60 protein-coding genes and 3 pseudogenes (1 of these 63 running past the window's edge) are annotated in these 55,769 nt (G+C 67.5%); 31 read left to right on the top strand and 32 right to left on the bottom strand.

The window, feature by feature from the left end; translation table 11 throughout:
- Both AC5Y6Y_RS13030 and AC5Y6Y_RS13025 read left to right on the top strand, forming a co-directional pair.
- Positions 1-1,120, top strand: partial view of a 1,4-alpha-glucan branching protein domain-containing protein gene (locus AC5Y6Y_RS13030; RefSeq protein WP_473139254.1) — the 3' portion only. It extends 431 nt beyond the left edge of the window; the window shows 1,120 of its 1,551 coding nt (coding positions 432-1,551); the start codon falls outside the window, past its left edge; the stop codon is at positions 1,118-1,120.
- Between the two features lie 94 nt (positions 1,121-1,214).
- Positions 1,215-2,459: a glycosyltransferase family 4 protein gene (locus tag AC5Y6Y_RS13025; protein ID WP_473139255.1), complete on the top strand. Its 1,245-nt coding sequence runs from the start codon at positions 1,215-1,217 to the stop codon at positions 2,457-2,459.
- 15 nt (positions 2,460-2,474) lie between these two features.
- Here the strand turns inward: AC5Y6Y_RS13025 and AC5Y6Y_RS13020 are convergent, their stop codons facing one another.
- On the bottom strand, positions 2,475-3,434 hold the full coding sequence (locus tag AC5Y6Y_RS13020; RefSeq protein WP_473138969.1) for an SDR family NAD(P)-dependent oxidoreductase: 960 nt from the start codon (positions 3,432-3,434) through the stop codon (positions 2,475-2,477).
- A 62-nt stretch (positions 3,435-3,496) separates the two neighbouring features.
- Here AC5Y6Y_RS13020 and AC5Y6Y_RS13015 point away from each other — a divergent pair, with 62 nt between their 5' ends.
- Positions 3,497-4,852 carry a TIGR01777 family oxidoreductase gene (locus tag AC5Y6Y_RS13015; RefSeq protein ID WP_473138970.1) on the top strand — a complete coding sequence of 452 codons (1,356 nt, stop codon included), beginning with the start codon at positions 3,497-3,499 and terminating at the stop codon, positions 4,850-4,852.
- On the opposite strand, the gene AC5Y6Y_RS13010 is transcribed toward AC5Y6Y_RS13015, so the two are convergent.
- Complete coding sequence (locus AC5Y6Y_RS13010) at positions 4,849-5,070, bottom strand: hypothetical protein (RefSeq protein ID WP_463827114.1); 222 nt, start codon at positions 5,068-5,070, stop codon at positions 4,849-4,851. The two genes, AC5Y6Y_RS13015 and AC5Y6Y_RS13010, sit on opposite strands and share 4 nt — an antisense overlap.
- A 238-nt stretch (positions 5,071-5,308) precedes the next feature.
- Here AC5Y6Y_RS13010 and mbp1 point away from each other — a divergent pair, with 238 nt between their 5' ends.
- Positions 5,309-5,539: a microaggregate-binding protein 1 gene (gene mbp1 / locus AC5Y6Y_RS13005; protein ID WP_463827115.1), complete on the top strand. Its 231-nt coding sequence runs from the start codon at positions 5,309-5,311 to the stop codon at positions 5,537-5,539.
- Between the two features lie 57 nt (positions 5,540-5,596).
- On the opposite strand, the gene AC5Y6Y_RS13000 is transcribed toward mbp1, so the two are convergent.
- Entirely contained in the window at positions 5,597-6,274 is a 678-nt protein-coding gene (locus AC5Y6Y_RS13000; protein WP_463827116.1) for a catalase family protein, read from the bottom strand.
- A 94-nt stretch (positions 6,275-6,368) separates the two neighbouring features.
- Here AC5Y6Y_RS13000 and AC5Y6Y_RS12995 point away from each other — a divergent pair, with 94 nt between their 5' ends.
- From AC5Y6Y_RS12995 to AC5Y6Y_RS12935, 13 genes are all read left to right on the top strand, one after another.
- Complete coding sequence (locus AC5Y6Y_RS12995; protein WP_473138971.1) at positions 6,369-6,809, top strand: hypothetical protein; 441 nt, start codon at positions 6,369-6,371, stop codon at positions 6,807-6,809.
- A 304-nt stretch (positions 6,810-7,113) separates the two neighbouring features.
- A complete protein-coding gene (locus tag AC5Y6Y_RS12990) occupies positions 7,114-8,250 on the top strand; it encodes a polyprenyl synthetase family protein (RefSeq protein WP_499917985.1) in 1,137 nt (378 codons plus the stop codon).
- 16 nt (positions 8,251-8,266) lie between these two features.
- On the top strand, positions 8,267-9,787 hold the full coding sequence (crtI, locus tag AC5Y6Y_RS12985) for a phytoene desaturase family protein (RefSeq protein WP_473138973.1): 1,521 nt from the start codon (positions 8,267-8,269) through the stop codon (positions 9,785-9,787).
- Positions 9,784-10,749 (top strand): phytoene/squalene synthase family protein, encoded by a 966-nt coding sequence (locus AC5Y6Y_RS12980; protein ID WP_463827120.1) that lies wholly within the window; start codon positions 9,784-9,786, stop codon positions 10,747-10,749. Before crtI ends, AC5Y6Y_RS12980 begins: the two co-directional genes overlap by 4 nt.
- Complete coding sequence (locus tag AC5Y6Y_RS12975) at positions 10,746-11,069, top strand: lycopene cyclase domain-containing protein (protein ID WP_473138974.1); 324 nt, start codon at positions 10,746-10,748, stop codon at positions 11,067-11,069. Before AC5Y6Y_RS12980 ends, AC5Y6Y_RS12975 begins: the two co-directional genes overlap by 4 nt.
- Entirely contained in the window at positions 11,066-11,386 is a 321-nt protein-coding gene (locus AC5Y6Y_RS12970; RefSeq protein WP_473138975.1) for a lycopene cyclase domain-containing protein, read from the top strand. Before AC5Y6Y_RS12975 ends, AC5Y6Y_RS12970 begins: the two co-directional genes overlap by 4 nt.
- Positions 11,379-12,098, top strand: coding sequence for a class I SAM-dependent methyltransferase (locus AC5Y6Y_RS12965; protein WP_463827123.1), 720 nt, complete (start codon positions 11,379-11,381; stop codon positions 12,096-12,098). Before AC5Y6Y_RS12970 ends, AC5Y6Y_RS12965 begins: the two co-directional genes overlap by 8 nt.
- Complete coding sequence (locus AC5Y6Y_RS12960) at positions 12,095-13,618, top strand: FAD-dependent oxidoreductase (RefSeq protein WP_473138976.1); 1,524 nt, start codon at positions 12,095-12,097, stop codon at positions 13,616-13,618. Before AC5Y6Y_RS12965 ends, AC5Y6Y_RS12960 begins: the two co-directional genes overlap by 4 nt.
- Entirely contained in the window at positions 13,615-14,616 is a 1,002-nt protein-coding gene (locus tag AC5Y6Y_RS12955; RefSeq protein WP_473138977.1) for a Rieske (2Fe-2S) protein, read from the top strand. Before AC5Y6Y_RS12960 ends, AC5Y6Y_RS12955 begins: the two co-directional genes overlap by 4 nt.
- 30 nt (positions 14,617-14,646) lie before the next feature.
- Positions 14,647-15,075, top strand: a complete 429-nt coding sequence (locus AC5Y6Y_RS12950; RefSeq protein WP_473138978.1) for a DUF2784 domain-containing protein — start codon at positions 14,647-14,649, stop codon at positions 15,073-15,075.
- A gap of 1 nt (position 15,076) precedes the next feature.
- Positions 15,077-15,295, top strand: a complete 219-nt coding sequence (locus AC5Y6Y_RS12945; RefSeq protein ID WP_463827127.1) for a hypervirulence associated TUDOR domain-containing protein — start codon at positions 15,077-15,079, stop codon at positions 15,293-15,295.
- Complete coding sequence (locus AC5Y6Y_RS12940) at positions 15,295-15,630, top strand: DUF3140 domain-containing protein (protein ID WP_463827128.1); 336 nt, start codon at positions 15,295-15,297, stop codon at positions 15,628-15,630. The genes AC5Y6Y_RS12945 and AC5Y6Y_RS12940 overlap by 1 nt, the downstream gene beginning before the upstream one ends.
- 75 nt (positions 15,631-15,705) lie before the next feature.
- Positions 15,706-16,284 carry a MarR family winged helix-turn-helix transcriptional regulator gene (locus AC5Y6Y_RS12935; protein ID WP_463827129.1) on the top strand — a complete coding sequence of 193 codons (579 nt, stop codon included), beginning with the start codon at positions 15,706-15,708 and terminating at the stop codon, positions 16,282-16,284.
- On the opposite strand, the gene AC5Y6Y_RS12930 is transcribed toward AC5Y6Y_RS12935, so the two are convergent.
- The 3 genes from AC5Y6Y_RS12930 to AC5Y6Y_RS12920 are packed head-to-tail and all read right to left on the bottom strand — an operon-like array spanning position 16,207 to position 19,229.
- Positions 16,207-17,505 carry a glycosyltransferase gene (locus AC5Y6Y_RS12930; protein ID WP_473138979.1) on the bottom strand — a complete coding sequence of 433 codons (1,299 nt, stop codon included), beginning with the start codon at positions 17,503-17,505 and terminating at the stop codon, positions 16,207-16,209. The genes AC5Y6Y_RS12935 and AC5Y6Y_RS12930 overlap by 78 nt on opposite strands.
- Positions 17,506-17,519: 14 nt before the next feature.
- Positions 17,520-18,566, bottom strand: a complete 1,047-nt coding sequence (fni, locus tag AC5Y6Y_RS12925) for a type 2 isopentenyl-diphosphate Delta-isomerase (protein WP_473138980.1) — start codon at positions 18,564-18,566, stop codon at positions 17,520-17,522.
- A gap of 6 nt (positions 18,567-18,572) precedes the next feature.
- Positions 18,573-19,229, bottom strand: coding sequence for an SOUL family heme-binding protein (locus AC5Y6Y_RS12920; protein WP_463827132.1), 657 nt, complete (start codon positions 19,227-19,229; stop codon positions 18,573-18,575).
- A 483-nt stretch (positions 19,230-19,712) separates the two neighbouring features.
- On the opposite strand from AC5Y6Y_RS12920, the gene AC5Y6Y_RS12915 reads away from it, so the two are divergent.
- Together AC5Y6Y_RS12915 and AC5Y6Y_RS12910 are read left to right on the top strand one after the other, a co-directional pair.
- The gene (locus AC5Y6Y_RS12915; RefSeq protein ID WP_473138981.1) at positions 19,713-20,135 is read left to right on the top strand and encodes an STAS domain-containing protein; all 423 of its coding nucleotides are present in this window, start codon (positions 19,713-19,715) and stop codon (positions 20,133-20,135) included.
- Positions 20,136-20,165: 30 nt separating this feature from the next.
- Positions 20,166-20,570, top strand: a complete 405-nt coding sequence (locus AC5Y6Y_RS12910; protein WP_473138982.1) for a hypothetical protein — start codon at positions 20,166-20,168, stop codon at positions 20,568-20,570.
- A 30-nt stretch (positions 20,571-20,600) separates the two neighbouring features.
- Here AC5Y6Y_RS12910 and AC5Y6Y_RS12905 read toward each other — a convergent pair whose 3' ends face one another.
- Positions 20,601-21,110: a MarR family winged helix-turn-helix transcriptional regulator gene (locus AC5Y6Y_RS12905; protein ID WP_463827135.1), complete on the bottom strand. Its 510-nt coding sequence runs from the start codon at positions 21,108-21,110 to the stop codon at positions 20,601-20,603.
- Positions 21,111-21,166: 56 nt separating this feature from the next.
- Here AC5Y6Y_RS12905 and AC5Y6Y_RS12900 point away from each other — a divergent pair, with 56 nt between their 5' ends.
- From AC5Y6Y_RS12900 to AC5Y6Y_RS12885, 4 genes are all read left to right on the top strand, one after another.
- Positions 21,167-23,260, top strand: a complete 2,094-nt coding sequence (locus AC5Y6Y_RS12900) for an MMPL family transporter (RefSeq protein WP_473139256.1) — start codon at positions 21,167-21,169, stop codon at positions 23,258-23,260.
- Positions 23,257-23,736: a TspO/MBR family protein gene (locus tag AC5Y6Y_RS12895; protein WP_463827136.1), complete on the top strand. Its 480-nt coding sequence runs from the start codon at positions 23,257-23,259 to the stop codon at positions 23,734-23,736. Before AC5Y6Y_RS12900 ends, AC5Y6Y_RS12895 begins: the two co-directional genes overlap by 4 nt.
- Before the next feature lie 8 nt (positions 23,737-23,744).
- Positions 23,745-25,085 carry a cryptochrome/photolyase family protein gene (locus tag AC5Y6Y_RS12890; RefSeq protein WP_473138983.1) on the top strand — a complete coding sequence of 447 codons (1,341 nt, stop codon included), beginning with the start codon at positions 23,745-23,747 and terminating at the stop codon, positions 25,083-25,085.
- 79 nt (positions 25,086-25,164) lie between these two features.
- Positions 25,165-25,701: a DUF4333 domain-containing protein gene (locus AC5Y6Y_RS12885; protein ID WP_463827138.1), complete on the top strand. Its 537-nt coding sequence runs from the start codon at positions 25,165-25,167 to the stop codon at positions 25,699-25,701.
- Between the two features lie 13 nt (positions 25,702-25,714).
- Here AC5Y6Y_RS12885 and AC5Y6Y_RS12880 read toward each other — a convergent pair whose 3' ends face one another.
- A complete protein-coding gene (locus AC5Y6Y_RS12880; protein WP_463827139.1) occupies positions 25,715-26,347 on the bottom strand; it encodes a hypothetical protein in 633 nt (210 codons plus the stop codon).
- Positions 26,348-26,430: 83 nt separating this feature from the next.
- Positions 26,431-27,168, bottom strand: coding sequence for an acyltransferase (locus tag AC5Y6Y_RS12875; RefSeq protein ID WP_463827140.1), 738 nt, complete (start codon positions 27,166-27,168; stop codon positions 26,431-26,433).
- A 111-nt stretch (positions 27,169-27,279) separates the two neighbouring features.
- On the opposite strand from AC5Y6Y_RS12875, the gene AC5Y6Y_RS12870 reads away from it, so the two are divergent.
- Positions 27,280-28,539, top strand: a complete 1,260-nt coding sequence (locus AC5Y6Y_RS12870; protein WP_473139257.1) for an outer membrane protein assembly factor BamB family protein — start codon at positions 27,280-27,282, stop codon at positions 28,537-28,539.
- A gap of 48 nt (positions 28,540-28,587) precedes the next feature.
- Here AC5Y6Y_RS12870 and AC5Y6Y_RS12865 read toward each other — a convergent pair whose 3' ends face one another.
- From AC5Y6Y_RS12865 to ctaD, 15 genes and pseudogenes are all read right to left on the bottom strand, one after another.
- Positions 28,588-29,277 carry an esterase gene (locus tag AC5Y6Y_RS12865; protein WP_463827141.1) on the bottom strand — a complete coding sequence of 230 codons (690 nt, stop codon included), beginning with the start codon at positions 29,275-29,277 and terminating at the stop codon, positions 28,588-28,590.
- A 72-nt stretch (positions 29,278-29,349) separates the two neighbouring features.
- Positions 29,350-30,567: a class I SAM-dependent methyltransferase gene (locus AC5Y6Y_RS12860; protein WP_473138984.1), complete on the bottom strand. Its 1,218-nt coding sequence runs from the start codon at positions 30,565-30,567 to the stop codon at positions 29,350-29,352.
- Positions 30,525-31,499, bottom strand: coding sequence for a class I SAM-dependent methyltransferase (locus AC5Y6Y_RS12855; protein WP_463827143.1), 975 nt, complete (start codon positions 31,497-31,499; stop codon positions 30,525-30,527). Before AC5Y6Y_RS12855 ends, AC5Y6Y_RS12860 begins: the two co-directional genes overlap by 43 nt.
- A gap of 10 nt (positions 31,500-31,509) precedes the next feature.
- Complete coding sequence (locus AC5Y6Y_RS12850; RefSeq protein ID WP_473138985.1) at positions 31,510-32,277, bottom strand: enoyl-CoA hydratase; 768 nt, start codon at positions 32,275-32,277, stop codon at positions 31,510-31,512.
- A complete protein-coding gene (locus AC5Y6Y_RS12845; protein WP_473138986.1) occupies positions 32,274-33,092 on the bottom strand; it encodes an NUDIX hydrolase in 819 nt (272 codons plus the stop codon). Before AC5Y6Y_RS12845 ends, AC5Y6Y_RS12850 begins: the two co-directional genes overlap by 4 nt.
- On the bottom strand, positions 33,089-33,922 hold the full coding sequence (locus AC5Y6Y_RS12840; RefSeq protein ID WP_463827146.1) for an ABC transporter ATP-binding protein: 834 nt from the start codon (positions 33,920-33,922) through the stop codon (positions 33,089-33,091). The genes AC5Y6Y_RS12845 and AC5Y6Y_RS12840 overlap by 4 nt, the downstream gene beginning before the upstream one ends.
- 58 nt (positions 33,923-33,980) lie before the next feature.
- Positions 33,981-35,458: pseudogene (locus tag AC5Y6Y_RS12835) on the bottom strand (hydrogenase large subunit).
- Positions 35,455-36,921 (bottom strand): proton-conducting transporter transmembrane domain-containing protein, encoded by a 1,467-nt coding sequence (locus AC5Y6Y_RS12830; RefSeq protein ID WP_473138987.1) that lies wholly within the window; start codon positions 36,919-36,921, stop codon positions 35,455-35,457. The pseudogene AC5Y6Y_RS12835 and the gene AC5Y6Y_RS12830 overlap by 4 nt, the downstream one beginning before the upstream one ends.
- Positions 36,922-37,581, bottom strand: coding sequence for a hypothetical protein (locus AC5Y6Y_RS12825; protein WP_463827148.1), 660 nt, complete (start codon positions 37,579-37,581; stop codon positions 36,922-36,924). It abuts the gene before it with no gap.
- Positions 37,582-37,585: 4 nt separating this feature from the next.
- Positions 37,586-38,536, bottom strand: coding sequence for a respiratory chain complex I subunit 1 family protein (locus AC5Y6Y_RS12820; protein WP_473139258.1), 951 nt, complete (start codon positions 38,534-38,536; stop codon positions 37,586-37,588).
- A 14-nt stretch (positions 38,537-38,550) separates the two neighbouring features.
- Positions 38,551-40,443 carry a proton-conducting transporter transmembrane domain-containing protein gene (locus AC5Y6Y_RS12815; RefSeq protein ID WP_499930101.1) on the bottom strand — a complete coding sequence of 631 codons (1,893 nt, stop codon included), beginning with the start codon at positions 40,441-40,443 and terminating at the stop codon, positions 38,551-38,553.
- Between the two features lie 44 nt (positions 40,444-40,487).
- Entirely contained in the window at positions 40,488-40,967 is a 480-nt protein-coding gene (locus AC5Y6Y_RS12810; RefSeq protein ID WP_473138989.1) for an NADH-quinone oxidoreductase subunit B family protein, read from the bottom strand.
- Positions 40,964-41,287, bottom strand: coding sequence for an ArsR/SmtB family transcription factor (locus AC5Y6Y_RS12805; protein ID WP_463827151.1), 324 nt, complete (start codon positions 41,285-41,287; stop codon positions 40,964-40,966). Before AC5Y6Y_RS12805 ends, AC5Y6Y_RS12810 begins: the two co-directional genes overlap by 4 nt.
- A gap of 94 nt (positions 41,288-41,381) precedes the next feature.
- Positions 41,382-42,617, bottom strand: coding sequence for a phosphoserine phosphatase SerB (gene serB / locus AC5Y6Y_RS12800; protein WP_463827152.1), 1,236 nt, complete (start codon positions 42,615-42,617; stop codon positions 41,382-41,384).
- A 15-nt stretch (positions 42,618-42,632) separates the two neighbouring features.
- Complete coding sequence (gene ctaD / locus AC5Y6Y_RS12795) at positions 42,633-44,393, bottom strand: aa3-type cytochrome oxidase subunit I (protein ID WP_463827153.1); 1,761 nt, start codon at positions 44,391-44,393, stop codon at positions 42,633-42,635.
- Between the two features lie 197 nt (positions 44,394-44,590).
- On the opposite strand from ctaD, the gene AC5Y6Y_RS12790 reads away from it, so the two are divergent.
- The gene (locus AC5Y6Y_RS12790) at positions 44,591-45,685 is read left to right on the top strand and encodes an iron-siderophore ABC transporter substrate-binding protein (RefSeq protein WP_473138990.1); all 1,095 of its coding nucleotides are present in this window, start codon (positions 44,591-44,593) and stop codon (positions 45,683-45,685) included.
- Positions 45,686-45,859: 174 nt separating this feature from the next.
- Entirely contained in the window at positions 45,860-46,900 is a 1,041-nt protein-coding gene (locus AC5Y6Y_RS12785; protein WP_463827155.1) for an NAD(P)-dependent alcohol dehydrogenase, read from the top strand.
- Here the strand turns inward: AC5Y6Y_RS12785 and AC5Y6Y_RS12780 are convergent.
- On the bottom strand, positions 46,889-47,281 hold the full coding sequence (locus tag AC5Y6Y_RS12780; protein ID WP_463827195.1) for a DUF3349 domain-containing protein: 393 nt from the start codon (positions 47,279-47,281) through the stop codon (positions 46,889-46,891). The two genes, AC5Y6Y_RS12785 and AC5Y6Y_RS12780, sit on opposite strands and share 12 nt — an antisense overlap.
- 152 nt (positions 47,282-47,433) lie before the next feature.
- Here AC5Y6Y_RS12780 and AC5Y6Y_RS12775 point away from each other — a divergent pair, with 152 nt between their 5' ends.
- Both AC5Y6Y_RS12775 and AC5Y6Y_RS12770 read left to right on the top strand, forming a co-directional pair.
- Positions 47,434-47,661, top strand: coding sequence for a hypothetical protein (locus tag AC5Y6Y_RS12775; RefSeq protein WP_463827156.1), 228 nt, complete (start codon positions 47,434-47,436; stop codon positions 47,659-47,661).
- Between the two features lie 28 nt (positions 47,662-47,689).
- Complete coding sequence (locus AC5Y6Y_RS12770; protein WP_473138991.1) at positions 47,690-48,451, top strand: DUF1684 domain-containing protein; 762 nt, start codon at positions 47,690-47,692, stop codon at positions 48,449-48,451.
- Between the two features lie 6 nt (positions 48,452-48,457).
- Here the strand turns inward: AC5Y6Y_RS12770 and AC5Y6Y_RS12765 are convergent.
- Positions 48,458-48,550: pseudogene (locus AC5Y6Y_RS12765) on the bottom strand (hypothetical protein); the annotation flags it as partial.
- A 165-nt stretch (positions 48,551-48,715) separates the two neighbouring features.
- A complete protein-coding gene (locus AC5Y6Y_RS12760) occupies positions 48,716-49,204 on the bottom strand; it encodes a hypothetical protein (protein ID WP_473138992.1) in 489 nt (162 codons plus the stop codon).
- 115 nt (positions 49,205-49,319) lie between these two features.
- Here AC5Y6Y_RS12760 and AC5Y6Y_RS12755 point away from each other — a divergent pair, with 115 nt between their 5' ends.
- Genes AC5Y6Y_RS12755 through AC5Y6Y_RS12745 form a run of 3 tightly spaced genes read left to right on the top strand, consistent with a single transcriptional unit; the run spans position 49,320 to position 51,877 of the window.
- Entirely contained in the window at positions 49,320-49,649 is a 330-nt protein-coding gene (locus AC5Y6Y_RS12755) for a hypothetical protein (RefSeq protein ID WP_473138993.1), read from the top strand.
- Positions 49,650-49,665: 16 nt separating this feature from the next.
- The gene (locus tag AC5Y6Y_RS12750) at positions 49,666-51,483 is read left to right on the top strand and encodes a glycohydrolase toxin TNT-related protein (RefSeq protein WP_473138994.1); all 1,818 of its coding nucleotides are present in this window, start codon (positions 49,666-49,668) and stop codon (positions 51,481-51,483) included.
- A 58-nt stretch (positions 51,484-51,541) separates the two neighbouring features.
- Positions 51,542-51,877: an Imm63 family immunity protein gene (locus AC5Y6Y_RS12745; protein WP_463827807.1), complete on the top strand. Its 336-nt coding sequence runs from the start codon at positions 51,542-51,544 to the stop codon at positions 51,875-51,877.
- Positions 51,878-52,275: 398 nt separating this feature from the next.
- Here the strand turns inward: AC5Y6Y_RS12745 and AC5Y6Y_RS12740 are convergent, their stop codons facing one another.
- From AC5Y6Y_RS12740 to AC5Y6Y_RS12720, 5 genes and pseudogenes are all read right to left on the bottom strand, one after another.
- A complete protein-coding gene (locus AC5Y6Y_RS12740; RefSeq protein ID WP_463827775.1) occupies positions 52,276-52,518 on the bottom strand; it encodes a hypothetical protein in 243 nt (80 codons plus the stop codon).
- Entirely contained in the window at positions 52,515-52,721 is a 207-nt protein-coding gene (locus AC5Y6Y_RS12735; RefSeq protein ID WP_463827774.1) for a helix-turn-helix transcriptional regulator, read from the bottom strand. The genes AC5Y6Y_RS12740 and AC5Y6Y_RS12735 overlap by 4 nt, the downstream gene beginning before the upstream one ends.
- A 250-nt stretch (positions 52,722-52,971) precedes the next feature.
- Positions 52,972-54,082, bottom strand: a pseudogene (locus AC5Y6Y_RS12730) (site-specific integrase).
- Positions 54,083-54,209: 127 nt separating this feature from the next.
- Positions 54,210-55,184 carry a class 1b ribonucleoside-diphosphate reductase subunit beta gene (nrdF, locus tag AC5Y6Y_RS12725; RefSeq protein WP_463827773.1) on the bottom strand — a complete coding sequence of 325 codons (975 nt, stop codon included), beginning with the start codon at positions 55,182-55,184 and terminating at the stop codon, positions 54,210-54,212.
- 112 nt (positions 55,185-55,296) lie between these two features.
- Positions 55,297-55,769, bottom strand: a 473-nt coding sequence (locus AC5Y6Y_RS12720) for an alpha/beta fold hydrolase (RefSeq protein WP_499930100.1), incomplete at its 5' end; no start/stop codon positions are given.

Raw genomic sequence — 55,769 nt, 5'->3', positions numbered from 1 at the left:
CGACGCCGGCACGGTGGAGCTGCTCGGCGGCCCGCTGGCCCACCCGTTCCAGCCGCTGCTGGCACCGCGGCTGCGCGAGTTCGCGCTGCGCGAAGGCCTGGCCGACGCTCGGCTTCGGCTGGGACGTGCCCCGACGGGAATCTGGGCGCCGGAATGCGCCTACGCTCCCGGCCTGGAACACGACTACGCGGGCGCCGGGGTCAGCCACTTCATGGTCGACGGCCCCTCGCTGCACGGCGACACCGCGCTGGGCCGGCCCGTCGCCGACACCGATGTCATCGCCTTCGGGCGGGACCTGCAGGTCAGCTACCGGGTGTGGTCGCCGAAGTCCGGCTACCCCGGGCACGCCGCCTACCGCGACTTCCACACCTACGACCACCTCACCGGCCTCAAGCCCGCCCGGGTCACCGGCCGCAACGTGTCCTCGGAAGGCAAAGCGCCCTACGACCCGGAGCGCGCCGACCATGCGGTCGACGTGCATGTCGCCGACTTCGTCGAGGTGGTGCGCAACCGGCTGTCGTCCGAATCCGAGCGGATCGGCCGGCCGGCCCACGTGGTCGCGGCGTTCGACACCGAACTGTTCGGCCACTGGTGGCACGAAGGACCGACCTGGCTGGCGCGGGTGCTTCGGGCGTTGCCGGCCGCCGGCATCCGGGTGGGCACGCTGCACGACGCGATCGACGCGGGCTTCGTCGGCGGTCCGGTCGAATTACCGCCCAGCTCTTGGGGTTCCGGCAAGGACTGGCAGGTGTGGAACGGCGAGAAGGTGGCCGATCTGGTCCAGCTCAACGCTGAAGTCGTCGACACCGCGCTGGCCACCGTGGACAAGGCGCTGGCCCAGACGGCGTCGCTGGACGGACCTATCCCCCGGGACCACGTCGCCGACCAGATCCTGCGCGAGACGCTGTTGACGGTGTCGAGCGACTGGCCGTTCATGGTCAGCAAGGACTCTGCCGCCGACTACGCCCGCTACCGCGCGCACCTGCATGCGCATGCCACCCGCGAGATCGCCGGGGCACTGGCATCCGGCCGGCGCGATGCCGCAACGCGCCTGGCCGACGGGTGGAACCGGGCGGACGGACTGTTCGGTGCGCTGGATGCCCGTAGGCTCCCCCAATGAGGTGCCGTCCGTGCCGCGAGCGGCCTCATCTGTGCGGCGACACGCCGCTGCAGACGGCAATTCGGGGGCGCTCGAGGCCGGACGGCGGTTGCGCATGAAGATCCTGATGGTCTCGTGGGAGTACCCGCCGGTGGTGATCGGCGGGCTGGGCCGGCACGTGCACCACCTCGCGACGGCGCTGGCCGCCGCGGGTCACGACGTCGTGGTGCTGTCCCGGCGCCCCACCGGTACCGACCCCAGCACCCATCCGTCGTCCGACGAGATCAGCGAAGGCGTCCGGGTGATCGCGGCCGCGCACGACCCGCACGAATTCAGCTTCAGTACCGACATGATGGCCTGGACGCTGGCGATGGGCCACGCCATGATCCGCGCCGGCTTGTCCCTCACCAGACCGGGCAGCGACCGCCCCTGGCGCCCCGACGTGGTGCACGCACACGACTGGCTGGTGGCCCACCCGTCCATTGCGCTCGCCCAGTTCTACGACGTGCCAATAGTTTCCACGATGCACGCGACCGAGGCGGGTCGGCATTCCGGCTGGGTGAGCGGCGCCATCAGCCGTCAGGTGCACGCCGTGGAGTCCTGGCTGGTTCGCGAATCCGATTCGCTCATCACGTGTTCGGCCTCGATGCGCGACGAGATCACCGAGCTCTTCGGTCCCGGCCTGGCAGAGACGACGGTGATCCCCAACGGGATCGACGCGGCGCGTTGGCCGTTCGCCGCGCGGCGCCCCCGGACCGGACCCGCCGAACTGCTCTACGTCGGACGGCTGGAATACGAGAAGGGCGTGCACGACGCCATCGCCGCGCTGCCGCGGATCAGGCGTACCCATCCGGGCACCACGTTGACGGTCGCAGGCACCGGCACCCAGCAGGACTGGCTCATCGAGCAGGCACGGAAACACAAGGTGCGCAAGGCAACCCGATTCGTCGGGCACTGCGAGCACGACGAGTTACTGCAATTGCTGCACCGCGCCGACGCGGCGGTGTTGCCCAGCCACTACGAGCCGTTCGGGCTGGCCGCGCTCGAAGCCGCCGCGGCGGGCGCGCCGCTGGTGACGTCGAACATCGGCGGCCTGGGCGAAGCGGTGATCGACGGCGTCACCGGGGTCTCGTTCGCACCCCGCGACCTCCCCGGGCTGGCCGGGGCGGTGCGCACCGTGCTCGACGATCCCGCGGCCGCGCAGCGCCGCGCAAGCGCCGCCCGCGAGCGCCTGACCTCCGACTTCGACTGGCAGACAGTGGCCGAGCAGACCGCTCAGGTGTATCTGGCGGCCAAACGCGGTGAGCGGCAACCACAGCCGCGGCTGCCCATCGCCGAGCACGCCCTGCCGGATCGCTGACGGCGGGTCAGTGCCCTACTGCAGTCCGATCGCATCGGCACAGTAGCGCCACAACCGTTCCCGGGCGTCTTGGCTGTGGCGCGTGGACAGCAGATAGTGCTGCGGGCGCACCCGCCGGTCATGCCAGAAGCGGCCGGTCGGTGGAGCGGGCCGGGTCGCGGCCAGCCACACCGCGGTGTCGGCGCCCTCCTCGGGTGAGCGCAGCAGCGGACCGGTGACCCGCCGGAACCCGGGCAGCGCCGCCGCCACACCGGGCGTGTCCGCCCAGCCGGGATGCATTGCATAGCAACGAATTCCGGCCCACCGGCGGGCCAGCACCGGGGTCAGCGCCACCTGCATCCGCTTGGTGCGGGCATACGCGATGACGCCACGGTATCTGCCGCGGCGGTACTCGGGATCGTCGACAGCCAGCGGCTGGGTGTACATCCCGCCGGACGACATCACAATGACCCGCGGATCGGCGGACTCGGCCAGCAGTGGACTCAGACATTCGGTCAGCAACACCGGACCCAGGACGTGGGTGGCCAAAGTCAGCTCGTGCCCGTCCGCCGACTCGGTGCGCGTCTCGGGCAACACCCCGGCGTTGTGCACCAGCACATCCAGCCGGCGGCGGCCGGCCAGCCCGGCGGCAAAGGCCCGCACCGCCGTCAGGTCGGACACGTCGCACACCACGACAGTGATGTCGGCATCGGGATTGGCCTCGACGAGCTCGGCGCGGGCCTGCTCGCCCCTCTCCCGGTCCCGCACGGTCAACAGGACTTCAGCGCCCAACTGTGCCAGCCCGGACGCGATCGCCTTGCCGATGCCGCGATTCGCCCCGGTGACCAGCGCGGTCCGGCCCCGCAGCGCCAGCGCCGGCGGGTCGTCCGCCCAGTCGAGATTGCGGACCCGGTACCCCACCCGGGTGTAGCCCGCGACCACCGACCGGTCCATGGCGGTGTCGACCAGGTTCCGCACACCGCCGAGTACATCCATGCAGGGTCCTGTTCCCTCAAACCGCACCGACACACCTGTGGGATCGCAGGTAGCGTCGTGAGATGGGCCTCACTTTCTCGAGCGTCGTCAACGCGCCCCGCGACCAGGTGTTCGCCTGGCACTCCCGACCCGGCGCCTTCGCCCGCCTCTCGCCGCCCTGGTCGCCGATGCGGTTGATCTCCGAGGCCGAGTCACTCGCCGACGGGCGCGCCACGCTGGGTTTGCCCGGCGGTCTGCGCTGGCTGGCTCAGCATCAAGCCGACTTCTACGATCCGCCAAGGCGTTTCGTGGACGAGCTGACCAGCGATGGGCTGGCTTCGTTACCGCCGCGGTTGATCCGGCGGTGGCGACACACCCACGATTTCGAGGAGGTCGGGGACAACCAGACGCGGGTGATCGACCGGGTGGACACGCCGGTCCCGCCCTCGATGCTGCGCCCGATGTTCGTCTACCGGCACCGCCAGTTGGCCGACGACCTCGCCGCGCACACGCGGGCGGCCGAGCACGGCCTGTCCCCGGCGACCGTCGCCGTCACCGGCGCGTCCGGACTGGTGGGTACCGCGTTGACCGCGCTGCTGAGCACCGGTGGACATCGCGTCATCCGACTGGTTCGGGCTAGCGCACACGGTCCGGATGAGCGACGGTGGGACACCGATGAGCCGGACCCGGAACTGCTCGCCGGGGTCGACGCGGTGATCCACCTGGCGGGTGCCTCGATCGCCGGCAGGTTCACCCAGAAGCATCGAAAAGCCATCTACGACAGCAGAATCGGGCCGACACGCCGGCTGGCCGAGCTGGTGGCCCGCACCGCCGACGGCCCGCGGGTGCTGATCTCGGCCTCGGCGATCGGCTTCTACGGGTCTGACCGGGGCGACGAGCCCTTGACCGAGGACAGCACGCGCGGCGACGGGTTCCTCGCCGACGTCGTCGCCGACTGGGAGGACGCGACGTCCCCGGCCCGGCAGGCCGGTACCCGGGTGGTGCTGGTCCGCACCGGCATCGTGCAGTCCCCCCGCGGCGGCACCCTGCACCTGATGCGGCCGCTGTTCACCGCCGGACTCGGCGGCCGGCTCGGTGACGGTCGGCAGTGGCTGTCCTGGATCGGGATCGACGACCTGATCGACATCTATCACCGGGCGCTGTGGGATTCGGACCTGTCCGGTGCGGTGAATGCTGTTGCCCCACAACCGGTTCGGAACAAGGAGTACACGCGGTCGCTGGCCCGCGTCCTGCATCGGCCGGCGGTGTTGCCGGTGCCGCCGCTGGGTCCCCGGATACTGCTGGGCGCCCAGGGCGCGCGTGAACTCGCGCTGGCCAGTCAACGGGTGAGTCCGGCGCGACTGGTCGGGGCCGAGCACCCGTTCCGCCATCCCGGGCTGGAGCCGGCGCTGCGGCACCTGCTCGGTCGCACCGGTTAGCCCGCAACCGTACCCTGTTCGGGCCGGTCCGCCGGCGCAGCAGACGGCACCGCGCGGGGCTGGGTCTTGCGCTGCCACACCGACCAGGCGGCCGCCACGGCCAGCACGGCGCCGACGATCATCGTCGGCCAGAACAGCAGTTGGATCAGCCACAACCGCCGCTGCAGACGTACCACTTTCTGCTCGCCGCGCCGGAGGCGGTGCAAGGTCGTATTCACGCCTCGGATGTACCCGGTGCCGATATGTTGAAACCGGGGCCCGGCGGCCCTTTGCCGACGGTGAGATGTCGATCACGTTGCCGCCAGGTCAGTCCTGCTGATGACGTGCCATAAGCACCGCTAACCTATGCGGCATCGTTTGCCGTGGTTGCTGGGCGAGGGCAGCGGGAACCCTCTGTTTCAACGCGGCAGAGTCGCGCGAGCACCGGTAGTAGTCAACCGATATATGGAGGTAGTCATGGCTAAGAGCGGACCCCTGGAAGCTGTCAGTGGCGTTGTCGAGGGCATCAAGGGCCTGATCAAGCAGGTCATCGGTCTCGTCTTCGGTAACGAGAAGCTGGCCCAAGAGGCCAAGGCCCAGCAGGACAAGGCCGACGCGCAGCGCGAGGCCGCCAAGAAGGAAGCGGCCGCCGAGTCCGCTCGGGCCGGCGCCAAGGCCGCCGAAGGTCGCCAGAAGGCCAACCAGTAGCACGTAGCTGAGCAAAGGGGCCCGGTCCTATGGCCGGGCCCCTTTCGCGCATCAGGTTCAATCCGCGTCGCGGCCCTCGCGGCTGCGCGCATAAGCGCTCTTGCGCAGACCCGCAAGCCACCCTGGATACAACTCCACCCCGGGCGCGCTGTTGCGCACCGGGTCGAACGAGAAGTCAGCCTCGGACTCAGGCTCCAGTTCGTTCAAGCTGAGCCGACCCAGCGAATCGAAGTCTCCGGTTCCGCGCGCCTGATCGAGTTGCAGCTGAATTCCGCCGTTCCGGATGCTGTCTCGCACGTCCTCGAGTGACAGTCCGCGTCCGGCGATGTCACTGACGATGCGCGCCCTGAGCCACCAGTTCGCGCCTTGGTAGCGCAGCGGCATCAGGCTGGTCAGTGTCTGCGCTGACCATGAGGTCACCGGATGCAGCCCGATGACCCGGGTCAGCACACCGGATCCGGCGGAGACGAGTAGTACGTCCCACGGTCCGCCGGCGTCGACCTGCGGCGGGATGCGCAGCGCGAGTCCGATCGCGTCGGGAACCGCTCCCGGCATCCCGACAGCCTTGGAGAATCTGGCCACCACGGCGCAGGTCGGAACCGGTAGTCCCTGGCTCGCCGGAGCGACGCGCTGCAGGGTGCCGGCGGCCAGCACGCCGGTGGGGTGAAAAACTTTGCGACGCCGAAGCGCCGCTCCCCACTGGAAGGGCAGGGCGAGGCGATCAGAGATGTCCACCTGCGAGGTGTTCCCCGGTCGGCCGCCGCGAAACAGCGCATCGCGCTTCGACTATTACTGTCGATGGCATGCCGTCGTACCCGGGGAGCAGGTAATGGGTTTGTGTGATCGTCGTCCGCCGGGCACCCCCGACGCCGCGGTGCGAGCCGCCGGCAAGGTCTCCGAGGCACTCGAGACCATCGAGCGGGCCCGCGGCCACCTGTATTCGTTCCACCAGCTCATCGGCCACGCCGACCTGCAGCTGGATGCCGCGGTGGAACTGCTGCGAGAAAGCGGAGACCTCGGGCTGGCCGATGCGATCAGCCGCGAGTTGATCGGCCGCAACATATTGCCGGGCAGGTGGAGCTTCCAGGTCGTTGAGGACTTCGACGACGGCTATTACCGATGCTTCCACAAGACCGAAAAGGCGATCCGCGATCAACTCACCGGGGGCAATCGACACGTGTTCGAGGCCGAGATGAAGGAGCGTCGGCGCACCGACAGCCACCCGGACCACGTGGCGACGCCGGCAGACGCAGACCCTGCCGAAGGCTGAACGGCCCACTCCGGCAATCACATTCGGCGTCAGTTACCGGCGATCACATCGAATCCAGCACGCCGCACCGTCCGTCCGACCTGCCCCGCCGACTCGGATCGCCACCGGCAGGCCAGACCCGACTGGCGTGTCCGATGATCATTCACTAAATTAACGATTAATCCCATGAAGAGAGTGCAGAGGCGAGCGTGGACGGACCGCCGGCTGGGCACAGCCACTGGTTTGTTTTCCCGGCGAGGGGGTACGAAGCGTGAATCAGAGCCGTTCTGTTCAGCGACTCACGGACGTTGACAAGGAGGCTTCGGTGCAAGCTGTGCGTGAATTCCCGCGGGTGCGCCTGGCCCGGACCAGCCTGACCGGAGCGGCCACCCTGCCTCCGATCGATCAGTTCGACACCTGGCGGACCGGCCTGCGCGAGGAGGTGCTCGCCGACGTCGCCGAGTTCGTGTCCGCGCGCTGCGCCGACGAGTTGGGCGACTGCGGAGTCGATGTGGCCGGCAACATCCTGTTGGAGTTCGTCAAGGGTGGCAAATGCCTGCGGTCGACCTTCATGTACCTGGGCTGGCTGTGCGGCGCACCACCCAGTGCAGCCGCGTTGTCGGCCACCGCGAGCCTGGAGTTGTTGCACGCGTTCGCGCTGCTGCAGGACGACGTCATGGACGATTCCCCCGCCCGGCGCGGACGGCCCGCGGCGCACATCCAGTTCACCGACTGGCATCAGGCGCACGGCATGTCCGGCTCGTCGCGGCGTTTCGGCGAGTCCGCCGCAACCCTGCTCGGCGATATGTGCCTGATCTGGGCGGAGCAGATGCTGCGCGACTCCGGCCTCGGTCATCACTATCTGCAGCGGGCCTGGCCCCGTTACGACGCCATGCGCACCGAACTGGCCGTCGGCCAATTCGCCGATCTGGCAATGGATATGCGCAACTTTCCCAAAATCGACTCGGTGCTCGGGGTGGCCAGACGCAAGTCCGGCAACTACACGGTGCGCAGGCCCCTGGAGATCGGCGCCGCGATGGCCGGCTGTGACGAGCTGACGCTGACCAGGCTCGGTGAGTACGGTTTCGCCGTCGGTGAAGCATTCCAGCTGCGCGACGACATCCTCGGCATCTTCGGATCACCGGCGAGCACCGGCAAACCCAACGGCGGGGATCTGCTGGAACGAAAAGCTACCAGCGTGGTGGTCGCCGCCTACGAGATGGCCGACGTGCCGACCCGCCGCGAGTTCGGCGAACTGATGAACGTCGACCAGCTCGACGACGCGGCGGTGGACTACTGGCGCGGTCTGATCTTCTCCACCGGAGCGGTGCAGTGGATCGAGGAGCTGATCGCCACCCGTGTCGATGCGGCACTGAAATCCTTGGACCGCAGTGGAATCGACACTGTGCTCAAGACCGCGTTGACGGAGATGGCCGGCGTGTGCACGCGCCGGGCGGCATGAGTCCGCGGGACCGCTGATGCGCACGGTGCCAGGGAAGACGGACCGCGTCGTCGTCGTGGGCGCAGGGTTCTCCGGACTGTCTGCGGCGTTGCATCTCGCCGGCCGCGGCCGCGAGGTCACGGTGCTGGAGCGCGAGCCCTGGCCCGGGGGGCGGGCCGGCCGGCGCGACGTGGGCGGCTATCAGATCGACACCGGGCCCACGGTGCTCACCATGCCCGACATCATCGACGAGGCGTTCGCCGCCGTCGGCGAATCCAGCGACCGGCACCTGGAGCTGCTGCACATCGATCCGGCGTACCGGGCGAAGTTCGCCGACGGCAGCAGCATCGACGTCCACAGCGACGCCGACCGGATGGCCGCGGCGGTGCAGGAGTTCGGCGGCCCGGGCGAGGCGGCGGGCTACCGTGCCCTGCGGCAATGGCTGGACAACTTGTACCGCACCGAGTTCGCCGGATTCGTCGACGCCAACTTCGATTCGCCGCTGTCCATGCTGACTCCGCAGCTGGCCAAGCTGACGGCCATCGGCGGATTCCGCCGTTGGGAGACGATGGTCAAACGACATATCAGCAATCCGCAGTTGCGGCGCGTGTTCACCTTCCAGTCGCTCTACGCCGGGGTCGCACCGCAGCACGCGCTGGCGGTCTACGCCGTCATCGCCTACATGGACACCGTCTCGGGGGTGTACTTCCCGCGCGGCGGCGTGCGGGCACTGCCGGACGCACTGGCCGCGGTGGCCGCCGGTGCCGGTGTCGAATTCCGTTACCGGACAACGGTGACCGATCTGGAGCGCAGCGACGGGCGGGTGACCGCGGCACTCACCGAGGACGGCCAGCGCATACCGTGCGACGCGGTGGTGTTGACCACCGAACTGCCGCTCACCTACCGGCTACTGGGCCGGCGACCACGACGGATCCTGCCATTTCGCGCGGCGCCGTCGGCGGTGGTCCTGCACGTCGGCTGTCGCGCCGTGCCGTCCCAGACCGCGCACCACACGATCCTGTTCGGGGACGCCTGGGAGCAGACCTTCACCGACATCGTCCGCGACGGCCGGGTCATGCGGGATCCGTCCTTGCTGGTGACTCGTCCGACCGCCAGTGACGCGAGCCTGGCACCGGCCGATCGCGACCTGCTCTATGTGCTGGCACCGGCGCCGAACCTGTCCCGGCGGCGGGTCGATTGGTCCACCGCGGCGCACCCCTACGCGGACAGCATGCTCGAGGCGGTGGCGCAACGGCTGCTGCCGGACCTGCGCGACGGGGTCGAACTGCTGCACCTCGACACGCCCGCCGACTGGGCCCGGCAGGGCATGACGGCCGGCAGTCCGTTTGCGCTCGCGCACACCTTCGCCCAGACCGGTCCCTTCCGGCCGGCCAACCTGGTACGCGGAATCGACAACGCGGTGCTGGCCGGGTCGTCGACCGTGCCGGGTGTCGGTGTTCCGACGACGCTGATCTCCGGACGGTTGGCCGCCGACCGCATCACCGGGGTTCCGGCCCGGTCGCCGAGCACGATCGACCTGAAAGCCCGATTGCCGTGATCCGCACCGAATTGGACGCCGCAGGCATCGACGATCCCGGGTTGCGCGCCGCCTACCGGCGCTGCCGGCAGATCGCCGCCGAGCACGGCCGCACCTATTTCCTGGCCACCAGGTTGCTGGCGCCCGACCAGCGTCCCGCGGTGCACGCGCTGTACGCCTTCGCCCGCCACGCCGACGACATCCTCGACGAATTCAACGCCGATCTCGATGTGGACGCGCGGGCCGATCGGCTGCAACAACTTTCGGAGAAATTCTTCGCCGGCGCCGGGTGCCGCGACGAACCCGTCCTCATCGCGGTCGACGACACCGTGCGCCGCTACCAAATCGCCAACGATCTGTTCGAGGACTTCCTCGCTTCCATGCGGATGGACCTGACCGTCACCGACTATCCCGATCGGGCCGCGCTCAACCGCTACATGCGCGGCTCCGCGGAAGTCATTGGCCTGCAGATGCTTCCGGTGCTCGGCACCGTCGCCGACCGGGACGAGGCCGCGCCGTACGCGGCCGCGCTGGGCCAGGCGTTCCAGCTCACCAATTTCCTGCGCGATGTCGACGAGGACCTGCTGCGCAACCGGATCTACCTGCCGGCCGACGAACTCGCCGCGCACGGCGTGGACCGCGAACTGCTGTGGTGGTGCCACGACCACCGCCGCACCGATGCCCGGGTGCGCAACGCCCTGGCAGCGCAGCACGAGATCACCCGGGACATCTACGCATTCGCCGCCGGCGGCATTCCGCTGCTGGCACCCCGGTCACGTCCGTGCGTGGCTACCGCGCTGACGCTGTACTCGGAGATCCTGGATTGCATTGAGGACAGCGACTTCTCGGTGTTCAGCCAACGCGCGACCGTCGCAACGACGCGACGGCTTCAGGTCGCCGGGGGCGCACTGTTGCGGTCGTGGCGGGCGCGCCTCACCCACGCCGGGACCGGCCCGCAGCGCCGAAGGTCCGGTGCCGCATGAGCGATCGCTGGCAGTATCTGGTGGTGCTCGGCCTGTGCCTGCTGATCACCGCGCCGCTGGAGATCTTCGGCCGTGGCGTGTACCGCAGGGCCGGCCGGGTCGTCCGCTCGCTGCTGCCGGTGGCCGCGGTGTTTCTGGTGTGGGATGCGGTGGCGATAGCCTTAAGGATCTGGACGTATGACGACAGGTACATCGTCGGCATCCACGTCCCGCCCCGCATTCCCCTCGAGGAGGTGCTGTTCTTCGTGGTGATTCCCTTGTGCGGCTTGCTGACCTACAACGCGGTGTCCACGATCCTGGACTGGAGCAGGCGCCGATGACCGGTCTGGGTTACACGTTGCCCGCGGTGGTCGCGGTGGTGGGCGTGTGCGCACTGGAACTGGCGGTGTTGCGCACCGGACTGTTCCGACGACCCGCCTACTGGCTGTCGATGGTGATCGTGCTGGGTTTCCAGATCCCGGTCGACGGCTGGCTCACCAAGCTCAGCGCACCGATCGTCATCTACAACGAACGACAGACCAGCGGCCTGCGCTTCCCGTTCGACATCCCGATCGAGGACTTCTTGTTCGGCTTCGCACTGGTCACCGCAGTGCTGCTGTTGTGGGAGCGGCAACGGGAACGGGGTGACCATGAATAAGACGGGACTGTCCCGCGGCGACGTCCCCGCCGCCTTCGACGTCGGCGCTGACGCCTACGACCGATTGGTGGGCGCCAACCCCGGCTATCACAGCAACCTGCGACTTTCGGTGCGCCGCATGGGCATTCCGGACCGCGGACGTGGCCTGCGCATCCTGGACGCCGGCTGCGGCACCGGCGCGTCGACGGCTGCGCTGCTCACCGCCGCTCCGGAGGCGGACATCATCGCCGTCGACGCGGCCGGCGGCATGCTGGACGCAGCGCGGGCGAAATCGTGGCCGGCCAACGTCCGCTTCGTGCACTCGCGCATCGAAGACCTCGGCCAGCACGACATCACCGGGCCGTTCGACGGCATCTTCGCGGCTTACCTGCTGCGCAATCTGACCGATCCGGACGCCCAACTGCGCGCCTTCGCGACCCTGCTCAAGCCTGGCGCCACCCTGGCGGTGCACGAATACTCGGTGCGCGACTCGGCCGTCGCCACCCGCATCTGGCACGCCGTCTGCTGGGGCATCATCATCCCGGCCGGCTTGTGGCGAACCCGCAGCACCACGCTCTACCGTCACCTGTGGCGCAGTGTGCTGGCCTTCGATGGCGCGGCCGCGTTCCGGCGCCGCATGTCCGACGCCGGGTTCGGCGCGGTACGCAGTGAGACCATGCCGGGCTGGGAACGCAATATCGTGCACACTTTCCTGGGCAGGGCACCGCAATGACCGATCGCCGCCGGTGCACCCACCCCGCCTCGCCCGGATTGCCCGACGCCACAGCGCTTTCGGCGCAGCCACGCGTGGTCGTGATCGGCGGCGGCATCGCCGGGCTGGCCGCCGCGACCGGGCTCGCCGAGCGCGGTATCGCGGTCGAGGTGGTGGAAAAAGAGCACTACCTCGGCGGCCGGGTGGGTGGCTGGACCGAGCAGATCGACGGTGCCGAACTGGCCTGCAACCGTGGCTTTCACGCCTTCTTCCGCCAGTACTACAACCTCAGGGAGCTGCTGCGACGGGTCGATCCGCAACTGCGCATGCTGACACCGGTCGAGGATTACCCCTTGATCGACGGCGCGGGCCGGCGCGACACCTTCCGGGGGCTGCCCCGCACACCACCGTGGAACGCACTGCTGTTCGCGTTGCGCAGCCCGACGTTTCGGCTGGCCGACCTGGTGCGGCTGGACGCCGCGGCCGCGGCGCCGCTGGCGGCCGTCTCGGTGCCGGAGATTTATCACCAGCTGGATCACCTCGACGCCGACACCTTCTTGAAAAGCATCAATTTCCCGGAATCGGCACGGCATCTCGCGTTCGAGGTTTTCTCGCGCAGCTTTTTCGCCGAACCCGCGCAGCTCTCGGCCGGGGAGTTGGCGACCATGTTCCACATCTACTTCCTGGGGTCCAGCGAAGGATTGATCTTCGACGTCGCCGCCGCCAATTTCGAAACGAGCCTGTGGAATCCGCTGCGGGACTACCTGAGTGAACGTGGGGTACGGTTCCGGCTCGGTACCGAAGTTCAACACCTGGACACCGACGGCCCGAAAGCGTATCGCGTGCACACGGATTCGTCCGATCCGCTCGATGCCGACGGGGTGGTCGTGGCCGCCGACGTGCGCGGGCTGCAGCACATTGTGGCCGGGTCGAACGAGCTGGGCAGCGAACTGTGGCGCAGCCAGATCCGCCGGTTGCGTACCGCTCCCCCGTTCGTGGTGCACCGCCTCTGGCTGAACCGCCCGGTCCGCGCCGACCGACCGCCCTTCCTCGGGACGTCCGGTCATCCCCCGCTGGACAACATCAGCGTGCTGGAGCGCTACGAAAGCCAGGCCGCCGGCTGGGCCCGCGACAACAACGGATCCGTAGTCGAATTGCACTGCTATGCAATGGATCCGACGTTCACCACGGACGACGCAATCCGCCAGCTGCACAAGCTGTATCCCGAGACCGCCGCGGCCGGCATCGTGCATCAGCAGGTGTTGCGGCGCAGCGACTGCCCGCTGTTCACCCCGGGCACCTACACCCGACGGCCGACGGTCGTCACCCCGCAGCCCGGGCTGGCGCTGGCCGGTGACGGGATCCGGGTGGACCTGCCGGTGGCGTTGATGGAGCGCGCCGCCACCACCGGCTGGCTGGCGGCCAACCACCTGCTTGCGCACTGGGGCCTGCACGGCCACGAACTGTGCACCGTGCCGGTCCGCGGCCGATCGGCGCTGCTGCGGTCGCTCGCGGGCCGACAGGGACGCAGGTGGCCATGAGCGCCGGTGACCAGATCCGCCGTCGGTGGCCGAAAGATTGGCCGCTGCAAGTGATTCCACCTACGCCGTGGACGCGCCAACGACCGACCTACGGCCAGGCGCAGCCCCGCATCATCGAGGACGCGCTGGATCGATCCCAGCGCCGGGCGACCGGCAACTGGTATGTCTTCGCGGCAAGTCGCGACGTGCGCACCGGTCGCGCCCACGGCGCGCGCGTCGCCGGCGTCGAGATCGTCGCCTGGCGCGATCGGCGGGGTCTCTTGCGGGTCGGACCCGGCAGCTGCCCGCACCTCGGTGCCGAGCTGGCCACCGGGACCGTCTCCGACGGGGTGTTGTTCTGCCGCTGGCACGGGCTGGCCCTCGACGGCAGCACCTGCAAGTTCGGCTGGGCACCGTTGCCCAGCTTCGACGACGGTGTGCTGGCCTGGGTGCGGCTGGATTCGGTGGGCGGGGAAGCGCCGCGGGACATGCCGGTGGTGCCCGCCCGGCCCACCGGCGACACCCTGCCGGCCGTTACCCGGCTGGTCGGCACCTGCGAGCCGTGCGACATCATCGCCAACCGGCTCGACCCGTGGCACGGCAGCTGGTTTCACCCCTATTCGTTCACCCAGCTCGAGGTGCTCACCACACCGACCGAGGAAGACGACCGCTTCCTGGTCTCGGTCACCTTCCGCATCGGACGGCTGGGCGTGCCGACGATCGCCGAATTCAGCTGTCCGGACGCGCGCACCATCGTGATGCGCATCGTGGAGGGCGAGGGCGCCGGTAGCGTGGTCGAAACACATGCCACGCCAATCGGTTCGGGTACGGACGGGCTGCCCCGTGTCGCGGTGATCGAAGCTGTCGTCGCCCAGTCCCAGCGTCCCGGGTTCCAGGCGGCACTCAAGGTCGCGCCGCTGATCACTCCGTTGATGCGCCACGCAGCGAACCGGTTGTGGCGCGACGACCTCGCTTACGCCGAGCGCCGCTATCGGTTGCGCCATGACAGCGCCGGCTGACGTCTGCCCCCAGCCCGCCGGGAAGCTGCGATGAGAAAAGCATATTCGGCCCTCGTGGTCTGCACCGTCGCCACGCATCTGGCCTATCTCCTCTATCTGCCCAGCGGTGGCTTTCTGGCATTGCGGTGGCGACGCACCCTGTGGCTGCACGTGCCGACGGTGTGCTGGGGAGCGGCGGTGGTCACCCGCAACTATCCCTGTCCCCTGACCACCCTGGAAGAGTGGGCCAGGGCCCGGGCCGGCATGGATTCGTTGCCTACCACCGGCTTCACCGATCGCTATGTCGCGGGGGTCATGTACCCCGCACATCGCACCGGCACTGCCCAACTGCTGGCCTTCGTCGCCGCCGCGGTCTCCTGGATCGCACTGGGTGTTGCGCACACCCGGGCCCGCCGATCAGTTTCACCGAACCGGAGCTGGGTATCCGACCGGAAATCGCCAGTGGAGGATGTGAATTGAATTGAGCGACAAGCGATTGAGCAAAGGTGACAAAGTCGAGTGGAAGAGCCACGGGCAGAACGTCAAAGGCAAGGTCGAGAAGAAGATCACGTCGGAGACCGAGACGGCCGGCCGAAAAGTCAAGGCGTCCAAGGACGAGCCGCAGTACAAGGTTCGCAGTGACAAGACCGGAAAGGACGCCGTCCACAAGCCCGGTGCGCTGAAGCGACGAGGCAAGTGATGGCCGCCAAGGACAACGAAACCACCTGGAAGGAGTTCAAGCAGACCGTCAACATGACGGCACGCGAGCTCGAGAAGTGGCTTGACTCAGACGAATCACGCTCCGTGGGCCAGAAACGACAAAGCAGCGAGGCCACCGGTCACGCCAGCGGTCGGCGGATCGTCGACATCCTGCGCACCAAGCGGGCCGACCTCGACGACGACGACTACAAGCACATGCGCAAGGTGCTCGGCTACGCCAAACGGCACCTGGCGCAGCGCCCGCAGGGCCGCATCGAGGACTCGCGGTGGCGCTACTCGTTGATGAACTGGGGTCACGACCCGACCCGGACATAGCGTCCGGACCTGCGCCGCACCCACCTGCCCTGCTCAGACCGCGTACCCTAAGCATCTGATGGAGGATCCAGGTCGTTGACGAAAAACCGCGCCAATGAGGCTGCGCCCGCGCGGGCGGAGTTGGAGAAGCTGCTGTCGGCCGATATGCGGGCGATCACCGCGAAATCGGATCGGATAGGGCGGCACTTCGCGCGGACAAACGACGTCAGCAGCAGCGATTTTCACGCCCTGCTGCACATCATGGTGGCCGAAACCGCAGGAAAGCCCCTGACGTTGGCGCAACTACGGCAGCGGATGAACGTCTCGCCGCCGGCCATCACCTATCTCGTCGACCGGATGATCGAGGCGGGACACATCCGGCGCGAACCCGACCCCGACGACCGGCGCAAGTGGTTGCTGCGTTACGAGCACAGCGGAATGACGCTGGCCCACGCATTCTTCACCCCACTCGGCGCTCATCTGCGGGCGGCCATGGCCGACCTGAGCGATACCGACCTCACCGCCGCACACCGCGTCTTCCAAAGCATGCTCGCGGCGATGTCGACGTTCGAGGAGGAGTTGCGCAAGCCGGATGCCTCAGCCGAGCTCGGACGCGACGGCACACGTCCGCGACGACGGCAGGGGTCGGCCCGCAGCGCCGCGCCGCGCGGCTGAGAGCAGCCGCTGTTCGACCAGCTCCGCGCCGCGCGGCACGCCGCCGGTGGCGGCGAATCCCGCCGCGACCCGCTTGGCCCCCGGTGCCATCGCGACCGCTTCCAGCACGGCTTTGCGCAGCCGTGCCGGGGTCAGCCGTCTCGGTGGCAGCCGGGTGCCGGCGCCGGCGACCTGCACCCGGCGCGCGACTTCGGCCTGGTCGCGCGCAAACGGCACCACGCACACCGGCACCCCCCGGTCGAGGGCTTTCACCGTCGTTCCCATCCCGCCGTGCGTGACGACGCAGATCGCGCGATCCAGCAGCGGCCCGTGCGGCAGAAACCGGCGCACGGTGGCATTGGCCGGCCGGCACAGATCGGCGGGGACGCCGGCCGGGAAAGTCGCGACCACATGTACCGGCTGATCGGCGAACGCGCGTAACACCGTCTCACCCAACTTCGCATCGCCCTGGGCGATCGACGACGTGTTGACCAGTACGAGGGGACCCTCGCTATCGGTCAGCCGGCCGGGCGCCCGCGCGGCGGGCGGCTCGAAGACACACGCACCGATGAAATGCACCGCATCACCCCAGTCCGGGTGGGGATACTCGAACGGCTCACCGCCGACGCCGAGCAGCAGCGGCGCCCGACGCATCAGCTCGTCTACGGAGTGGATCGGCCGCACGCCCAGTCGGTCGCGCAGGGCATTGATCCGGGGCAGCACCGGGCGATCGAAAAGATGGCGGACCACGGGCCGTAACGTCGCGTCGCGCGCGGCGCCCAGGACTCCGGGCAGCGGTCGCAGACCCGGGCCGAACGGCGGCGTCCCCCGCGACCGCAGATACGGCGTGAACGGTGAGAAGATCGACCACGCAATGTCGCCGGCGTCAGCCGCCGAGATGGCACCCCAGCAGTTCGCGTCCACGATGAGCGCGTCGGGCCGCACCCGTGCGACCGCGTCGCGCACATCGTCGACCTCGAACAGCGCCCGGCGGCACAGCACGTCGATCGAATTCTTCAGCACGCCCAGAGCACCGCCGGCCAGCCAGTCGTGGGCTACTACGGACTCGATGCGGGGGTCGACCGCCTCGGCCCGCACGCCGACCCGGCGCATGGTGACAACTTCGCTTGCCATGGTGCGCACGTGCACCTGATGGCCGCGCGCGACGAGTTCGACGAGCAGCGCGGCCATCGGGTACAGGTGCCCCAGGGCCGGCGAGCCGTAAGCCAGGATTACCGCCATACCGTGGCCATACCTCAGATGACGAGCCGCGCGCCGAGGCCGCGCAGTGCACGCAGATCCCCCGCACCGCAACCGTGCAGACAGATCCGCAGCTCGTCGATGAACCGTTGCAGCCAATCCGTTGCGGCACCGGCAGATTCGATCGCCGGGCCCAGCAGCGGCCGCGCCACCGCCACCACGTCGGCGCCCAGCGCGAGCGCCCTGGCGGCGTCCATCCCGGTGCGAATTCCGCCGGAGGCAACCAACGGGATCTCCGGCAGCGCCGCACGGACCTCCAGCAGCGCCTGGGCAGTGGGGATGCCCCATTCGGCCAGATCGGGATGGCGCAACTCGCCGTAGCGGACCAACTGCTCGACGCGCGACCACGAGGTGCCGCCGGCGCCCGCGACGTCGATGCCCGCCACCGGCTGCTCACCCGTGCAACGCAGCAATTGGGCGACGGCCGCAGCCCCGATCCCGTGACCGACTTCCTTCAGCAGCACCGGATAGTCCAGCATCGGGGCCACGTCGTGCAGCCGGTCCAGTGACCCGGCGAAGTCGGTGTCGCCGTGCTGCTGCATCGCTTCCTGCAACGGATTGGTGTGTACCGCAAGCACATCGGCTCCCACCCGGTCGAGCGCGCCGACGATGTCGGGCACCGCGTCCTTGGTGAACTGCGACAGCCCGATGTTGCCGAACAGCAGCACGTCGGGCGCGACGTCGCGCACCGCGAAGCTGCCGGCTGCCCGCTCCCCCCGCGCACTGTCCAGCATCACCCGTTGTGAACCGAGCATCATTCCGATACCGAGCCGCTGCGCGGCGGTGGCCAGATTCCGATTGATGATCCCGGACAGTTCGGCACCGCCGGTCATGGCGCCCACCAACACCGGCGCGCACAGTCGGCTGCCCATGAAGTCCACGGACAGGTCGACGTCCTCGAGGTTGGTCTGGGTCAACGCGTTGTAGGGCAGGCGGTAGCGTTCCAGCCCCGTCGTCACCTGGTGGTAGGACACGTCCTCGGCGAGGCACACGTCGATGTGGCGACGTTTTCGCGTCCTCATCTCACCCCGGTCACCGGACATGGGACCTCAGGCGCTCGCGCTGACGGGCACGGCGATTTCGTTGCGGCGCAGCGCCGGAATGGTCCAGGGCGGATCGTAGAACCATGCCGCCGGCGCGTCGGTCGGTTCGAATCCGAACTCGCGCAACGTGTTCAACAACTTTGCGGTCTGCGCGGCAACCTCCCGGCGAGCCGGGCTGCCGCTGAAGCGGCGGACCGCGATGTGTTGCTCGGGCACCGTGACCAACGAGATCTGGTCGTCGTCGGGCTCCGGCAGCGTGTCCATCGTCTTCGCCGACGGCATGAAGAACCGGATCACCCACTGGCCCTCACCGGCGGACTCCTGCGCGACCGGCGCCGACATCGGGATCTTCGCACCGCTCCGTGTCCGCTGCGCGCCGGCGGATTGCTGCGCTACCGGGGCCGTCATCGCGATCTTCTCGCGGACGTGGTTCGCCCCGAAGATATACCCGGCGAGCCGACGGAAGCCCATGCTGCGCGCCGCCTCCTCGTCGGCAGTGACCGTCGTCTGCGCGGCGATGCGCGCTCCGTAGGTACGGATCTCCACGGCGTCGGACAGCTTCTGCGCGCTGTAAGCCGGCTCCTCAGTGCCGCGGCGGTAACCCACCACGGAACCCACACCCTCGATGATCTGACCGATCATCGATCCGAGTGATCCGAACACCGACATATCGTTTCCCCACCGTCCATCATCTGGTAGTACCCACTCTCGAACGGGACAGACCCAGCCCTGACGCGAGTACTGCGGGCGAGCGGGCCGACCTCGGCCCTGGGCGTTGGTGCGCCGAAATCAACCCTACCCGGCACTTCGGACAGCTGTTAATTTGTTGAACGGTTAAGAAAGTTTGATTATGCTCGCGATGACTGAACCCGACCCCGCAGCCGAGGGCCGTTCAGTTGCCCAGAGCCGTCCGCCGCGGCATCGTTCCCCGACAACTGCCGCGGCGGTCGGCTCTGCGTTCATATCTCCGTAATTGGCTGTGCGGCAGCGTTATTGCGCATATATCGCAGCGCCGGCCGCCGCACTTCCGCAACTGCGGCTACGCTGTACACAGTTGAGTACGCAGCTGACATCCACGGGACGAGCAGACTTCCCGCCCGGCCCCTTAATTCTCAAAACCACTCGATAGGCCCACCGATGCACGCTGTGAATTCACCCGCCGAAAACCGTCTCCGCTACGTCGTCGACTGCGGCGAGGCGCACCTGTTCGTGTATTCGCGCGGCCTGGCCACCGTCGTGTGCGTCGACGGCGAAGTCGACGCGGCCAACGCTGACCGCTGCGCCATGGAACTGCGCCGATTCACCAAGGTGGGCACGCCACTCATTCTGGACCTGAGCCGGCTGCGGTTTCTGGGCCTGGACGGTTTCCAGCGCCTGCTGGCTCTGCACCACGAGCACCACACCGCAGGCCTCTACTGCGGCATCGTCAGCGGTGTCGCCCTGCGTCCGCTGCTGCGGATCGTCGGCGACCACGGTCTCTCACTGGTCAGATCAGTGCCCGAAGCACTGCAATTCATCGACGACGCCCTGGTGGGGCGCCGGCAGATGCTTCAGCGACTGGCCCGGTAGCCGTCCGCGAATTGTGATCGGAGTGGTGCGATGAAATTCCAGGACGAGCCCGGCCGGCACTTCCCTTACCGCTACGACGGCCGGCTGGCACCGCTCTGGCTGCCCTTCCGGTGGCCGGGCGGCCAGGGCGTGACACTGACCGACGACGGCCGATTCCTGGCGCGCTACGGGCCGTTTCGCGTCGACGTGCCGCTCTCCTGGGTGCGGGAGGCGCACGTGGCCGGCCCGTACCGCTGGTGGACCGCGGTCGGGCCGCGCCTGTCGTTCGTCGACGACGGACTGACCTTCGGGACCAACGCCCGGGCCGGGGTGTGCATCCACTTCGAGCCGAGCATCCCGCGCGTCATCGGACTCAAGGACCATTCGGCGCTCACGGTGACCGTCGCCGACCCGGAAGGTCTCGCTGCGAGCCTCAACGCGGACGACCGCACCTGATCGAATCTGTCTGCGCGACAACGCCTTGACTCAGGATTTCGGGGGTCCCATCTCCTGCTGGAAGCGGCGCATCGCGGCGATCAGTGCCGTGAACACCCGGTGCGCGGCTGCCAGGTCGGCGTCGGGCAGGTCCGTCAGGGCCGACTGCGTGTGCCGGCGCAGGGGGGTGAAGAAGGAACGGGTGGTCACCAGACCCGGGTCGGCATAGCGCAGGATGACCTTCCGCCGATCGTCGGGATGGGAATCGCGGCGAACATGACCGGAGTCGATCAACCGGTCCACCAGGTAGGTGATCGCCGCACCCGAGAGGCCCATGCGCTGACTCAGGTCACCCGATGTCATCGGCTCGCCGGCGGTTTCGGCGACCATGATGTGCAGCAGGGCGCGAAAATCATTGGGGCGCACATCATGGGAGACCGCGAAATGCCGGCCGATCTGGTCGGACTCGTTCGTCAGCTCCCGCAGGTCAGCCGAAATCTGCGACTCCAACGCGTCGCGTCCGTCAGCCTGCACGTGCGGATCCATGGCGATCCGGAGCATAGCGCGATTCGGCCCTCAGTTCAGTTGATTAATGTTTCAGCGACTGAAATGCTTGGCTGGTGTGGGATAGACTCGCTGCGACAGTGACCGCCCGACGCTCGTGGATTCTCGCGCTAGGGGTCTTTCTGCTGGCGGCCGGTTTCATGGCACTCATCGGTGGGAACGCAGCGGCAAGCCAGGCGCCGTCATCGGTGCCGACAGATTCGGATTCAGCGAAGGTAGCCAAACTGTCCGCCCAGTTTCCCGGTGGCGACCAGGTACCGCTGATCGTGGTGGTCAGCAGTCCCGAGGCCGGTGCACCCGACCCCGCCGCGCTGCAGCGCGCGACCGAACAGGCCCGCGATCGGATGCGTGCCGTCGCCCGACCGGCAACGGCTCCGGTGCCCGCATTCGTCTCGGCTGACGCCAAGGCAGGCATCGGGGTGGTGCCGATCAGTGCCGGCCTTTCCGGACTGGACCTGCACGATGCTGTCGCCACGTTGCGCACCGCAGCCAACAATGGCTTGCCCGAAGGATTTTCGGCTCATGTCACCGGCGGGCCGGCCTTCGGTGCCGACATCGCCAACGCGTTCAGCAATGCCAACATCACCCTGCTGATTGTGACCGCCGCCGTGGTGGCGTTCCTGCTGATCGCCACTTACCGCTCGCCGGTGCTGTGGCTGGTACCGCTGACTGTGATCGGCTTGGCCGACCGGGTCGCGGCGGCGGTGGGAACCGCGGTGGCGTCCATGACCGGCCTCAGTTTCGACGGGGCGACGTCCGGAATCACCAGCGTGCTGGTCTTCGGCGCCGGCACCAACTACGCGCTGCTACTGATTTCGCGCTACCGGCAGGAACTTCGGCTGCACGCCGAGCACCGCGACGCGCTACGCCGAGCCGTCCGGACGGCCGGTCCGGCGATCGTGGCCAGCAATGCCACCGTGGTGCTGGCGCTGCTCACCTTGATTTTCGCCGTCACACCGAGCACCCGCAGTCTGGGCGCGCTCGCGGCGTGCGGTCTGGTCGTCGCCGCGGTCTCGGTGCTGGTGTTGCTGCCACCCCTGCTGGCGCTGTTCGGACGGCGGCTGTTCTGGCCGTTCATCCCGCAACCCGACCACACCACCGCCGTCGATACCGGACTCTGGCACCGGGTTGCCGCACACGTCGCCCGTCGACCGGCACTGGTCGCGTCCACCACGATCCTGCTGCTGGCCGTGCTGGCGACCGGGCTGGTCACCGTGCGCATCGGCCTTTCCCAGACCGAACAATTTCGCGTCACAGCGGATTCGGTGACCGGGTTCGACATCGTCGCGGCGCATTTCCCGGCCGGTTCGGCCAATCCGACTGAAGTCATCGCCCCCACCGCAGAGTCCGCCCGGGTGCAGCAGGCCATCTCCGCCACCCCCGGCGTCGTCTCGGCCGAACCTGCAGGCGCTCCGGCGGCGGGGTTGAGCAGATGGTCGGTGGTGATCGACGCCCCGCCGTCCTCCCCGCAAGCATTCAACACCATTGCCGCACTGCGGCATTCGACCAAATCCGTGACCTCGGCGGCTTTGGTCGGCGGACCCGACGCCCAGGCCCTCGACGTGCGCGATGCCGCGACCCGCGACCGGACGGTGCTGATTCCGGCGATCCTCACGGTCATCCTGTTGGTGCTCTACGTCCTGTTGCGGTCGGCCCTGGCGCCGCCGATGTTGCTGGCGGCGACCATCCTGGGCGCGCTGGCTGCACTCGGTCTCGGCGGTTGGTCGAGTATGCAGGTGTTCGGGTTTCCCGCCCTGGACAACACCACTCCGCTCTACGCGTTCCTGTTCCTGGCCGCACTGGGCGTCGACTACACCATCTTCCTCGTCACCCGCGCTCGCGAGGAGGCCGCCGGCCACGGGGCCCGGGACGGAATGGTCCGTGCCGTGTCGGCCACCGGCGGGGTGATCACCAGCGCGGGAATTGTGCTGGCTGCGGTCTTTTGCGTGCTCGGCGTGCTGCCGCTGATCGTGATGACCCAACTGGGCATCATCGTCGGTCTCGGCATTCTGCTGGACACCTTCATCGTGCGCACGCTGGTTATCCCCGCACTGTTCGCGCTGAGCGGGGACCGCATCTGGTGGCCGGCGGCCGTCTGGCGAACCCGACCCGACGTCGAGGGTCAAAACCGAAGGGAATCAACGTGAATAAGTCAACTCTGGCCGGGACCGGACTGGCCGTCGCCGCGGCGGCCGGCACCGGCGCCATCGCAAGTCCGGGCCGAACGCCGTTGTGGTACGCCCGAATTCGCAAGCCGCGTTATCAGCCACCCAGCGTGGTGTTCCCGGTGGCCTGGACCGCCCTCTACACCGACATCGCGACCACCTCCGCGGTGGCCATCGACCGGTTCCGTGCGGCCGGGCAGCCGGACAAGGCCCGCCGGTACGCCACCGCGCTGGGCATCAACCTGGTGCTCAACGCCGGTTGGAGCTGGTTGTTCTTCCACCACCACAAACTAGGTGCCGCCGCCCTGGGTGCCGCCGCACTCACGGCCAGCAGCACCGATCTCGCCAGACGCGCCGCCGAAGCTGATCCCCGCGCCGGACTGGCGCTGGCGCCGTATCCGCTGTGGTGCGGGTTCGCCACCGTGCTGTCCACCCACATCTGGCGACTCAACCGTTAGGAGGCGTCATGCCCACCCTGTTGTGGTTTCGACGGGACCTGAGGCTGCGCGATCACCCGGCACTGGCCGCCGCGGCCCAGAACGACGCGGCCGGCGAGGTGCTCACCTGCTTCGTGCTCGATCCCCGGCTGGAGGCATCCTCCGGGCCGCGCCGGCTGCAGTTCCTCGGCGACTCACTGCGACAGCTCAGCAGCGACCTCGACGGTCGCCTGCTGGTGGTGCGCGGCCGGCCGGAGCAGCGAATTCCCGAGATCGTCACGAAGATCGATGCCTCCGCAGTACACATCACCGAAGACTTCGCGCCGTTCGGCCGACGCCGCGATGACAAGGTGCGCGCTGCACTGGATTCGGTTCCGCTGGTGGCCACGGGATCTCCGTATCTCGTCTCGCCCGGACGGATCACCAAGGACGACGACACCCCGTACAAGGTATTCACCCCGTACTTCAGCCGGTGGCGCGACGCGGGATGGCGGGACCCAGCCAGAACCGGTGCCGAATCCGCACACTGGCTCGACCCGTCGGCAGTCAAGATCAGGACGTGCGAGATTCCGGACCGCGGCGTCGAACTCGACCTGAAAGCCGGTGAAGCGGCCGCACTCTCGCAGTGGTCGGCATTCATCGACGACGGCATTTCGCGTTACGAGACCGATCGCAACCGGCCGGATCTGCCCGGCACCAGCCGGATGTCGGCGCACCTGAAGTTCGGCACCATCCACCCCCGGACCATGGTCGCGGATCTGAACCTGCGCCGTAAAGGCGACTCAGCGTACCTGCGGGAGTTAGCGTTCCGGGATTTCTACGCCGCGGTACTGCATCACTGGCCGCACAGCGTCTGGTGGAACTGGAACAGCGACTTCGACGCCATCCAAACCGACACCGACGCTCAGGCCGAGCGCCGGTTCGAGGCCTGGAAAGCCGGCCGGACCGGATACCCGATGGTCGATGCCGCGATGCGGCAGTTGCGCCAGACCGGGTTCATGCACAACCGGGCGCGGATGATCGTCGCCTCCTTCCTGGTCAAAGATCTGCACCTGCCGTGGCAGTGGGGCGCGGCCTGGTTCCTGGAGCAACTCGTCGACGGCGACATGGCCAACAACCAGCACGGGTGGCAGTGGTGCGCGGGCTCCGGCACCGATGCCGCCCCCTACTTCCGGGTGTTCAATCCCACCACCCAGGGTGAAAAGTTCGATCCTGCAGGCGATTACATTCGCCGCTGGGTGCCTGAGCTGGATGCCGCGACCGATGCGCATCTGCGGAAGGGGGACCGCCCGGCCAGCTATCACGAACCGATCGTCGACCATGCCGCCGAACGGACCGAGGCGCTGCGGCGTTACAGCAACATCAGCTGAAGGCTTGGGCAAAGGCTGTGCGCCGTGCCATTATCAGCCGGTTCACGGTTTCAACGGTCGCCAGAGCCCGGAGGGTGGTATGAGCCAGTCGCTGTGTCGGATGTTGATCGTCTCTGGCGCCGCAGCCGGTCTGGTGCTCGGCGCAGGCGCCTGCCACTCGTCTGACGGTGACTCGCGCGCTCGCGAGGTGGACAGGCATGTGCTGGAGAACGAGATCGCATCGCACATGACCGACTCCAGCACCGACAAGCCGCAGGCGGTGGCCTGTCCGGCCGGTCTGCCGGCTAAGGTGGGGGCACAGGTCAAATGCAAGATGAAGATCGACGGCCCACCCGACGAGGTCAACGTCACCGCCACCGTCACCAACATCGACGGCAAGACGGTGATCTACCACTTCCTGAAATCAATCGATCAGGATCGGGTCGCCAAAATGATCCGCAACAAGCAACGCAACGAGTCGGTCACGTGTCCCGAGGAATTGAAGGGTCTGGTCGGCACCAAACTGCGGTGCCAACTCATCAACGGCAACAGAACATTCGGCGTCAACGTGGTGGTCACCGACGTGCCCGGGCCCCGGGTCAACTTCAACTTCGAAATCGACGACCAGCCCCAGTGAAATCCGGCCGTGGTCAGGCCGGCAGGTTCTTCTTGATGGTCGCGTCCTGCTTCTGCGCCACCGCGGTGGCGAAATCGACAGGTGCGGCGTCCCCGGGGGGACCTTCGAAATGCAGCGTGACGGACGCCTTGCCTTCGGTGAACACCAGCAGCGTCACGGCTTTGGATTTGTCCGGCGAGGTGCCCAGCACCACGGTCCCGCCGTTACCGACCGCCACGGGTTGGGGGGTGCCGTCGATCACCCAGTTGTTCAGCGTCCCCGTCGTGCCGTTCATCGCTTCGACCGCAGCCGCAGCATCCGGCAGGACGGCGATGCTGACACTGATGATGTTGTCGCCCTTGGCATTCCGGAACGTGCCGTCCACGCCGGGGTTACCACTGGACGGGGTGGGCGGCTGCCCGACCTCGAGCGGGTCACCCGAGAGCGCCTGTAGGTCGCTCAGCGGTACCAGCAAGTTCGTGTAGTCGGTGGGCGCGACCGTGCCCGACGTCGCAGCGGGCGACGAACTGGCGCTGCCCGAGCCGGCGGCCGATGTGGTCGTCGACGAAGCCGGCGCCTTTTCGTCCTTGCTGTCACACGCGGGGACCAACGCGCCAAGGGCTATCGCCGCGGCCGCACTCAGCACCGCAATGGTCGGCGTCTTCATTGGCGCTCCCGTCATCTGTTGTCGATTCGACCACCGTTGATCGAACAGCATGGCGGGCGGCACCGCAACCGCGGCAACCCGGACTAGCGCGACGCCTTCTTACGCTCGATGTCGGCGAGGGCGGCAGCGAGTTCGGCGCGCTGCGCCGCAGAGGTCTCCCACGACAATTTCCGGTTCTTGACCACCTTGGCCGGGGCGCCGACTGCGATCGAATAGTCCGGGACGACGCCGCGCACCACCGCATGCGAACCCAGCACACAACCCCGTCCGACAGAGGTACCGCGCAACACCGAAACCTTCACCCCCACCCAGGTGTCCGGTCCGATGCGCACCGGCGACTTGATGATGCCCTGATCCTTGATCGGCAGCGTGATGTCGTCCATCCGGTGGTCGAAATCGCAGACATAACACCAGTCGGCCATCAACGCGGACTCGCCGAGCTCGATGTCCAGGTAGCAATTGATGACGTTGTCGCGTCCCAGGACCACCTTGTCGCCGAACCGCAGCGATCCTTCGTGCGCGCGGATGGTGTTCTTGTCGCCGATGTGCACCCACCGGCCGAACTCCAGCTGGGCCAGCTCGGGCGTGCAGTGGATTTCCACACCTTTGCCCAGGAACACCATCCCCCGGGTGATGATGTGCGGGTTCTGCAGCTTGAACTTCAGCAGCCGCCAATACCGCACCAGGTACCACGGCGTGTAGGCCTTGTTGCGCAACACCCATTTCAGCGACGCCAGCGTCAGGAAATTGGCTTGGCGGGGGTCTCTAAGCTGGGCGCCACGCCACCGGCGGTGCAGCGGAGCTCCCCACATGCTCGTCATGGCCCGAAAGCCTACCCGTGGAGCTACGGGTTACCCTCACCTGTACTCGGTCTCTGCTTGCCACTGAAGGATTGCCGAAAGGAAAGAGTGCTCGTCCGACGTCTCCTGGCAATCGTTGCAGCAGCCGTGCTCACCATCGGCCTCGGCGGATGCGGCAATACCGATTCGTGGGTGAACGCAGCGCCCGCACCGGGCTGGCCCGCGCAGTACGGCGACGCCGCCAACAGCAGCTACACCGCGACGGCCGGTGCCACCAAGCTCAGCCTGCGCTGGACCCGTTCGGTCAAGGGCAGCTTGGCAGCCGGTCCGGCACTGGGTGCGCGAGGCTTTCTCGCCCTGAATGCGCAGACACCCGGCGGTTGCTCCGTCATGGAGTGGGAAATCGGCAACGGGCGCCAGCGCTGGTGCATCCGGCTGATCCAGGGTGGCGGATTCGGCGGGCCGCTCTTCGACAGCTTCGACAACCTGTACGTCGGTCAGCCGGGCGCGATCATCTCCTTTCCGCCGACGCAGTGGACTCGCTGGCGCGAACCTGTCATCGGAATGCCCAGCACCCCAAGGCTTTTGGGTGACGGCCACCTGCTGGTCAGCACCCACCTGGGCCAGTTGCTGGTCTTCGACACCCATCGGGGCGCCGTGGTCGGCAGCTCGCTGGATCTGGTGGAGGGTGTCGACCCCGCCGACGCCACGCGCGGGCTGGCCGACTGCGCCCCGGCCCGCCCGGCCTGCCCGGTCGCGGCGGCTCCCGCGTTCTCCGCGGCCACCGAGACGGTGGTGGTCGGCGTGTGGCAGCCGGGAGCTCCCACAGCGGGTCTGGTCGGCCTGAAGTACCACGGGGGGCAGCTCACCCGGGAGTGGACCAGCGACGCCGTCGGCGGTGGCGCGCTGGCCAGTCCGGTGTTGTCCGCGGACGGATCAACCATCTACGTCAACGGCCGCGACCAACGGTTGTGGGCGCTGCATGCTGCCGACGGCAAACCCAAATGGTCTGCGCCGCTGGGGTTTCTGGCGCAGACACCACCATCGGTCTCCCCGCAGGGACTGATCGTGGCCGGCGGTGGCCCCGACGCCCGGCTGGTCACCTTCCGCGATGCCGGCGAGCACGCCGAGGTGCTGTGGCGGCGCGAGGATGTCACTCCGCTGTCGACGTCGACGCTGGCCGGTGACAGCGTGGCGTACACGGTCACCGCCCCGCATGAGGGCGAGCCCGGCATGTCGGTCCTGATCTTCGACCCGACCAACGGACACACGACCGCCAGCTATCCGCTCCCGGCGGCCACCGGATCTCCGGTCGGGGTCGCGGTCGGTAAGGACCGCCGCGTGGTGGTTACCACCAGCGACGGTCAGGTCTACACCTTCGACCCGGCCTAGGCCCGGGATCGTCCCTGGTCAGCGCGGCCCATCCGGGCTCCCGCGGACCTAGACGGCCAGCGGCGGGATCGCGCTGCGCGGCACCTGGACCTGAGTGGCGCCGGCGAACGACGGCAACAGCTCGCCCTGGGCGAAGTAGAAGATCACGGCGTCGTCGGTGATCGCGAAGTTCTGATAGTTGGTCGGGTCGTGACCGGCCCCGGGCGACACTCCCCCGCCCATCCCGCTCTGGTGTTCCAGTTCGCGTTGCACGATCGGGAAGATGGCGTCCAGTGGATTGCTGTTCGGCGGAAACAATGTGTCGAAGGTGATCGGCTGCTTGGTGTTCAGGTTGTAGTTGAAAGCCTTGTACCAGTTGGACGGCCGGGCCCCGCCGACGTCCTGGAAGAACTTCAGCACCACGCTGCGGGTGCGCGGCGGCAGGCCGGAGCTGTGCTGCTCGTTGGTGGCATCCATCTGGTAGGGCTGGTCGCGCCGTCCTGATCCCTGCGCGACGTTGACGAAGCCGTCGCGATTCTGCGTGATGTAGTCGGTCAGCGCCTGCTGGTCGGGATAGTCGACGGGGAACGTGAGGTCCAGCGTGTAGGTGGCACCGGACTGGTGGATGTGGCAGATCTGGGCGCCCTCGACCGCGCCACCCAGACTCGCGCACGACGGCGGCGCGGCGGCGGTGTCGGAGGCCGGCCAGCCCGCCAGCGCCACGACAGCCAGCGTCGCGGCGGCAACTAGATAACGCATCGTCGTCACTGTCCTCGAGATCAAAATGGCGGTGATGCCATATCGAGATAATCGCCGTCAGCGTACCCGGCGTTACCGGGAGGGCCGGCAAACGTATGCCACCGCGGCGCCGCCGGCCCGCGCACCGATGCGAGTGATGACGACCGACAGCGGTTCGCCGCCCCGCAACCGCATCCGGCGGCGCAACGCGTCGGGATCCACCGCGACACCGCGGACCAGGATTTCCAGCGCGCCGCAGTCCCGCGCGGACAGCGCCCGGCGCAACTGCCGCTCGTCGAACGCCACCTGTTCGAGCACCTCGAACCCCCGTACGCCCGGCGGCAGTCGGTCTCCGGACAGGTAGGCGATGTCGGGGTCGAGCTGCCACAGCCGGTGCCGGGTGGCGTAGTGGCGGACCAGCCCGGCCCGCACGACCGCGCCGTCGGGGTCGACGATCCACCGCCCTACCGGCCGGACCCGACAGTCCTCGGCGTCGGCCGAGGTGATCTGCTCGGCACGGTCCAGGATGGTGGCGCGGCGCCGCACGCCCGCCTCGGCCAGCCCGCCCCACCACAGGCAGGCCTCCCGCACCGAACCGCGGTAGGAGGTCACCTCCACCTCGCCGTCGAACCCGAGCCGGCCCACCTGGTCGAAATCGATTCCCGGCGCGCACTTCACGGCCAGATCCCGGCCGCGGTAACGCTGCAACACCTGATCGAGCGCCGGTTGGTAGTCGCGGGGGTCGAATCGGCGCCGGCCACCACCGCGCCGCGCCGGGTCGACGACGACGGCCGCGTCGCGGCTGACCGGGTGCAGCGCATCGGCACGGCACAGGTAGGCGTGCTCACCCAGGTTGTGGCCGGCCATGGCCAGCCGGACCGGGTCGATGTCGCTGCCGATGACCCGCGTCGCCACACCGCGCAAAGCAGCCAGCTCGGTGCCGATGGAACAGGTCACGTCGTGCACGACGCGCCCGGCCAGGCGGGCGGCCCGGTGCAGCGCGACGGGTGCCGCGGTGGCCTGCTGCAACGCCTCGTCGGTGCATAGCCAGCCCGCGACATCGCCCAGCGCGCCCAGCTTCTGCTGCGCTTTGCGGCGCAGCAGCGTCGTCTCCACCAGCACCGCAGCGCGGTCACCGAAGCGGGCGCGCACCGCGGAGACATCGGTGATCCGGGTGGCGTCGCTCAACTCCAGTTCGGCGACCACCGCAAGCGCGGCGGCACCGGACTCCGACCGCAGATAACGGACGGCGTCCAGGTCGAAAAGGCTCAGGAGGGTTTGACCCCGGTGATCATCACGTTGTAGAACCACCCCTTCGGCGCCACGTGGCGCCACACGTTGGCGTCCACCCAGCTCAGCGCCTTCCAGCCGTTGAACGCGAACTTCGCCCAACCCCAACCCAGACGCCCGGGCGGCACCGAGGCCTCGAAGGTGCGCACCGGCCAGCCGAACATGGCCGCGGTGAACTCCTCGCTGGCAGTCTCGACCTGGACCGCGCCAGCGTTGGCGGCCATCTGCTCGAGGTCTTCCGGTGCGAAGGTGTGCAGGTCGACGACCGCTTCCAGGGCCGCGGCCCGCGACGATTCGTCGAGCTCCTCCTGGGGTCGCCGCCAGCCGGCCAGGCCGGGCAGCTTGGTGATGTTGGTGGCGACCCGCCACGTCAACGTGGAGAGCTCGCGCGCGTAGACATTGCCGATCGAGGTCGGCTCCCCGGCGAACACGAACCGTCCGCCCGGCTTGAGCACCCGGATCACCTCGCGCAGGGACAGTTCGACGTCGGGGATGTGGTGCAGGACGGCGTGCCCGACCACCAGGTCGAAGGTGTCGTCGTCGTACGGGATGCCTTCGGCGTCGGCGACGCGACCGTCGATGTCCAGACCCAGCGACTGGCCGTTGCGGGTGGCGACCTTGACCATGCCGGGCGAGAGATCGGTGACCGATCCGCGGCGGGCCACGCCGGCCTGGATCAGGTTGAGCAGGAAGAAGCCGGTGCCACAACCCAACTCCAGGGCGCGGTCGTACGGCAACTCGTTGATCACCTCGTCGGGCACGATCGCGTCGAATCGGCCGCGCGCGTAGTCGATGCAGCGCTGGTCATACGAGATCGACCACTTGTCGTCGTAGCTCTCGGCTTCCCAGTCGTGGTAGAGCACCTGGGCGAGTTTGCTGTCGTGACGTGCGGCGGCCACCTGCTCCGCGGTCGCGTGCGGATTGGGCGCGGGGACCTCAGTACTCCTCGTCATGCAGGGCAGCCTAACGGGCGCGGTGACTGCCCGTGGTCCGGGCGCCCTGACCAGCGGCGAACACCTCGACGTACCGGCGTTGTTCGGCGGCCAACCGCTCGGCCTCCGACGGCGCGCCGTACACGTCGTTGATCCCGGCCTTGGCCGCTGCCAGAGCCGGCGCCGGACCGTCCAGGAAGCGTCTGGCCCAATCCGCCGCCGCGTCGTAGACGTGGTCGGGGGCCACCATGTCGTCGATCAGGCCCAGCGCCAGCGCCTCCTCGGCGTCGAAGAAACGCCCGCTGAACACCAGTTCCTTGGCCCGGCTGGAGCCGACGACGTGAGTGAGCCGGGCCATCCCGCCGCCGCCGGGCACCAGGCCGGCCAGGATCTCGGTCGCGCCGAACTTCACGTTGTCGCCGCTCACCCGCCAGTCCGCGGCCAGGGCCAGCGTCAGGCCGGCGCCCAGCGCGTAGCCGGTGATGGCGGCGACGGTGGGTTTGGGGATGGCGGCAACCGCGTCGATCGCGTCGCACCGGACCTGTGCTGCGGTACCGGCTTCGGCGGCGTCCAGGGTCTGCAACTCGGGCATGTCGTCACCGGCGGTGAAGATGTCGTGACCACCGAACAGGATCACCGCGGCGACGTCGTCGCGGCGGCCCAGTTCGTCGGCGGCGGCGATGATCTCCCGGTACACCTGCCGGGTCAGCCCGTTGGTCGGTGCCCGCGACAGCAGCAGCATGGCCAGCCCGGCATCCTGCGAGCCGTCACTGACCACCACGCTCACGAATTCGCTCAAAGCGGCCAGTCCATGAAGCCGCCCGCTGTGCGTGCCTGGTGATAACGGTCGGAGTCGAAGAACTCGAACACCCAGTTGTCGCCGCGCTTTTCCAGCAGCGGCTGGACCGCGACGATCTGCCGCTGCACGGCCAGCACGTCGGCGACGGTCCGACCGGCCAGCGCGTCCAACTGCGTCCACGTAGGCGGCAGCAGCACGTTGCGGCCGGCTTCGAAATCGGCGATGGTGTCCTGCGGCAGCGCCCATTCGGCCCGGTCGGACTCGGTGTTCTCGCCGTCGGCGCGCTGTCCCTCCGGCAGCGCCGCGACGAAGAAGTAGGTGTCGTAGCGCCGGGTGCGCTCGGCTTCCGGGGTCACCCAATTCGCCCAGGGCCGCAACAGATCGGCGCGCAACACCAGGTTCTCCCGACGCAGGAAGTCGGCGAAGGACAGCGTGTGGTCGGCCAGGGCACGACGAGCGTCGCCGTACACCGAGGCGTCGCCGACGATGCCGTCCGGATCGTCGGCCGGCCCGGCGAACAACACACCGGACTCCTCGAAGGTTTCCCGCGCCGCGGCACAGACCAGCGCCTCAGCCAGGTCGGTGGCGATGCCGAACCGGTCGGCCCACCACTGCGGCGGCGGTCCCGCCCAGCCGATATCGGCGTTGCGGTCGCGGTCGTCGACCCCGCCGCCGGGAAAGACGATCACCCCGGGGGCGAACTCCATCTGCGAGTGCCGGCGCATCAGGAAGACGTTCAGGCCGGCGGGCGCATCGCGCACCAGCATCACCGTCGACGCCGGGCGCGGTGTCAGGGGCACCTGTGGTTCGTTCACTGTTGTCTCCGATGGGCTGCTCGCGCGCGGACCCGGCGCGCAAAGTACCGGCCGTCCACCACGTCCAGCGCGATCCGCTGTCCGAATGCCGCGGACAGGTTCTCGGCGGTCAGCACGTCCGGCAGCAGACCCGAGGCGACCACCTGCCCTTCCGACAGCAACAGGCAGTGACTGAAACCCGGCGGCACCTCTTCGACGTGATGAGTCACCAGCACCTGCGCCGGCGCGTCGGGGTCGGCGGCCAGGTCGGTCAGCCGCGCCACCAGCTCCTCACGGCCCCCGAGGTCCAGGCCGGCGGCGGGCTCGTCCAGCAGCAGCAGTTCGGGGTCAGTCATCAGAGCGCGGGCGATCAGCACCCGTTTGCGCTCCCCCTCGGACAACGTGCCGTAGCGGCGGTCGGACAGGTGCTCGGCGCCCAGGCTCTCCAGGGTGTCCAGCGCGCGCCGGTAGTCCAGCTCCTCGTAGGCCTCCCGCCACCGCCCCAGCACCGAATAGCCGGCCGAGACCACCAGGTCACGCACCACTTCGTTGTCGGGCACCCGCTGCGCCAGCGACGACGAGCTCAGGCCGATCCGCGATCGCAGTTCGGAGACGTCGACGCGGCCCAGCCGCTCCCCCAGCACGAACGCGACACCGGTCGACGGGTGCTCGGTGGCGGCGGCGATGCGCAGCAACGATGTCTTGCCGGCCCCGTTCGGGCCGATGATCACCCAGCGCTCGTCGAGTTCGACCGCCCAGTCCAGCGGGCCCACCAGCGTGCGTCCGCCCCGGCGCAGCGACACGTTCCTGAAGTCGATCAGCAGATCGGGATCGGCGTCCAGTTCGGCCACCCGATTATGGTGCCGTACCGGGGCACCGCCTCGGTTGCCGGGTCGCCCTCCCCGGGAGCTACAGATCGTTGCCGGCATAGGACAGGTTGAAACTCTTATTGGCCAGCGGAAAGTCCGCGACGATCGTGTCGGCCATCGCGACCGGCAGGGCCGGCCAGTTGAACCAGGACGGGTCCACCACCTTGCACCGCGTGATCGCCCCGGCGGAGGCGTCGATCTCGACCCGGTGCACCACCGTGCCGCGCCACCCCTCCACGATCCCGACGCCGCTGCCGCCGGTTTCGGGCAGCGACGCCTGATACCGCAGCGGGCCGTCCCGCTGCTCGAGCACGGCACAGAGCAGCGCGACCGACGCCGCGAACTCGTCGCGCCGAACCAGGTAGCGGGCCAGCACGTCACCGTCGGTGCGCATCACCGTGGTGACGGGCAATGCCATCGTCGGATGATCGACGCGCGCGTCGGTGCCGATGCCGCTGGCGCGCGCCACGTATCCCAGGCACCCCATGGCGCGGGCGTCCGCCCCGGCCAGCACCGCGGTCTCGGCGAACCGGTCGTAGATCCCGGAGTTGCGCAGCGTCAATTCGCTGATCTCGGCCACCTCGCGGGCCAGTGCGCGCAATTCCCCGGTATCGGGAGCGCTTGCAGGACAACACCTCCGGGGGTGACGGTGCCGCGCAACAGCCGGTGGCCGGCCACGCGTCCGTTGATGCGCAACAGGCGCTCGCGGATGCGCTGGGCATGGGCGTTGGCCAGCGCGAAACCCACATCGCTGGCCAGTGCGCCCAGATCGCCGGCGTGATTGTAGAGACGCTCGAGTTCGACCAGCACCGCGCGCAGCGCGTGCACGGGTTGCGGGACCTCGATTCCCAGCGCCTCCTCCACCGCAAGGCTGTACGCCAGGGCGTGCGCGACTGCGCTGTCGCCGCTGACACGTCCGGCCAGTTCGACGCCGGCGTCGACGGGCCGGCCCTCGAAGAGCTTTTCGATCCCCCGGTGTACGAACCACAGTCGCGCCTTGAGCCGCAGCACGGATTCACCGATCATGGAGAACCGGAAGTGGCCCGGCTCGATCAGGCCGGCATGTACGGGTCCGACCGGAATCTCGTACACCCCCGGCCCGTCGACGTCCACGAACGGAAACCCGCCTACCGTCGCGAACTCCGGTGGCCGTCCGGCGGCACGCCGCATCGGATGCCAGTCCTGCGGCCAGTGCGCGTGTTTGACCAGCCGTCGCGGCTGCGGATGTCCTTGGGGCACAACCCCGTACAGATCCATCATCTCCCGCTCGAAGCGGCCCGCCGGGATGGACAGGTGTCCCAGCGACGGCACCGACGGGTTGTTCTTACCGGTGGTCAGGGTGAGCTCGACCCGGCGGTCCGGCCGGGCGGCCAGCAACAGGTAGACCACGCGCAGGCAGTCGCCGTCGTCGTGGGCGGCCACCAGGGCCAGCCGAAACCCGTTGTCCAGCAACTCCCCTACGGCTTGCGCCAGTTCACCGGCAGGGACCTCGCGGCGCAGTCTCTGCGGCTGCATCAGCCCACACCGAACTGGCCGGCGGCCGTGGTGAACAGTCCGGTCAGCGGACCCGCGGTCACGCCCAGCGCCAGTGACACCAAGATCCCGGTGACCAGGGCGGCCGAAACCGTGGCGGGCACGGCGATCGGCGGCGCGCCCGGGTCCGGCGCGCCCAATAGGATGCGCTGCGCCTTACCGACCAGCGCCGCGAATGCCACCACCATCAGCAGCAGCGCGACCCCGAGCACCCAGGACAGCCGCGCGTCGGCCAGCGACCGGGCGATGGATACCTCGCTGGCGAACATCGCGAACGGCGGCAATCCCAGCAGGGCGACGAGTCCGACAGCGAACGCCAGACCGATCAGCCGGGACCGCGCCAGCACGGCACGGATGTCGTCGATGGCCGACGAGTCGTGCGCGGCCTGCAACTGCCCACCGGCCAGGAACAGCACCGTCTTGCCGACGCCGTGGGCCAGCACGTGCAACAGCAGGGCGGCGATCGCCAGCTTGGTTCCCGCGGCGGCGGCCACCGCGATCAGCCCCATGTTCTCCATCGACGAATAGGCGAGCATGCGTTTGAGATCGGTTGCGACGGTGAGTAACAATGCGGCGATCAATACCGTGGCCAGCCCGACGGTCAACAGTCCGGCGCGCAGGAATCCCGGGCCCACCGCGGCGTCGACGATCGGCCGCAGCCGGATCAGCACCGAGAACGCCACCGAGAGCAGCACCCCGCTCATCAACGCCGATACCGGCGCCGGCGCCTGGCTGTGCGCGTCGGCCAGCCAGCCGTGGAACGGCACCAGCCCCACCTTGGCTCCGTACCCGATCAGCAGCAGACCGCCGGCCAGGCGGGTCACCGCCGGGTTGAGGTGTGCGCCGAGGGCAGCCAGCACGTCGAGGTTCAGCGCGCTCGACGCGTCGGCGCCACTGTGCAGGGCGGCGAAGTACAGCAGCACCGTGCCGAGGAAAGCCACCGCGATTCCGACCGAGCAGATCACCACGTACTTCCAGGTGGCCTCCAGCGCCGTGGCGGTACGGCGATGCCCCACCAGAAACGCAGTGATCACCGTGGTTGCCTCGATCGCAACCCAGATCACGCCGATGTTGTTGGCCGACACCGCAACTGCCATGGCGGCCAGGAACGCCGGGACCAGGGTTCCGTAGCGTCGCGCGTCGCGGTGGTCGGTATGACCGTGGGCGAGTTCGGCGTCGATGTAGCCGATGCTCGCCCAAGTGGCCAGGGTGCCGACGACACCGATGACGATCAGCATGGTCAGCGACAACGCGTCGGTGCGCAGCACACCGCCGAGCGCGAGGTGCTGTCGGGCACCGGTCAGCACCGCCAGCGTCACAGCGCTGACCAGGATGACCACGGCGGACAGCATGGTCAGCACGGCGGTGACCCGCCGCCATCCGCCCACCAGCGCGATCAGCGCGGCGAGCACGGGCGCCAGTATCGGCGCCAGAATCACGCCCGTCATCTAGTCTCGCAATCTCTGCAGCCGGTCCAGTTCGGCACCGCCGAAGGTGCGCCGCAGCCGGCCGGTCAACACCCCCAGCACGATCAGCGCGAACAGCACATCCAGTGAGGCGCCCAGTTCCACGATCAGTGGCACCCCGGCGGTCAGCAGGAACGCCGTCGCCGTGATTCCGTTGTCCAGCATCAAAAATCCCGCGGCCTGCGAGATGGCGTGCTGGCGGGTGACCATCACGAACAGAGCGATCAACACGACCGCGAATCCGGCCGGTGCGGTTGACACCGCCGCGTCGGGATACAGGTCGACCAGTGGCCGGGTGACGGCCAGCGCGATCACCGTCAGCACCGCCGCCATCAGCAGCGAGGCGGTGGTGTTCACCAACGGTGTCGCCTCACGCTGGTGATATTGCTCGGCGCCCAGTGCACGCGCCAGCAGCACCGGCAGCACCACCCCGCGCAGCGCGATCAGCGCCACCCCGACCGCGAGGAGCTCCCAATGATGCTGCCGCACAGCAAGAATCACCGGGATGGCGCCGAGCGCGACGCCCTGCAGCGCCAGCAGCCGCACGATGGAACGCAGGTCGCGTCGCCAGACGATCAACACCGCGGCCAGCACCAGCCCACCCGGTGCCAGGTCGAGCACCTCGACAAAAGTATCGGTCACGTCATCACCCCTGCGCCGCAAAGAAATTCGCCGAACAGACGGCCAACAGCGCCAACAGGAAGGAACCGGCCAGCAATTCAGGAACCCGGAACAGTCGCAGCTTTGCGATGAACACCTCCGCGCCGGCCAGCACCACCGCGGCGACGGCGACCTTCACGCTGATCGCCACGATGCCGATCCCGACTCCGAGCAGCGTCGGGTCTTCTCCGGCGATCCCCCACGGGATGAACAGATTCGCCAGCAGCGCTAGCAGCACGGTGAGCCGCATGCCGCCGGCCCACTCCACGAGAGCGAGCCTGGGCCCGGCGTATTCGAGCACCATAGCCTCGTGCACCATGGTGAGCTCCAGGTGGGTGGCCGGATTATCCACGGGCAGGCGTCCGGTCTCGGCGATGACGACGATCACCAGCGCGACGAACGCCAGGACGCCCGTCAACGACACCACCGTCCCGGGATTGCCCAGGGTGAAGCCGACGATCGCACCCAGATTGGCTGAATGAGCGGGGACGGATAACGCGAAAATGGCCAACAGGATCGTCGGCTCCACCAGCGCCGCGATAGTGAGTTCGCGGCTGGCGCCCATCCCACCGAAGGCGGTGCCGGTGTCGATTCCGGCCAGCGCCAGGGCGACGGTGCCCAGGAACAGCAACCCGACGACCGCGAACAGATCGGCGACCGGGTCCAGCGGCGAACCCATCGCCACCAGCGGAACGATCGCAGCGATCAGCACGGTGGTGGCCGCCAACACCACTGGCGCGCAGGCGAAGACCCAGGTAGTGCCCTCGGGCGTGATCTGCTGTTTGCGCAACAACTTGCGCAGGTCGCGCCAGGGCTGCAGAACGCCTGCGCCGCAACGACCTTCCGATCGCGCCCGGACCTGGCGCATCAATCCGAGCACCAGCGGCGCTCCGGCCAGCACGGCACCGATCTGTGCTGCACCGGCCGCCACGGACAGCGCGGTCACGGCGGTCAACGCGCCACCACCAGGATGACCAGCACGCCCAGCGCGCCGTAGCCCAGGTAGCGGTGGACACTGCCGTTGTGGGCGCGCCGCACCGCCTCGGCGCACGCCGTGACGGCGGCCAACACCGGCGCGTACAGCCGGTCCTCGATGGCGTCGGAGATTCTGGCGCGGTAGGCGATGCGTTCGACGTGATAGCGGGTCTCTTCCAGGTGGGTCACTTCGATGCCCGTGTCGGGCCGCAGCACATCCTCGAAGACCCGCTGCAGGGGTTGGGCGAAAGCTGTTGCGGTGTATTGCATCCGGGGGCTCAACTGATCGGATCCGCAGGCCCACAACGGTGACTGCCGGGACTCGGGGCGGTGCCGCGATCCCCAGCGGGCCAGGCCCAGCACGATCAGTACCGCCGCGGCCAACGCGGCGGCGAGCAGGGTGGGCGCGATCGAACTGCCGAAGCCGGGCAGTCGCAGCACCACGCCCAGGCCGGTGAGGTCGGCGCGCCGGAAGGGCGGGATGGTGTCCAGCACCGACTGCAGAGTGCCGGTGAGTATGAACGGCACGACGGCGACGGCGGCACAACCGATCGCTGCGACGGCCATGCCGGCCAGCAAGCTGACGGGCGACTCGCATGCCTGCTCGGCGCCCGCCGACCGCGCCCGCGCCAGGAAGCCGGTGCCGAACGCCTTCACCATCGCGGCCACCCCCAGGCCGGCGGTCAGCGCAACCACGCCGATGCCGAGCGGTGTCACCAGGCCCAGGAAGGTGTGTTCGGGACGGGCGTGGATCAGCGATTGCACCAGCAGCCACTCGCTGGCGAATCCCGCACCCAGCGGCAGACCGGACGCACCCAGCGCAGCCAGTGCGAAAAGCATTGTGGTGTAGGGCATCTTGCGGGCCAGGCCACCCAGTCGGTCCAGATCGCGCTGACCGGTCGCCACCAGGACCGACCCGGCGGCCATGAACCCGAGGCTCTTGAACGCGGCGTGCGCCACCAGGTGCAGCAACGCTGCCGTCATCGCGACAACGGCGGCAGCAGCTGCCCCGGACGCCGACAACAAGGTGGCCGCGCCCAATGCCAACACCACCAGACCCATGTTCTCGATCGTCGAATATCCAAGTAGGCGTTTGAGATCGGCGGCCACCGATGCCTGCAGCACCCCGTACAGCGCGGAGACGGCACCGACGGCGAGCAGCGTCGCACCCCACCACCGCGGCCCAGGACCAAGTAGCTGCACGTCGATCCGGATGATCCCGTAGATACCGAGGTTGACCATGGCGGCGCTCATCAATGCCGACACCGGACTCGGCGCCTCCGGGTGCGCGCGGGGCAACCAGGCATGCACCGGCAGCAGGCCGGCCTTGGAACCGAAACCCGCCAGCGTCAACAGAAACACCGCAGTTCGTGCCGCATCCGGCACCCCGGACATGTCGGCGAACCGCTCCGTACCGGCTGCCGCGCCCAACACCATCAGTCCGAGCAGCACCGCGGCGAAACCGAGTTGTGTCAGCACCACGTAATACACTGCGGCGGAGCGGACTTCGGCGCGCTGGTGATCGGTGGCGAGCAGGATCAGCGACGTGAGTGCCATCAGCTCCCAGGTCAGCAAGAAGGTGCTCACCGATCCCGCGGCAGGCACCAGCAGCATCGTCGCGACGAACAGCGGCAGCGTCACCTGTGCGACGCGACCGAGCCGCTCACGTCGCAGGTATCCGATGCTGTAGATGCCGACGCCGACAGCGACCGCGCCCGTCAGGGCCATGAAGTAGCCGCCCAACCGGCCGACGTCGAACTCCACGCCGCACAGCGGCAGCAGCCAGGGCACGCGCACCCGGGTCTGCCCGCCGGACAGCGCGGCCAGCCCCAGCACCACCCCGGTGGCACCGATTCCAGCCGTCGCCACACCACTGAGGGCCGCACCCGTCCCCGAGTGGGACAACGGTCGCGTCACCGCCCCGTCACCGACCGCAGAGCCGCGACCACCTGGTCCGGCGAAGGTGGGCAGCCGGGGATTTCGACGTCGACCGCGACCACCTCACCGACCGCACCGATCACCCCGTAGGCGTCGGCGAACACCCCCCGGTTGATGGCACAGTCGCCGCAGGCGATCACCACCCGCGGTTGCGGCGTGGCTGCCAAGGTATTGCGCAGCGGCTGGACCATGTTGCGCGTCACCACTCCGGTGACCAGGAGCGCGTCGGCGTGCCGCGGCGACGCCACCAACCGGGCGCCGAATCGCTCGGCGTCGTAGACCGGTCCGAACGCCCCGGCGATCTCCACCTCGCAGCCGTTGCAGGAACCGGCGTCGACGTGCCGGATCTGCAGCGATCCAGCCACTCCGGCGGGTGGCGCCGCCGGTGTATCCGGCCGGGGGCCGGCGCTTTCGGCGACCCGGCCCAGCCGAAATATCCTGCCCAGCCAGCTCATTCGCGCAAGTCCTCGAGCATGGCGACCTGGCCGCTGAGCAGCCCGGTCAGCACCCGTCTCGCCACGGCCATCAGCTCGGCGATCAGCGGCGAGGTGATCGAGTAGGTCACGCTGTTGCCCTCTTTGGCAGCGGTGACGACGCCCGCGCGGCGCAACACGGCAAGTTGCTGGGACAGGTTGGAGGCTTCCAGGCCGACCTCGGACAGCAGCTCGGCCACGGTGTGGTCGCGCTCGGAGAGCAGCTCCAGGATCCGGACCCGGGCGGGGTGACCCAGCGTCTTGAAGAACTCTGCCTTCAGCGTGTACAGCGGCTGCGACACCAGACCTCGCTCGGAGTTTAACGATTTAACAATTGAAGAATTTATCATCTGTTAAGCAGGCCGGCACCGCGGGCGGTTATGACTCCGCACACACCTAGTCGGCGGGAATCTCCACGCGACGCAGCACGCCGTCGACGGCGTCGGCCGCTTCGATCTCCCCGCGGGTGACACCCAGCAGAAACAGCACGGTGTCCAGGTAGGGATGGCTCAACGACGCGTCGGCGACTTCGCGGAGCGCCGGCTTGGCGTTGAACGCGATCCCCATTCCCGCCGCCGCCAACATGTCGATGTCGTTCGCGCCGTCGCCTACGGCGACGGTCTGCTCCATCGGCACGCCGTATTGCTGGGCGAATTCACGCAGTGCTTCGGCTTTGCCCGGCCGGTCCACGATCGTCCCCACCACTCGGCCGGTGAGCCTGCCGTCGACGATCTCCAGCTCGTTGGCTGCGACGTAGTCCAGTTTCAGTTCGGCGGCCAGCGGTTCGATGATGCGCCGGAAGCCACCCGAGACCACACCGCAGCGAAAACCCAGCCGCTGCAACGTGCGGATGGTCGTGCGTGCACCGGGCATCAGCTCCAACTGGCCGGCGACTTCCTCGATCACCGAGGCCGGCAGGCCCGCCAGGGTGGCTACCCGCTGCTCCAACGACTCGGCGAAGTCCAGTTCGCCGCGCATCGCCGCCTCGGTGATCGCCGCGACCTTGCCCAGCGCACCCGCTCGGGCCGCCAGCATCTCGATCACCTCGCCCTGGACCAGGGTGGAGTCGACGTCGAAGACGATGAGCCGCTTGGTGCGCCACGCCAGGCCGTAGTCCTCCACGGCCACGTCCACCCGCTCGTCGGCAGCCACCTCGGTCAGGGCCGTCTGCAGCGGGGCGAAGGCGCCGGGCGGCACCGATACCCGCAATTCCAGGCCGGTCACCGGATAGTCGGAGACGCCCCGAATGAAGTCGATGTTGACGCCCAGGGTGGCCGCCTCCCGGGCCACCGCACCGAAAGCTCCGGCGGTGATGGGGCGGCCCAGCACGAAGATGGTGTGGGTGGAGGGTTTGCTGATGATCGGTACGTCGTTGCTGCGTTCGACCGTGACGTCCAGTCCGACCCCGTGGATGGCGGCCTCGACGTCCTCGCGCAGTGCGGCGCCGTCGGCGACATCCTGCGCGCACGAGACCAGCACACCCAGCGTCAGCCGCCGCCGGATCACCACCTGTTCGACGTTGAGCAGTTCGACGCCGTGCTTGGACAGCACCTCGAAAAGAGCGGACGTCACACCGGGCTGGTCGACGCCGGTGACGGTGATCAGCACCGACACCTTGGGTGTGGAGATCACCCGGGACTGCCGCCGTTACTGCTCAGGGGTCGCACGGTCCGGTTCAGTCCGCGGACCGAATCCCTTGGGCGACTCACCGGCAGTCGCGTGACGCCCGATGTGGGCCTCCTTGCGCATCCGCTCCACCATGTGTGGGTAGTGCAACTCGAACGCCGGACGCTCCGAACGGATGCGGGGCAGTTCGGTGAAGTTGTGCCGCGGCGGTGGGCAACTGGTCGCCCACTCCAGCGAGTTGCCGTAGCCCCACGGATCGTCGACGGTGACCACCTCGCCGTAACGCCAGCTCTTGAAGACGTTCCAGACGAACGGGAACATCGACGCCCCGAGGATGAATGCCCCGATGGTCGAGACGACGTTGTACGGCTGGAACCCGTCCGTGGCCAGGTAGTCGGCATAGCGACGCGGCATGCCCATGTCGCCGACCCAGTGCTGTACCAGGAACGTGGTGTGGAAGCCGATGAACGTCAGCCAGAAGTGCACCTTGCCCAGCCGCTCGTCCAGCAGCCGCCCAGTCATCTTCGGGAACCAGAAGTAGATGCCCGCGTAGGTGGCGAACACGATGGTGCCGAACAGCACGTAGTGGAAGTGGGCGACGACGAAGTAGCTGTCGGTCACGTGGAAGTCCAGCGGCGGGCTGGCCAGCAGTACCCCGCTGAGCCCGCCCAGCAGGAACGTCACCATGAAGCCGACCGAGAACAGCATCGGCGTCTCGAAGGTCAACTGACCCTTCCACATCGTGCCGATCCAGTTGAAGAACTTGATCCCGGTGGGGACGGCGATCAGGAACGTCATGAAGGAGAAGAACGGCAGCAGCACCGCGCCGGTGGCGAACATGTGGTGCGCCCACACCGCAACCGACAGCGCCGCGATGGACAGGGTCGCGTAGACCAGCGTGGTGTAACCGAAGATCGGCTTACGGGAGAACACCGGGAAGACTTCGGACACGATGCCGAAGAACGGCAGCGCGATGATGTACACCTCGGGGTGGCCGAAGAACCAGAACAGGTGCTGCCACAACAGCACGCCGCCGTTGGCCGGGTCGTAGATGTGGGCACCGAGGTGCCGGTCGGCGGCCAAGCCGAACAACGCGGCGGTCAGCAGCGGGAAGGCGATCAGCACCAGGATCGACGTAACCAGGATGTTCCACGTGAAGATCGGCATCCGGAACATCGTCATACCCGGTGCGCGCATGCAGACCACGGTGGTGATCATGTTGACCGCGCCGAGGATGGTGCCCAGACCGGCGACGGCCAAGCCCATGATCCACAGGTCGCCGCCCACGCCGGGCGAGTGGATGGCGTCGGTCAGCGGGGTGTAGGCGGTCCAGCCGAAGTCGGCGGCGCCGCCGGGAGTGATGAAGCCCGCCGTCGCGATCAGCGCGCCGAACAGGAACAACCAGAACGAGAAGGCGTTCAGCCGGGGGAACGCCACGTCGGGGGCACCGATCTGCAGCGGCAGCACCAGGTTGGCGAAGCCGAACACGATCGGGGTGGCATAGAACAGCAGCATGATCGTGCCGTGCATGGTGAACAGCTGGTTGAACTGCTCATTCGACAGGAACTGCAGGCCCGGCGCGGCCAACTCCGTGCGCATCAGCAGCGCCAGCAGCCCGCCGATCAGGAAGAACGCGAAGCACGTGACGCAGTACATGATGCCGATCAGCTTGTGATCGGTGGTGGTGATCAATTTGTAGACGAGGTTCCCCTTGGGACCCATCCGGGCCGGGTAGGGACGGACGGCCTCGAGTTCTGCCCGCGGGGGCGCTTCGGCTGTCAACAGCTCCTCCAAACATCCATCCGGACAGGGGCCCACAATCCGTACCGGGCCGCGATCCCCGGTACTTACGTGAATCTTAGCCCGCGATCAGGTTGGCGGAAGGTCTGGTCCTACAAACTGTCGTAATTGGTCCGCCGGCGCTCGGTCCACCACCCGGCTCGGCTGCTCTGAGCAGGCCGGATGTTAACGTCGAACATATGCAACCCGGCGGCTCGCGACCCTGCCTGGCCGTCGTGATCCTGGCCGCTGTCGTGCTGACCTGCGGCGGCTGCGGCGCTGATGATCCCTCTGCCGCGACCTCGCGATCCCTGGTCAACCCCACCACCCAGATCGCCGGCGCCGGTGTGCTCGGCAACGACCGCAAGCCCGACGAGTCGTGCGCGCGGGACGCGGCCGCACCCGATCCCGGACCCCCGATCCGCGCGGCGCGCAACGCCGCGGGCAGCACCCCGGATGAGGCCAAAGTGCCGGCGGACCCGCAGCGCATCGTGGTGCTCTCCGGTGATCAGCTCGACGCGTTGTGCGCGCTGGGCCTGCAATCACGGGTGGTCGGCGCCGCGTTGCCCGACGGGGTTCCGAACCAACCCGCCTACCTGGGCAAAGTGCTGCACGACGTGCCGGGGGTCGGACCCCGCAGTGCGCCCGACTTGAAGGCGATCGCCGCAGCGCACCCGGACCTGATCCTGGGCTCCGTCGCGCTGACGCCGGCGTTGTATCCGCAGTTGGCGGCGATCGCCCCGACGGTGTTCACCCGCGCACCCGGGGCGGCCTGGCTGGACAACCTGCGCGGGGTCGGCGCCGCGACTGCCCGCAGCGGCGCGGTGAACGCCTTGGTCGACGGTTTCACCCAGCGCGCCACCGACGTCGGCGTCAAGCACGACTCGGCCCACTATCAGGTGTCGGTGGTCCAACTGACCGCCACTACGCTGCGGGTCTACGGCGCCAGCAACTTCCCGGCCAGCGTGCTCGCCGCGGTCAAGGTGGACCGGCCCGGACCGCAGCGATTCACCGACAAGCCCTACCTGGAGTTCGGCGCCACCGACGCCGACCTGGCCAAAGATCCGGACCTGTCGGCCGCCGACGGTGACATCATCTATGTGTCGTTCGCGTCGCAGGAGGCCACCGACCGCGCCGCCAGCGTGCTGGACAGCGGTCCGTGGCGCAAGCTGGGCGCCAACCGCGACAACCGGGTCTTCGTCGTCAACGACGAGGTCTGGCAGACGGGCCAGGGCCTGATCGCCGCTCGGGGCATCGTGAGTGATCTGCGCTGGGTCAACGCCCCGATCAACTAATCGTCTCTGCGTTGACGCTGCGCCCACGGCGCAGAAATGCGAGAAGCGTGTGACCTCACCGCAGAGCCGATGCGGGCCGATCGCGGTCTTCGCCCACCCAGCCCAGTTGGCCAAAAACCCTTACCTTAGCTAAGCTTTTCGGGAGAGACTCAGATCTGAAGAGGGATACCGCACATGAGCACTGTTTCCGCCTACGCCGCCACGTCGGCCACAGAACCACTGACCAAGACCACCATCGAGCGCCGTGACCCGGGCCCGCATGACGTCGCGATCGACATCAAGTTCGCCGGCATCTGCCACTCCGACATCCACACCGTCAAGGCCGAATGGGGCGAACCCAACTACCCGGTGGTTCCCGGACACGAGATCGCCGGCGTGGTGACCGCCGTCGGCGACGAGGTGACCAAGCACAAGGTGGGCGACCATGTCGGCGTCGGCTGCATGGTCAACTCCTGCGGGCAGTGCAGCAGCTGTCAGGCCGGGCTCGAGCAGTACTGCAAGAAGGGCGCGACCTTCACCTACAACTCCATCGATAAGGACGGCACACCCACGCAGGGCGGTTACAGCCAGGCGGTGGTGGTCGACGAGAACTTCGTGGTCCGCATTCCCGACTCGCTCCCCCTGGACGCCGCGGCGCCGCTGCTGTGCGCGGGTGTCACGTTGTTCTCGCCGCTGCGGCACTGGAAGGCCGGCAAGGACACGCGTCTTGCCATCATCGGCCTGGGCGGCCTGGGCCACATGGGCGTCAAGCTGGGTGCGGCGATGGGCGCCGAGGTGACCGTGCTGTCGCAGTCACTGAAGAAGATGGAAGACGGATTGCGGCTGGGTGCGAGCAACTACCACGCCACCTCCGATCCGGCGACCTTCAAGAAGTTGCGCAGCAGCTTCGACCTGATCCTGAACACTGTCTCGGCGAACCTCAACCTGGGCCAGTACCTGAACCTGCTCGACGTGGACGGCACCATGGTGGAACTCGGCATCCCCGAGCACCCCATGGAGGTGCCGGCGTTCGGGCTGGCGTTGGCGCGGCGCAGCCTGTCCGGGTCCAACATCGGCGGTATCGCCGAGACCCAGGAGATGCTCGATTTCTGCGCCGAACACAACGTCACGCCCGAAATCGAGGTCATCGCACCGGATTACGTCAACGAAGCCTACGAGCGAGTGCTGGCCAGCGACGTGCGCTACCGCTTCGTGATCGACATCTCACGCATGTGAGGCAGCCGCCTCGGCGGCTTCCCCGTATTCGTCACTGGCATCGACCTCGCTGACGTCGACGCCGGCCAGCGGCCAACCGGCCGCAGCCAACCGGGCGGCCACTCGGGCGATGTTCTCAGGGCCGGCGTCGCGGTGGGTGGTCTCGGTGATGGATTCGGCGATCTCGGTGCGGTCGATCACGCCGTCGGCCAGGTACGGCGATCCGTCTGCGGTGATGTGGGCAACCACCTCGTTGAGTTGCTCCTCGGTCAGCGGGGTGCTGCGCAGCAGTGCGAACAGCGCGACGCGATCCGTCGCGGGAACCCCTTCGGGATAGCTGAGCTGCAACCACCGCAGCACAGCATTGAGGAAGCTGACCGGAGAGAACGTGGGTTTCGCCAGATTGTTCACGCCCACAGTCTCACGACGGCCCGCCGCCGGCGCCACCGGCGAGGGCACGCCCCGGCGACATTTCACGCGGCGTTCACGACCTGCACACCTGCGTTTCGCAGTCGCGGGCGCCCAGGAGTGCGGGCCGGAGCAAGATAGCGGACGTGAGTTGGACACGACGCGAAGGAAGGGCGCCGGCCGGCGCATCGCTGGCCGGTGAAGCGCTGCACGCGGCACTGGAAGACGCTGTGCGCGCACAGCATCCCCAGCTGACCGACGTCCGGTTGGAGCGAGCAACCGCGGCCGACGAGGATCCCACCTCGGGCAGCCGGTGGTACGTGGTCACCTACCTGGCCGACGACGGCCTGGGCAGCAGCACCCGCGGGGAATGAACCGGGCAGACACCGGGTTCGAGGAAATATGACGGCGACACCTGACACCGAGACCTTCGCGGCGGCCTGGCAGCGCTGGCACGACGAGCGGGAACGCTACTTCGCCGACCCGCTGGGCTGGGTGAGCCTCACCGGGTTGTATTGGCTCACCGGGGAATTCCAGGATGTCGCGGATCTCCCGGGTCGCTGGCGGGCCGACGCGGACGCGGTGTACGTGCAGGGCATCGACGGCGCCGATCGGCTCGAGCCTGTCGAGGGCGCACCGGGATTGCTCGTCGACGCCGGGGATCGGCGCATCGAAGTCATTCGCCGGACCGGTTCGGCCGCGTTGCGGGTGCACGACCCGAAGTCGCCGCACCTGCAGGCCTACACCGGCATCCCCACCTATGCGCCGGACGAAAGATGGTCAGTGTCAGGCACATTCACCCCGTACGAGCAACCTCGCACCGTGACGACCGGCGCCGTCGTCGAAGGACTCGAACACCGTCTCAATGCGGTGGGCGTCATCGACTTCGAACTCGGCGGCGTCGCTCAGCAACTCGTCGCGTTCGGCGCGGCCTCAGGAGCGCTGCAGGTGCTGTTCACCGATGCCACCAGCGGCGTGACCACATACCCGGGCGCCCGGTCGCTGTCGATCGCCGAACCGGCACCCGACGGCAAGGTGACACTCGACTTCAACCGGGCGGCGAACCTGCCCTGCTCCTTCACCGACTATGCGACGTGCCCGGTGGCACCGCCGCAGAACAGGCTCTCGGTGGCAGTCGAGGCGGGCGAGCAGAACCCGCGCTGAGCTACCTCAGAAGTCCCAGTCCTCGTCTTCGGTGACCACGGCCTTGCCGATCACGTAGCTCGACCCCGAGCCGGAGAAGAAGTCGTGGTTCTCGTCAGACACCTGGCCAGAGCGGCGCAACGGACTCTCACCTGCAAAAATACCCACCTCCTGACACCTGCCGATACCTGTAACTATCGGCAAAGTGTGGGCAAAATGTGGGCACGGATCGTCGGCCAGGAAGATCCACTCCGTCTTCCATGGGACAGTCACCGGATCCGAAGCTCAGTAAATATCTCCCTGGATACAGCAGACTCCAAAGCTACGGTTCTGAGACGAGATTTCCGTCTTGGCCAGATCCGGTCGAGGGGCGTTGGACGACTCTCGGGGTTGCCGAGCTGAGTGATCAGTAGGTGTGCGCCCGTTTGCCTGGCGCACCTGACGCAACGTCGACTCGACACGGCGCACCGCCAGCGCACGGGCCTCCTCGATCACCCTGGCCTCGGCTTGGCGGCGCGCCGAATACGTCATCCCTGCTCGTCCAATGGCCCGCAGATCTTCGTTGGCCGAGTGGGCGATCCGGTGCAGGTCGGCTTTGAGATAGCTTGCGAGGGATTCGGTTTCGATACTGCGGTGCGATAACGCGACAGGCCACAGGCCTCCGATCACCCAGGGCGCGCAATCGGGCGGAGCGTTGAACGGGGGTACCGTCAGGCTCTCCTGGGTGGCCCGGCGGAGGCGCTGGCGCGCCGTTACCCGACTGAGGATCCCCACTTGCCAAGCGTAACGGCATCTGCCCGCAGCGCCCGACTCAACATTCTCGCCGTAATGTGCCCCGCTCCTCGGTAAGCTTCACCGGCTAAGGGGAAGTGTTCGTGAGGGGACCGGTGTGACAGATCAGGTGCTGCAAGCGGATTTGGATGCTTTGGGTCGATTGCACCCAGAACTGACGGTATTGGCCGCGCAAGTGGCCCAGGGAGTACCGCATGAGATCCCTACCGGGGGGACAGTGGATGCCGGGGCGGTGCCGTCGCTGGCAGCCGCCCAGGAGATGTCAACCCGCACCCTGCCGGTCGTCCAAGTGATGGTGGCGGCTCGGGTCAGCAAGCTCGCCGACATGATCGAACTGGCCCGCCAAGGCTTCATCACTAGCGACGAACAGCTCCTGACGGCGGTCAACACGCTTCCCACTCTGCAGCGCCCCTCACCCCGTCCCTAAGCAGCTCTGTTCGTCAATGCCGACCAAGTCGCAGATCCTGCACACCGATCCACACCGGGTTCTCGATTTGATCGACGGCTGGAAGTCCACCGCTGCCGCCCTGGAACAGCACGCCGAAGACTACCTCCGCCGTGTTCAGCGCCCCGGAGGTTCATCCTGGGAGGGACGGACTGCCGAAGCGGCCCAGGCCCGCGCCAGCCAGGACCTTCAAGCGGTGGTCGGTGTCCGCGAAGCCGTAGACGCCGCAGCCCAGCGGATCAGCAACACGGTCAGCTCCAAGCTGATGCCGCCCCTGACCAATGCCAAGCACATCATCGAGAACGCTGAGTCCCACGCGGGCGTGCACGTCAACGAAGACTTATCGATCAGCTACACCCCACCGGAAGGCACCAGCAAGGATTCCGCCGACGCCAACGCCAAGACCGTCGCCGCCGCCGAGGCCGAACTCAAGGCCGAAGCCACTAAATGGTGGGCCGCCGAGAACGAGGTCGCCACCCAGATCCGGGACGCAGAATCCAGCATCGGCAACAACCTCAACTTCGGGGCCGCCCTGTTCGATCCCCACCGGGCGATGCCGCCGACTCGTCCTCCTGGACCACCGCCCGGCGCGCAACAGGCTGTCTATCCGCCGATCCCGACCGAGCCGCAAACAGGTGAACCCACCGGGCTCGCAGACCTGCTCGGGGCCGGAGGTGCAGAACCGGGAAACGGTCCACCAGGGTTGCGCGACATGTTAATGCCGTCTCCAGCGCCCGGACCCAATGGCAAAGAAGATAGTCGGCATCCGCCAGGCAGCCTCCGCGAAGCGTATAGCCAGCTGTTGCAACCCGGTGCGGCACGCCCTACCCTGCCGCAGCCATCACCGCAGGAACTTGAGGCCGCCAAGAGCATCATCCGCGAGGCACTCCGCCAAGAGGGCGTGCCACCAGAGCAAATCGAACAGCGACTCAACGCGGTTGTTGCCCAAGCGCAGGCCTGGGGGTACGGCCACCACAACCTCACTCCTCAACCGCAATCACGCGGGCCAGCGCCACCAGGCCCTGGCTTCGCCGAAGCATTCGGAGACCGCTGGCGTGCCAACGAAAGGATGATCCACAACCTGCTCGGGGTGGGCGGGCCCGGAGACCCGGGCGTCCTCCAGTCCTGGGCCGGGCTTGCGAAAGGTCTAGCTCAACAATTCAGCGATCCCCTCGGTATGCCCGCGGCAGCAATCAGAAACGAGGTCACCGGGTTCCTCGACTCACCGAGTCCTGCCTATTACGCAGGAGGCCACGCAGCCGACGCGGCAATGACCGCACCGACCCTTCTCTTCGGTGGCGAAGGAGCAATGGTGCGGGCCGGACTTCCCGCCGAAATCGTCACCGAAGGCGGGGCACCTCTAGCTGTCCTGCGCGGCTGGGATCCTGTAGGCGGACTGTCATGGCACGACTTTGAGACTCAGTTCGGCATTCCGGGAGCACGTCCCTGGCCGCCGAATGATGGGTTCCCCCCTGGCTACGTCCCGCAACCCGCCCATTTACCCGAAGGAACGATTATTGACCGCTTCGGCTCCCCATTTGGTCAGTACCTTGCACCCGATGGCACTCCTTTCGCAGATCGTGCGCTGATGCCAGAATCGGTGGGAGGCAACTACAACCGCTACATGGTGACCTCTGAGCCTTTGCCTCCGGGATGGAGAATTGTGGAAGGGCCGGTAGCACCGTGGTTCGGCCAGACGCCGTCGCCGAGCGCCCGGCAATACATGATCTTGGCTCCTGACGGGGTAAGACCGACTGTTGATGAATTAGTGAGGTTAGGCATTCTGGACAACTACGGACCGCCCCTTGGACGCTAAATCAGACGATCTGCAGTACGAGATCAACCGGTTATCAGAAATATTAGGCGTGCGCCCGATGCCAGTAGGTTTGAGGACAAATGATGATCTGAACATCTTCGTGGCTGATGACGGTTCCTATCACTTTACTTACTACGAGCGCGGCAAACTCGGCTTCGACCGTGCAGGCAGCCTCGACGATCTTCTGTATTGGTATTGCCAAAGCGTTGTCAGCACTCAAGCCGCCAAACGGGTCGGAGATCGAGCGGAGCGTTTCAGGTACGAGTACCAAGTGCTCAGCGAATTAAGTGTCGATTGGGCAAAGAGAAACGTCCGCGAGACGGCTGACATGTTTCGCAGGTACGGAAAAGTTCAGGATATTGCCTTACTACCCGACATCGGCGAGACCCTATAGCGGTTCAATTAACTAGCTACAGCTATATGGTGAGGCGGCGGGTTCCTCGGCCTGTCTGAAAAGCGGGCCTCTGCGCCTCGTCCAGCCGGTAGCCGCCGAGCACCAGGACCACGGCAACGACCACCGAGATGGAGCAGGAGCCTCGAACCTCTGCCCGTAGTCCTCGTCCGGGAGCCCAGGAAGCGACCCGATCATCTCGTCGACATCGTCGCCTGGCTCTTCCTCGCCGTCAGCGCCCGTTCCGGCGTCATCGTCGCCGCAGGTCGTGGCCGAGTCCGCTTCCTCCTCCCCGCCCTCGATAGGCTGGACCGCCTCCTTGTCGCTCGTGCGATCGCCACTCGCAAGAAGGTAATTTTCGATGCGACCCACGTCAGCCAATTCGATGCGGCTAGGTGTACTCATCGCACACCGTCCAAGGCATTGATGCCGACGTCGATTTGGCTGCGCAGCCGCTTCAATCGTGCAACGTGATTCGTGCGCGTGAGCGCAGAGTCCTGGTAGGCAGCGGCGAGTTGCTGCGTACTAGTAGCAAGGCGCTCGGCCAGCCGCCGTGCACGGTCTTCAAGCCCCGTCAAATCACCGCTGACGGCCTCGCGCAGCTGACGAGCCTGTCGGGCTGCGGGGCTGGCGTGGGCGGTCATGCCGACACTTCCTGCGCTGCGACCCATGCGTCGACGTCGCTCCACCGGTAGCGGACAGAGCGTCCGAGCCGGACAAACTTCGGCCCTTTACCCTCAAAACGCAATCGGATCAATTGATTGCTGGTAGTGCCGAGAAACTCAGCCACTTGGGCAGTCTTGACCAACGGTTCGCGCTCGCGACTGCCTGTGCGATTGGTGGTCATATAACGTCCTCTCAATTCGCAAACCGCAAATTTTCTGCGGTTGTTGAGAGACACGCTACGACACGATTCAGACCCCTGAGTCAGGCCGAAACATGTTGTGCTACAGGGTGACTATAGCTTTTCGTCGCTCGGACGTAGTCGCGCTGAGGTATGGCGAGTTATGACCTGCGTATTTACGTGCTCCCAACGATTGAGAAAACGTCTTAAGATAGCAATTTTCCTTATGAACTTGCCAAACCGCTATAGGTAATTAGGTGCTCGCTTGATGCTTCGTTACCGTTTCTGTCCGGGCTTTGTCCAAGGCAACAGCGACCCCTTCCAAGTCATCGTCGAACAGGTCGGCGTATAAGTCCAGCGTCATGGCGGCGCTGGCGTGACCAAGCATCCGCTGCACCGCCTTCACGTTGGCGCCGAGCTGAGACCGCCAGCGAGGCGGCAGTGTGCCGCAAGTCGTGCGGCGTCACCCGAGGCACCTTAGACGCGGTGACCGCCTTGGCGAGCCACCCAGACACGGGGTGCGGGCGGCGCACATGATCGCCATCGCCGAACAAGAGGTCTCCCCTGCCCTTCTCCTCGCACTGGCGCGCTAGCAGCGGCACCAGGAACTCCGGCAGCGGGATTGAACGCTGCTTGTGCGACTTGGGCGTACCGACATGGATGCTGTTGCCCGACTGCACGGCGTTCTCATGGATTACGGCACGCTTGCGCAACAGATCCAGGTCCGCCACCCGCAGGCCGATGGCTTCACCCCAGCGCATCCCGGTGTATGCCAGCAGCAACACCAGAGTCCTGTACTCCCCCGCTGCGTCGGCCAGGTCGTTAACGTGCCGATGGGTCAGGTACACCGGCCTCTTGCGCGAGGTCTTGGGAAGCTTCAGACCGGCTGCCGGATTCTTAGGGATCAGGTTGTCGGTCACGGCGTCGGCGAGGATTTGGGACAGCACGTAGTGGGCGCGCTTAATCGCAGCGGGACCGAGGGCCTTGGTGCTCTCGGTGGCCTGGCCCAGCTCAGTCATCCATCCCTGAACGGCGGTCGGCTTGATGTCGCCGAGCGCCACCTGGCCCCAGCGTGGTTTGACCCGCATGCGCCAACTCGTCTCCATGACGGCGTAACCGGACGGCTTGAGGTAACCCTTCTGCCGGTCGAGCCAGGCCTGCCCGAGGTCGTCGAGCGTCCTGCGGGCATCAGCAGGGTTAACGTACTCGCCCTTGAACTTGGCCACCTCGACGGTGTTGGCGAACCGCTGGGCATCGCGCTTGGTTCTGAACCCGCGCTTATCAGTCTGCCGATTGTCCGGCGTGCGGTACCTAACGCGGTAGCGCTTACCCTGCTTGGTCTCGTAAGCCTGCACGACCGCCATGCCCACAACGGTAATTCGAATGTGGGCAAAATGTGGGCAAGAGTACCGCTACGCCGGGAAAGGCGCGGGCGCATTGAGTTAGCTGACGATGCACACACCGCAATTGTTAAAGCTCTGAACTGTGCCGTTAGAAGTTCCAGTCCTCGTCCTCCGTGACAACGGCTTTGCCGATCACGTAGCTCGACCCGGACCCGGAGAAGAAGTCGTGGTTCTCGTCGGCGTTGGGTGACAACGCGGACAGGATCGCTGGGTTGACGTCGGTCTCGTCGCGCGGGAACAGCGCTTCGTAGCCCAGGTTCATCAGCGCCTTATTTGCGTTGTAGCGCAGGAACTTCTTGACGTCCTCGGTCAGGCCTACCTCGTCGTAGAGGTCCTGGGTGTACTCCACTTCGTTGTCGTACAGCTCGAAGAGCAACTCGTAGGTGTAATCCTTGAGTTCCTGCTGCGTGGCCGCATCCTCCAACGCCAGACCGCGCTGGTACTTGTAGCCGATGTAGTAGCCGTGTACGGCCTCGTCGCGGATGATCAGCCGGATCATGTCGGCGGTGTTGGTCAGCTTGGCCCGGCTCGACCAGTACATCGGCAGGTAGAAACCGGAGTAGAACAGAAAGCTCTCCAGCAACGTCGAGGCCACCTTGCGCTTGAGCGGCTGGTCACCGCGGTAGTACTCGAGCACGATCTCGGCTTTGCGCTGCAGGTTGGGGTTTTCCTCCGACCAGCGGAACGCGTCGTCGATCTCGGCGGTCGAGCACAGCGTGGAGAAGATCTGGCTGTAGCTCTTGGCATGCACCGACTCCATGAACGCGATGTTGGTGTACACCGCTTCCTCGTGCGGGGTCAGCGCATCCGGAATCAGGCTGACCGCACCCACGGTGCCCTGAATGGTGTCCAGCATGGTCAGACCCGTGAACACCCGCATGGTGAGCTGCTTCTCGTTGGCGGTCAGCGTGCCCCAGGACGGGATGTCGTTGGACACCGGGACCTTCTCCGGCAGCCAGAAATTACCGGTCAACCGGTCCCACACTTCGGCGTCTTTGTCGTCTTGCAGGCGGTTCCAGTTGATCGCCGAGACGCGGTCGATCAGCTTTGCATTTCCAGTCACGCCGAACTCCACTTCACCGAAACGAATAGGGCTGTGTTGCTTAGGCCACAGACACTACCCCTGGGGTCCAACAAGCCGTGGCAACACAAGAACTTGTGTTGGGGGCGTGTCGCTACGTCGGCTGCAGAATCAACTGAACTGCGCGTTCGGGCTGGTCCCAGTGTGGAAAATGCCCACAATCCTCGAACCAGTGCAGCGTCGCATCCGGGAAGGCCCGCTGGGCCCGCTCGGCCTGGCGCGGCGAGGTCACCCGGTCGTTGCGTCCCCAGCCGATCACCACCCGGCCGTTGACCGAGCCACCCGCTTGCTTGGGACCGTGCACCAACGCGCTCAGCGCCTCGTCCAGCCGCGTCGCGCGAGCAAAGCTGCGCAGTTCCTGCAGGACCAGTGCGGGCGGCAGTCGCCACGGCTTGGCCGAGAACTGCAACAGCAGCGCCGTGCGCCCGACCCTGCTGCGCGTCAGAGCGGGCAGCAGCGGTTGGATCCGGCGCACCAGCGCGATGGACGCACCCACCGTCGCGCCGAACACCCTCACCTCGGTATCGGTCCAGAACCCACCGGGATCCAGCGCCACCATCGTTCCGG

The sequence above is a fragment of the Mycobacterium sp. NGS24 genome (genome assembly GCF_059813065.1).
Note: the sequence above shows the minus strand (reverse complement) of the source record. Positions and strands in the feature narration are given on the sequence as shown.

What these genes read in the sequence shown, in the direction of transcription:
- AC5Y6Y_RS12965 (WP_463827123.1), top strand. Translation starts at nt 11,379, where the DNA reads ATGAATAAGACGGGACTGTCCCGCGGCGACGTCCCCGCCGCCTTCGAC.
- AC5Y6Y_RS12785 (WP_463827155.1), top strand. Translation starts at nt 45,860, where the DNA reads ATGAGCACTGTTTCCGCCTACGCCGCCACGTCGGCCACAGAACCACTG.
- AC5Y6Y_RS12880 (WP_463827139.1), bottom strand. Translation starts at nt 26,347, where the DNA reads ATGAAGACGCCGACCATTGCGGTGCTGAGTGCGGCCGCGGCGATAGCC.
- AC5Y6Y_RS13015 (WP_473138970.1), top strand. Translation starts at nt 3,497, where the DNA reads ATGGGCCTCACTTTCTCGAGCGTCGTCAACGCGCCCCGCGACCAGGTG.
- AC5Y6Y_RS12905 (WP_463827135.1), bottom strand. Translation starts at nt 21,110, where the DNA reads ATGCTCCGGATCGCCATGGATCCGCACGTGCAGGCTGACGGACGCGAC.
- crtI (WP_473138973.1), top strand. Translation starts at nt 8,267, where the DNA reads ATGCGCACGGTGCCAGGGAAGACGGACCGCGTCGTCGTCGTGGGCGCA.
- mbp1 (WP_463827115.1), top strand. Translation starts at nt 5,309, where the DNA reads ATGGCTAAGAGCGGACCCCTGGAAGCTGTCAGTGGCGTTGTCGAGGGC.
- AC5Y6Y_RS12745 (WP_463827807.1), top strand. Translation starts at nt 51,542, where the DNA reads ATGCCAGTAGGTTTGAGGACAAATGATGATCTGAACATCTTCGTGGCT.
- AC5Y6Y_RS13025 (WP_473139255.1), top strand. Translation starts at nt 1,215, where the DNA reads ATGAAGATCCTGATGGTCTCGTGGGAGTACCCGCCGGTGGTGATCGGC.
- AC5Y6Y_RS12855 (WP_463827143.1), bottom strand. Translation starts at nt 31,499, where the DNA reads ATGACGAGGAGTACTGAGGTCCCCGCGCCCAATCCGCACGCGACCGCG.
- AC5Y6Y_RS12940 (WP_463827128.1), top strand. Translation starts at nt 15,295, where the DNA reads ATGGCCGCCAAGGACAACGAAACCACCTGGAAGGAGTTCAAGCAGACC.
- AC5Y6Y_RS12875 (WP_463827140.1), bottom strand. Translation starts at nt 27,168, where the DNA reads ATGACGAGCATGTGGGGAGCTCCGCTGCACCGCCGGTGGCGTGGCGCC.
- AC5Y6Y_RS12950 (WP_473138978.1), top strand. Translation starts at nt 14,647, where the DNA reads ATGAGAAAAGCATATTCGGCCCTCGTGGTCTGCACCGTCGCCACGCAT.
- AC5Y6Y_RS12830 (WP_473138987.1), bottom strand. Translation starts at nt 36,921, where the DNA reads ATGACGGGCGTGATTCTGGCGCCGATACTGGCGCCCGTGCTCGCCGCG.
- AC5Y6Y_RS12995 (WP_473138971.1), top strand. Translation starts at nt 6,369, where the DNA reads ATGGGTTTGTGTGATCGTCGTCCGCCGGGCACCCCCGACGCCGCGGTG.
- AC5Y6Y_RS12865 (WP_463827141.1), bottom strand. Translation starts at nt 29,277, where the DNA reads ATGCGTTATCTAGTTGCCGCCGCGACGCTGGCTGTCGTGGCGCTGGCG.
- fni (WP_473138980.1), bottom strand. Translation starts at nt 18,566, where the DNA reads ATGTCCGGTGACCGGGGTGAGATGAGGACGCGAAAACGTCGCCACATC.
- AC5Y6Y_RS12910 (WP_473138982.1), top strand. Translation starts at nt 20,166, where the DNA reads ATGAAATTCCAGGACGAGCCCGGCCGGCACTTCCCTTACCGCTACGAC.
- AC5Y6Y_RS12885 (WP_463827138.1), top strand. Translation starts at nt 25,165, where the DNA reads ATGAGCCAGTCGCTGTGTCGGATGTTGATCGTCTCTGGCGCCGCAGCC.
- AC5Y6Y_RS12960 (WP_473138976.1), top strand. Translation starts at nt 12,095, where the DNA reads ATGACCGATCGCCGCCGGTGCACCCACCCCGCCTCGCCCGGATTGCCC.
- AC5Y6Y_RS12740 (WP_463827775.1), bottom strand. Translation starts at nt 52,518, where the DNA reads ATGACCGCCCACGCCAGCCCCGCAGCCCGACAGGCTCGTCAGCTGCGC.
- AC5Y6Y_RS12975 (WP_473138974.1), top strand. Translation starts at nt 10,746, where the DNA reads ATGAGCGATCGCTGGCAGTATCTGGTGGTGCTCGGCCTGTGCCTGCTG.
- AC5Y6Y_RS12890 (WP_473138983.1), top strand. Translation starts at nt 23,745, where the DNA reads ATGCCCACCCTGTTGTGGTTTCGACGGGACCTGAGGCTGCGCGATCAC.
- AC5Y6Y_RS13020 (WP_473138969.1), bottom strand. Translation starts at nt 3,434, where the DNA reads ATGGATGTACTCGGCGGTGTGCGGAACCTGGTCGACACCGCCATGGAC.
- AC5Y6Y_RS12810 (WP_473138989.1), bottom strand. Translation starts at nt 40,967, where the DNA reads ATGAGCTGGCTGGGCAGGATATTTCGGCTGGGCCGGGTCGCCGAAAGC.
- AC5Y6Y_RS12750 (WP_473138994.1), top strand. Translation starts at nt 49,666, where the DNA reads ATGCCGACCAAGTCGCAGATCCTGCACACCGATCCACACCGGGTTCTC.
- AC5Y6Y_RS12735 (WP_463827774.1), bottom strand. Translation starts at nt 52,721, where the DNA reads ATGACCACCAATCGCACAGGCAGTCGCGAGCGCGAACCGTTGGTCAAG.
- AC5Y6Y_RS12955 (WP_473138977.1), top strand. Translation starts at nt 13,615, where the DNA reads ATGAGCGCCGGTGACCAGATCCGCCGTCGGTGGCCGAAAGATTGGCCG.
- AC5Y6Y_RS12790 (WP_473138990.1), top strand. Translation starts at nt 44,591, where the DNA reads ATGCAACCCGGCGGCTCGCGACCCTGCCTGGCCGTCGTGATCCTGGCC.
- AC5Y6Y_RS12770 (WP_473138991.1), top strand. Translation starts at nt 47,690, where the DNA reads ATGACGGCGACACCTGACACCGAGACCTTCGCGGCGGCCTGGCAGCGC.
- AC5Y6Y_RS12970 (WP_473138975.1), top strand. Translation starts at nt 11,066, where the DNA reads ATGACCGGTCTGGGTTACACGTTGCCCGCGGTGGTCGCGGTGGTGGGC.
- AC5Y6Y_RS12930 (WP_473138979.1), bottom strand. Translation starts at nt 17,505, where the DNA reads ATGGCGGTAATCCTGGCTTACGGCTCGCCGGCCCTGGGGCACCTGTAC.